Source organism: Actinosynnema sp. NPDC002837 (genome assembly GCF_040295345.1).
Lineage (GTDB): Bacteria > Actinomycetota > Actinomycetes > Mycobacteriales > Pseudonocardiaceae > Actinosynnema.
Window position 1 is genome coordinate 1 of record NZ_JBEOVG010000045.1, and the last position, 56591, is coordinate 56591.

At 71.7% G+C, this 56591-nt stretch carries 53 protein-coding genes, 1 tRNA gene and 1 riboswitch (1 of these 55 running past the window's edge); of the genes, 25 read left to right on the forward strand and 29 right to left on the reverse strand.

What is annotated here, in order from left to right; translation table 11 throughout:
- Positions 1-91: 91 nt before the first annotated feature.
- From ABTZ99_RS26595 to ABTZ99_RS26605, 3 genes are read right to left on the reverse strand one after another with little or no spacing between them, the layout of a single operon-like run.
- Positions 92-2164 carry an EAL domain-containing protein gene (locus ABTZ99_RS26595; RefSeq protein WP_499614944.1) on the reverse strand — a complete coding sequence of 691 codons (2073 nt, stop codon included), beginning with the start codon at positions 2162-2164 and terminating at the stop codon, positions 92-94.
- A 6-nt stretch (positions 2165-2170) separates the two neighbouring features.
- Positions 2171-2977, reverse strand: coding sequence for an SAM-dependent methyltransferase (locus ABTZ99_RS26600; protein ID WP_498773480.1), 807 nt, complete (start codon positions 2975-2977; stop codon positions 2171-2173).
- Positions 2978-3031: 54 nt separating this feature from the next.
- Entirely contained in the window at positions 3032-4312 is a 1281-nt protein-coding gene (locus ABTZ99_RS26605; RefSeq protein WP_498773482.1) for an MFS transporter, read from the reverse strand.
- 53 nt (positions 4313-4365) lie between these two features.
- Here ABTZ99_RS26605 and ABTZ99_RS26610 point away from each other — a divergent pair, with 53 nt between their 5' ends.
- The 4 genes from ABTZ99_RS26610 to ABTZ99_RS26625 all read left to right on the forward strand — a co-directional run bounded on the left by ABTZ99_RS26610 (position 4366) and on the right by ABTZ99_RS26625 (position 5753).
- Positions 4366-4803, forward strand: coding sequence for a MarR family winged helix-turn-helix transcriptional regulator (locus ABTZ99_RS26610; RefSeq protein WP_230566821.1), 438 nt, complete (start codon positions 4366-4368; stop codon positions 4801-4803).
- Positions 4793-5146, forward strand: coding sequence for a fluoride efflux transporter FluC (locus tag ABTZ99_RS26615; protein WP_498773485.1), 354 nt, complete (start codon positions 4793-4795; stop codon positions 5144-5146). The genes ABTZ99_RS26610 and ABTZ99_RS26615 overlap by 11 nt, the downstream gene beginning before the upstream one ends.
- A complete protein-coding gene (gene crcB / locus ABTZ99_RS26620; RefSeq protein ID WP_498773486.1) occupies positions 5143-5475 on the forward strand; it encodes a fluoride efflux transporter CrcB in 333 nt (110 codons plus the stop codon). The genes ABTZ99_RS26615 and crcB overlap by 4 nt, the downstream gene beginning before the upstream one ends.
- Before the next feature lie 68 nt (positions 5476-5543).
- A complete protein-coding gene (locus ABTZ99_RS26625; protein ID WP_499614949.1) occupies positions 5544-5753 on the forward strand; it encodes a hypothetical protein in 210 nt (69 codons plus the stop codon).
- A gap of 126 nt (positions 5754-5879) precedes the next feature.
- On the opposite strand, the gene ABTZ99_RS26630 is transcribed toward ABTZ99_RS26625, so the two are convergent.
- Both ABTZ99_RS26630 and ABTZ99_RS26635 read right to left on the reverse strand, forming a co-directional pair.
- The gene (locus ABTZ99_RS26630; RefSeq protein WP_498773490.1) at positions 5880-8129 is read right to left on the reverse strand and encodes a HelD family protein; all 2250 of its coding nucleotides are present in this window, start codon (positions 8127-8129) and stop codon (positions 5880-5882) included.
- Positions 8130-8389: 260 nt separating this feature from the next.
- Positions 8390-9232: an SGNH/GDSL hydrolase family protein gene (locus ABTZ99_RS26635; RefSeq protein WP_499614953.1), complete on the reverse strand. Its 843-nt coding sequence runs from the start codon at positions 9230-9232 to the stop codon at positions 8390-8392.
- 258 nt (positions 9233-9490) lie between these two features.
- On the opposite strand from ABTZ99_RS26635, the gene ABTZ99_RS26640 reads away from it, so the two are divergent.
- The 4 genes from ABTZ99_RS26640 (at position 9491) to ABTZ99_RS26655 (ending at position 12866) form a co-directional block, all read left to right on the forward strand.
- Complete coding sequence (locus ABTZ99_RS26640; protein ID WP_498773494.1) at positions 9491-10165, forward strand: hypothetical protein; 675 nt, start codon at positions 9491-9493, stop codon at positions 10163-10165.
- 108 nt (positions 10166-10273) lie between these two features.
- Positions 10274-10954, forward strand: a complete 681-nt coding sequence (locus ABTZ99_RS26645; RefSeq protein ID WP_499614956.1) for a TetR/AcrR family transcriptional regulator — start codon at positions 10274-10276, stop codon at positions 10952-10954.
- A 54-nt stretch (positions 10955-11008) separates the two neighbouring features.
- Complete coding sequence (locus ABTZ99_RS26650; RefSeq protein ID WP_498774073.1) at positions 11009-12376, forward strand: dihydrolipoyl dehydrogenase family protein; 1368 nt, start codon at positions 11009-11011, stop codon at positions 12374-12376.
- 118 nt (positions 12377-12494) lie between these two features.
- Entirely contained in the window at positions 12495-12866 is a 372-nt protein-coding gene (locus ABTZ99_RS26655) for a hypothetical protein (protein ID WP_498773498.1), read from the forward strand.
- Between the two features lie 92 nt (positions 12867-12958).
- Here ABTZ99_RS26655 and ABTZ99_RS26660 read toward each other — a convergent pair whose 3' ends face one another.
- Complete coding sequence (locus tag ABTZ99_RS26660) at positions 12959-14206, reverse strand: hypothetical protein (RefSeq protein WP_499614959.1); 1248 nt, start codon at positions 14204-14206, stop codon at positions 12959-12961.
- A 212-nt stretch (positions 14207-14418) separates the two neighbouring features.
- Between ABTZ99_RS26660 and ABTZ99_RS26665 the strand changes: the two genes are divergently transcribed.
- Together ABTZ99_RS26665 and ABTZ99_RS26670 are read left to right on the forward strand one after the other, a co-directional pair.
- Positions 14419-15885: a S8 family peptidase gene (locus ABTZ99_RS26665; RefSeq protein ID WP_499615028.1), complete on the forward strand. Its 1467-nt coding sequence runs from the start codon at positions 14419-14421 to the stop codon at positions 15883-15885.
- 349 nt (positions 15886-16234) lie between these two features.
- A complete protein-coding gene (locus tag ABTZ99_RS26670; RefSeq protein ID WP_123743506.1) occupies positions 16235-16738 on the forward strand; it encodes a DUF3145 domain-containing protein in 504 nt (167 codons plus the stop codon).
- Positions 16739-17047: 309 nt separating this feature from the next.
- On the opposite strand, the gene ABTZ99_RS26675 is transcribed toward ABTZ99_RS26670, so the two are convergent.
- The 4 genes from ABTZ99_RS26675 to lanKC form a co-directional block, all read right to left on the reverse strand.
- A complete protein-coding gene (locus ABTZ99_RS26675; protein WP_499614962.1) occupies positions 17048-18745 on the reverse strand; it encodes an ABC transporter ATP-binding protein in 1698 nt (565 codons plus the stop codon).
- Positions 18745-20337 carry an ABC transporter ATP-binding protein gene (locus ABTZ99_RS26680; RefSeq protein WP_499614965.1) on the reverse strand — a complete coding sequence of 531 codons (1593 nt, stop codon included), beginning with the start codon at positions 20335-20337 and terminating at the stop codon, positions 18745-18747. Before ABTZ99_RS26680 ends, ABTZ99_RS26675 begins: the two co-directional genes overlap by 1 nt.
- Positions 20338-20467: 130 nt before the next feature.
- Positions 20468-20632 carry a SapB/AmfS family lanthipeptide gene (locus tag ABTZ99_RS26685; RefSeq protein WP_230566808.1) on the reverse strand — a complete coding sequence of 55 codons (165 nt, stop codon included), beginning with the start codon at positions 20630-20632 and terminating at the stop codon, positions 20468-20470.
- A 34-nt stretch (positions 20633-20666) separates the two neighbouring features.
- A complete protein-coding gene (gene lanKC, locus ABTZ99_RS26690; protein WP_499614968.1) occupies positions 20667-23207 on the reverse strand; it encodes a class III lanthionine synthetase LanKC in 2541 nt (846 codons plus the stop codon).
- 497 nt (positions 23208-23704) lie between these two features.
- Here lanKC and ABTZ99_RS26695 point away from each other — a divergent pair, with 497 nt between their 5' ends.
- Positions 23705-24283 (forward strand): hypothetical protein, encoded by a 579-nt coding sequence (locus ABTZ99_RS26695; RefSeq protein ID WP_498773510.1) that lies wholly within the window; start codon positions 23705-23707, stop codon positions 24281-24283.
- Positions 24284-24386: 103 nt separating this feature from the next.
- Here ABTZ99_RS26695 and ABTZ99_RS26700 read toward each other — a convergent pair whose 3' ends face one another.
- From ABTZ99_RS26700 to ABTZ99_RS26725, 6 genes are all read right to left on the reverse strand, one after another.
- Complete coding sequence (locus ABTZ99_RS26700) at positions 24387-25814, reverse strand: acyl-CoA carboxylase subunit beta (protein ID WP_499614971.1); 1428 nt, start codon at positions 25812-25814, stop codon at positions 24387-24389.
- A 23-nt stretch (positions 25815-25837) separates the two neighbouring features.
- Positions 25838-27073, reverse strand: a complete 1236-nt coding sequence (locus ABTZ99_RS26705) for a beta-ketoacyl-[acyl-carrier-protein] synthase family protein (protein WP_498773514.1) — start codon at positions 27071-27073, stop codon at positions 25838-25840.
- Positions 27070-27309: an acyl carrier protein gene (locus ABTZ99_RS26710; protein ID WP_053720023.1), complete on the reverse strand. Its 240-nt coding sequence runs from the start codon at positions 27307-27309 to the stop codon at positions 27070-27072. The genes ABTZ99_RS26705 and ABTZ99_RS26710 overlap by 4 nt, the downstream gene beginning before the upstream one ends.
- Positions 27310-27370: 61 nt before the next feature.
- Complete coding sequence (locus ABTZ99_RS26715; protein WP_498774077.1) at positions 27371-28333, reverse strand: beta-ketoacyl-ACP synthase III; 963 nt, start codon at positions 28331-28333, stop codon at positions 27371-27373.
- A gap of 11 nt (positions 28334-28344) precedes the next feature.
- Positions 28345-29295, reverse strand: a complete 951-nt coding sequence (locus tag ABTZ99_RS26720) for an ACP S-malonyltransferase (protein WP_498773517.1) — start codon at positions 29293-29295, stop codon at positions 28345-28347.
- A 173-nt stretch (positions 29296-29468) separates the two neighbouring features.
- The gene (locus tag ABTZ99_RS26725; protein ID WP_498773519.1) at positions 29469-30644 is read right to left on the reverse strand and encodes a PucR family transcriptional regulator; all 1176 of its coding nucleotides are present in this window, start codon (positions 30642-30644) and stop codon (positions 29469-29471) included.
- Between the two features lie 116 nt (positions 30645-30760).
- Between ABTZ99_RS26725 and ABTZ99_RS26730 the strand changes: the two genes are divergently transcribed.
- A complete protein-coding gene (locus tag ABTZ99_RS26730; RefSeq protein ID WP_498773521.1) occupies positions 30761-32272 on the forward strand; it encodes an alpha/beta hydrolase in 1512 nt (503 codons plus the stop codon).
- Positions 32273-32495: 223 nt separating this feature from the next.
- Complete coding sequence (locus ABTZ99_RS26735) at positions 32496-33314, forward strand: mechanosensitive ion channel family protein (RefSeq protein WP_499614975.1); 819 nt, start codon at positions 32496-32498, stop codon at positions 33312-33314.
- Positions 33315-33379: 65 nt separating this feature from the next.
- On the opposite strand, the gene ABTZ99_RS26740 is transcribed toward ABTZ99_RS26735, so the two are convergent.
- Positions 33380-34627 carry a phytase gene (locus tag ABTZ99_RS26740; RefSeq protein WP_498773525.1) on the reverse strand — a complete coding sequence of 416 codons (1248 nt, stop codon included), beginning with the start codon at positions 34625-34627 and terminating at the stop codon, positions 33380-33382.
- A 143-nt stretch (positions 34628-34770) separates the two neighbouring features.
- Positions 34771-34894: riboswitch (FMN riboswitch) on the forward strand.
- A gap of 51 nt (positions 34895-34945) precedes the next feature.
- Between ABTZ99_RS26740 and pnuC the strand changes: the two genes are divergently transcribed.
- Positions 34946-35575 (forward strand): nicotinamide riboside transporter PnuC, encoded by a 630-nt coding sequence (pnuC, locus tag ABTZ99_RS26745; RefSeq protein ID WP_499614978.1) that lies wholly within the window; start codon positions 34946-34948, stop codon positions 35573-35575.
- Here the strand turns inward: pnuC and ABTZ99_RS26750 are convergent.
- The 3 genes from ABTZ99_RS26750 to aceE all read right to left on the reverse strand — a co-directional run bounded on the left by ABTZ99_RS26750 (position 35572) and on the right by aceE (position 41714).
- A complete protein-coding gene (locus ABTZ99_RS26750) occupies positions 35572-36807 on the reverse strand; it encodes an extracellular solute-binding protein (protein WP_498773529.1) in 1236 nt (411 codons plus the stop codon). The genes pnuC and ABTZ99_RS26750 overlap by 4 nt on opposite strands.
- Positions 36808-36809: 2 nt before the next feature.
- The gene (locus ABTZ99_RS26755) at positions 36810-38804 is read right to left on the reverse strand and encodes a substrate-binding domain-containing protein (RefSeq protein WP_499614980.1); all 1995 of its coding nucleotides are present in this window, start codon (positions 38802-38804) and stop codon (positions 36810-36812) included.
- 159 nt (positions 38805-38963) lie between these two features.
- Positions 38964-41714, reverse strand: a complete 2751-nt coding sequence (aceE, locus tag ABTZ99_RS26760) for a pyruvate dehydrogenase (acetyl-transferring), homodimeric type (protein ID WP_498773533.1) — start codon at positions 41712-41714, stop codon at positions 38964-38966.
- A 294-nt stretch (positions 41715-42008) separates the two neighbouring features.
- On the opposite strand from aceE, the gene ABTZ99_RS26765 reads away from it, so the two are divergent.
- The 3 genes from ABTZ99_RS26765 to ABTZ99_RS26775 all read left to right on the forward strand — a co-directional run bounded on the left by ABTZ99_RS26765 (position 42009) and on the right by ABTZ99_RS26775 (position 43117).
- Positions 42009-42440, forward strand: a complete 432-nt coding sequence (locus ABTZ99_RS26765; RefSeq protein ID WP_498773535.1) for a DUF3052 domain-containing protein — start codon at positions 42009-42011, stop codon at positions 42438-42440.
- A gap of 106 nt (positions 42441-42546) precedes the next feature.
- The gene (locus tag ABTZ99_RS26770) at positions 42547-43005 is read left to right on the forward strand and encodes a peroxiredoxin (protein ID WP_387488623.1); all 459 of its coding nucleotides are present in this window, start codon (positions 42547-42549) and stop codon (positions 43003-43005) included.
- A 40-nt stretch (positions 43006-43045) separates the two neighbouring features.
- Positions 43046-43117: transfer RNA gene (locus ABTZ99_RS26775), tRNA-Val, on the forward strand.
- A 104-nt stretch (positions 43118-43221) separates the two neighbouring features.
- Here ABTZ99_RS26775 and ABTZ99_RS26780 read toward each other — a convergent pair.
- Both ABTZ99_RS26780 and ABTZ99_RS26785 read right to left on the reverse strand, forming a co-directional pair.
- Positions 43222-43539 carry a hypothetical protein gene (locus ABTZ99_RS26780; protein ID WP_499614983.1) on the reverse strand — a complete coding sequence of 106 codons (318 nt, stop codon included), beginning with the start codon at positions 43537-43539 and terminating at the stop codon, positions 43222-43224.
- A complete protein-coding gene (locus ABTZ99_RS26785) occupies positions 43536-44111 on the reverse strand; it encodes a bifunctional DNA primase/polymerase (RefSeq protein ID WP_499614985.1) in 576 nt (191 codons plus the stop codon). Before ABTZ99_RS26785 ends, ABTZ99_RS26780 begins: the two co-directional genes overlap by 4 nt.
- 156 nt (positions 44112-44267) lie before the next feature.
- Between ABTZ99_RS26785 and ABTZ99_RS26790 the strand changes: the two genes are divergently transcribed.
- From ABTZ99_RS26790 to ABTZ99_RS26800, 3 genes are all read left to right on the forward strand, one after another.
- Positions 44268-45482 carry a helix-turn-helix domain-containing protein gene (locus tag ABTZ99_RS26790; RefSeq protein ID WP_499614987.1) on the forward strand — a complete coding sequence of 405 codons (1215 nt, stop codon included), beginning with the start codon at positions 44268-44270 and terminating at the stop codon, positions 45480-45482.
- The gene (locus tag ABTZ99_RS26795; protein ID WP_499614989.1) at positions 45479-46006 is read left to right on the forward strand and encodes a flavoprotein; all 528 of its coding nucleotides are present in this window, start codon (positions 45479-45481) and stop codon (positions 46004-46006) included. The genes ABTZ99_RS26790 and ABTZ99_RS26795 overlap by 4 nt, the downstream gene beginning before the upstream one ends.
- A gap of 1141 nt (positions 46007-47147) precedes the next feature.
- Positions 47148-47933 (forward strand): hypothetical protein, encoded by a 786-nt coding sequence (locus tag ABTZ99_RS26800; protein WP_499614992.1) that lies wholly within the window; start codon positions 47148-47150, stop codon positions 47931-47933.
- Here ABTZ99_RS26800 and ABTZ99_RS26805 read toward each other — a convergent pair.
- Complete coding sequence (locus ABTZ99_RS26805) at positions 47924-48790, reverse strand: MOSC domain-containing protein (protein ID WP_499614994.1); 867 nt, start codon at positions 48788-48790, stop codon at positions 47924-47926. The genes ABTZ99_RS26800 and ABTZ99_RS26805 overlap by 10 nt on opposite strands.
- A gap of 80 nt (positions 48791-48870) precedes the next feature.
- Here ABTZ99_RS26805 and ABTZ99_RS26810 point away from each other — a divergent pair, with 80 nt between their 5' ends.
- On the forward strand, positions 48871-49311 hold the full coding sequence (locus ABTZ99_RS26810) for an Lrp/AsnC family transcriptional regulator (protein ID WP_499614997.1): 441 nt from the start codon (positions 48871-48873) through the stop codon (positions 49309-49311).
- Positions 49312-49316: 5 nt separating this feature from the next.
- Here ABTZ99_RS26810 and ABTZ99_RS26815 read toward each other — a convergent pair whose 3' ends face one another.
- Positions 49317-49721, reverse strand: a complete 405-nt coding sequence (locus ABTZ99_RS26815) for a TIGR04141 family sporadically distributed protein (protein ID WP_498773552.1) — start codon at positions 49719-49721, stop codon at positions 49317-49319.
- Positions 49722-50150: 429 nt separating this feature from the next.
- Between ABTZ99_RS26815 and ABTZ99_RS26820 the strand changes: the two genes are divergently transcribed.
- Entirely contained in the window at positions 50151-50441 is a 291-nt protein-coding gene (locus ABTZ99_RS26820; RefSeq protein ID WP_499614999.1) for a hypothetical protein, read from the forward strand.
- 24 nt (positions 50442-50465) lie between these two features.
- A complete protein-coding gene (locus tag ABTZ99_RS26825) occupies positions 50466-51497 on the forward strand; it encodes a saccharopine dehydrogenase family protein (protein ID WP_498773556.1) in 1032 nt (343 codons plus the stop codon).
- Here the strand turns inward: ABTZ99_RS26825 and lipA are convergent.
- The 3 genes from lipA to ABTZ99_RS26840 are packed head-to-tail and all read right to left on the reverse strand — an operon-like array spanning position 51472 to position 53912.
- The gene (gene lipA / locus ABTZ99_RS26830; RefSeq protein ID WP_498773558.1) at positions 51472-52476 is read right to left on the reverse strand and encodes a lipoyl synthase; all 1005 of its coding nucleotides are present in this window, start codon (positions 52474-52476) and stop codon (positions 51472-51474) included. The genes ABTZ99_RS26825 and lipA overlap by 26 nt on opposite strands.
- Positions 52477-52491: 15 nt before the next feature.
- Positions 52492-53433 carry an oxidoreductase gene (locus ABTZ99_RS26835; protein WP_499615001.1) on the reverse strand — a complete coding sequence of 314 codons (942 nt, stop codon included), beginning with the start codon at positions 53431-53433 and terminating at the stop codon, positions 52492-52494.
- A 20-nt stretch (positions 53434-53453) separates the two neighbouring features.
- A complete protein-coding gene (locus tag ABTZ99_RS26840; RefSeq protein ID WP_498773562.1) occupies positions 53454-53912 on the reverse strand; it encodes a hypothetical protein in 459 nt (152 codons plus the stop codon).
- A gap of 131 nt (positions 53913-54043) precedes the next feature.
- Between ABTZ99_RS26840 and ABTZ99_RS26845 the strand changes: the two genes are divergently transcribed.
- Both ABTZ99_RS26845 and ABTZ99_RS26850 read left to right on the forward strand, forming a co-directional pair.
- Positions 54044-54688 (forward strand): TetR/AcrR family transcriptional regulator, encoded by a 645-nt coding sequence (locus ABTZ99_RS26845; protein ID WP_498774081.1) that lies wholly within the window; start codon positions 54044-54046, stop codon positions 54686-54688.
- A gap of 48 nt (positions 54689-54736) precedes the next feature.
- The gene (locus ABTZ99_RS26850) at positions 54737-55669 is read left to right on the forward strand and encodes an LLM class F420-dependent oxidoreductase (protein WP_498773563.1); all 933 of its coding nucleotides are present in this window, start codon (positions 54737-54739) and stop codon (positions 55667-55669) included.
- Here the strand turns inward: ABTZ99_RS26850 and ABTZ99_RS26855 are convergent.
- On the reverse strand, positions 55654-56124 hold the full coding sequence (locus ABTZ99_RS26855) for an ArsR/SmtB family transcription factor (RefSeq protein WP_498773565.1): 471 nt from the start codon (positions 56122-56124) through the stop codon (positions 55654-55656). The genes ABTZ99_RS26850 and ABTZ99_RS26855 overlap by 16 nt on opposite strands.
- Before the next feature lie 10 nt (positions 56125-56134).
- On the reverse strand, positions 56135-56591 hold the final stretch of the coding sequence (locus ABTZ99_RS26860) for a serine hydrolase (protein WP_499615005.1). 530 nt of this gene lie beyond the right edge of the window; the window shows 457 of its 987 coding nt (coding positions 531-987); its start codon lies beyond the right edge, outside the window; it ends in the stop codon at positions 56135-56137.

Sequence of the window (56591 nt, forward strand, 5' to 3'; positions counted from 1 at the left end):
ACATACAACAGCGGTATGCGGCCCATTCGGCCGCACCGCCGGGAACCACCTCAGGCGCGACTCTCATCGAACGAGACTTGTGAAACAGGCGCTAGGCGTCGGACAGCTCGTAGGACGGCACGGCGGGCGCGAGGTGGTCGCCGTACGCGGCGTCCACCTCGACCCGCGTCCACCACGCCGCCTGCTCCGCCGTGGCCAGGTCCGGCACCAGCACCGACACCCCGGCCTCGCGGATCAGCGCGACCATCCGCTCCACCGCGGTGTGCAGGAACGACTCGGGCCGGTCGGCGAGCCTGCCGACCACCGACGGGTCGAGGACCAGCGCGTCCACCGGCAGCTCGTCGAGCAGCGACAGCTCGGCCTGCCCGCCGTTGAACCGGGTCAGCCCGGTGGCGATCCCGTTGTCCCGCAACACCTGCGCGTTGTCGTCGCCCATGCCGTCGAGCATCGACCGGGTGTCCAGGAAGATCTGCAGCCGGGACGCGGGCAGGCCGGTCACGTCCAATGTCCGCATCACCGTGCGCACCAGGTCCTCGTCGCGGGACTGCATCGGGGAGAGCTCGAAGTACAGGTGCCCGAAAGAATCCGACGCAGTGGAGTCCGGCGTGGAAGCTCCGACTGCGGCGACGGCGGCCTCGTGCAGCGCCCACTGGCCGAGCGCCGGCGACAGCCCGGTCTCCTCGGCCAGGGCGACGCACTCGGCGTGCCCGACGTCGTCCCAGCGCAGCCGGGCCACGTGCCCGAGCACCCGCCCGTCGGCCGGGTCGAGGACCGGCTGGTACTCGACCTCCAGCTCCTGCTCGGCCAACGCGCCGGGCATCCGCGCGGCCCGCGCGTGCCGTTCCCGCAGCGCCCGGTCGGCGTGCTTGTCGTAGGGCAGCCACTGCCGCTTGCCGCACGTCTTGGCCCGGCGCAGGGTCGTGTCGCCCGCGCGCAGGATCTCCGCGACGTCCCACCCGGCGGGTGGCCGGTCGACCACGCCGATGGACGCGGACAGGGCGACGCCGTCCTCCATCGGCCGCCGCAGCGCCTCGTTGATCCGGTCGACCATGTCGGGCACGCTCGGCGTGGTCGGCGAGTTGTCCACCACGATGCCGAACTCGTCGCCGCCGAGCCGGGCGACCAGCGCGACGTCCTCTTCGAGCAGGGCTTCGAGCCGGTGGCCGACCTCGGTGAGCAGCCGGTCGCCGAACGCGTGGCCGAGGCCGTTGTCCACCAGCGAGAACGCGTCGAGACCGAGGTGGTAGAGCGTGATCCCAACCTGGGACCTGCCGTGCAGCGCCTCCAGCCGGGTGGCGAAGCGCTGCCGGTTGGACAGGCCGGTGAGCGAGTCGTGCAGCAGCTGGAAGTCCAGGTTCTTCCGCAGCAGGTGCAGCTCGCTGACGTCCTCCACCATGGTCACGTGGTAGGCGGGCTCGCCGTCCGCGTCGCGCAGCGACGACACCGCCAGGTGCACCCACACCGGCTCGCCGTCCTCGCGCAGCAGCCGTCGCTGCTCGCGCATCCGCGCCACCCGGCCGTCGCCGACCGCCCGGTACCTGGCCGCAAGCGCCTCGGCGTCGGCCGGGTCGAACAGCTCGACCAGCCGCCGCCCGGTCAGCTCGCCGCGGTCGCGGCCGATCATCTCGGCCAGCGCCCCGTTCACCTCGACGCACCGGCCGCGCAGGTCGGTGATCACGATGCCGAACGCGGAGGCGTCGAACACCTCGCGGAACCTGGCCTCGCTGGCCTCGAGCACGCGTTCGGCGCGCAGCTTGGCCGCCATGAGCGCGAGCTTGACCTCTTCCTGCTGGTCCAGCGCGTCCAGCCGCATCGCGGTGGCGAAGCCCGCGCTCACGGCGCCCAGGATGGCGACGACCTTCTCCGCCAGCCGCGGCACGTCCCGCAGCTCGGGGCTGAACAGCAGGGCGTGCCCGAGCACGTCCACCGTGCGCTGCAACGTGTCCGGGCCGGTGAAGTGCGCCTCGACCAGCCGTTGGCCGACCACCGCGACCGGGTCGACGGTGAACGGCTCGGCCTGGACCGCGTCGGCGATCACATCGACGAGTTCGAGCAGGTACAGCTCGATCTCGACCGGTGACATCGGCACGTACGCGGTGGGGTAGACCGCCCGCATCCACTCGCGGGCGACGTCCTGCCGCCGGGTCCTAGCGCGTGGCGACACGTCGGCTCACTTCTTGCGCCCCACCCCGGCGAAGATCCCCGCCCGCTCGGCGTCCTCCTCGACGGCGCCTTCCTCCGGCCGCCACCGCGGCAGCGGGACCACGCCGGGCTCGACCAGCTCGAAGCCGTCGAACAGCGCGGTGATCTCGGCGTGCGTGCGGGGGAACATCGGGTCCGGGCTGTCGCGCATCACGGCCACGACGCGGGCCATCGCCTCGGGTTGCAGGTCGTAGGTGAACTGGGACAGGGCGAGGTGGCTGCCCGGCGGCACGGCGTCGCGGTACGCGGCGACCACGCCGGCCGGGTCGCGCTCGGGCGCCACGAAGTGGAACATCCCGACCGCGAGCACGCCGACCGGCTCGGCGAAGTCGATCAGGCCGGTGTCGCGGACGTCCGCCAGCACCGCGTCCGGCTCGGTCAGGTCCTGGTGCAGGATGGCGGACCGGTCGTCGCCCGCCAGGATCATCCGGCTGTGCGCGACGGCGACGTCCTCGAAGTCCACGTACACCACGCGCGACTCGGGCGCGACCTTGCGCGCGACCTCGTGCACGTTGCCGACGGTCGGGATGCCGGAGCCGAGGTCGAGGAACTGCCGCACGCCGGCCTCGACCAGGTGCAGCACCGCCCGGCGCAGGAACGCGCGGTTGAGGCGGGCGATCGTGCGGGCGTTGGGCTGCGCGCGGAGGAACTGCTCCGCGAGCTCGCGGTCGGCCGCGAAGTTGTGCCCGCCGCCGAGCAGGTAGTCGTAGAGCCGCGCGGCGCTGGGCAGCCCGGTGTTCACGTCGTCGGGGACCCAGTTCAGCCGATCCGCCACCGCGTCCTCACCCGTGTGTGTGCCAGCCCCAGCTCTCGCCCCACCGGGGCGAGATTACTGATGCGGCCGTACCCGTGGGCCGAGACGCGGCAGCTTGTCCCCGATCGGCGTACAAAGGATCATCAGAACGATCACCGCCAGTGTCCCGAACGCCACTCGTGGTCCCCAGTGCGCGTGAACGAAGAGCGGGACCGCCACGCCGAACGCGGTGCCGAGCGCGCGGGCGAGGTTCACCAGGCCGCCACCCGACCCGGCGTCGCCTCGGGGGAGGGCGGCGAGCACGGCCGCGTTGTTGGCCGGGATGAAGAGGCCGAGCCCGAGGCCCAACGCCACCAGGGCGACCGGGTGGACGTGCCAGGCGAGCACCCCGCAGGCCACTGTGGACAGTGCCGCGCCCGCCTGCGGCACTCGCCACGGCAGCGCCGCGCCGAGCGCGAACCCGACCGGCAGGGCGGTGAGCAGCACGCCGGTCGCCAGCGGGCCGCGGTCGGACGTGAACGGCACCAGGACCAGCGGTCCGAACAGCACCAGGTACCCGCACGTCGCGCCGAACAGGCCGCCCTTGACCCGGCGCACCAGCGGTTCGCGCCACACGTAGCCGGCGCCCGCCGGCAGGGCGAGCAGCAGCAGGAACGGGCTCGCGCCGGAGAGCACCAGCAGCAACGCCGTGGTGGCCGTGGCGAGCAGCACGACGGCGATCCCGTCGACCGGGCCGCTGCCGCGCTCACGCGTGCGCGGCAGCAGGAAGTGGCCCGCGACCAGGGCGAGGACGCCGACCGGCAGGTTGACCAGGAACACCCACTGCCACCCGAACGCCTCGACCAGCAGGCCGCCGACCGTCGGGCCGAGCGCCAGCCCCAACGCCTGCGCGGTCGCCTGCACGCCCAACGCCCGGCGCATCCGGTCGCGCGGCACGGCCGCCACGACCAGCGCCACGCTGTTGGCCTGCAACATCGCCGCGCCCAACGCCTGCACCACCCGGAACGCGATCAGCACGTCCAGGTCCCGGGACAACGCGCATGCCACCGAAGCGCCGGTGAACACCACGAACCCGTACAGGTACACGAGTTTGCGACCCCGCCGGTCCGACCACTTCCCGATCGGCGCGACGAACGCGGCCAGCGTCAACAGGTACGCCAGCGACACCCACTCGGGTGACGCGCCGAAGTCGTCCCGCAATGCGGGCAGGGCGAGTGTGACGACGCTCGCGTCGAACTGACCGAGGAATGCGCCGAGGCACACCGTGGCCACGGCCAGCCAGGGCGCACCGGCCCAGGTCGCGACCCGCCGCGGGCGGGGTGACTCCGCGACGAACCAGCGCAGGGAGCGATTCATCGTGGCCAGACTATCTCGGTATCCGACATATTGCGACCCAGTACCATTCGCGCATGTCAGACGAGGCACGCTCGCTCACCGACGTGGTCACGAGGCTCCGCCGGGCACTGCGCACGAGCATCCGGTCGGAATGGCCGTGGGACTCCCTGCCGATGGCGCAGGTCGAGCTGCTCCAGACGCTCGCCGAGCGCCCCCCGATGCGCGTGGGCGACCTCGCGGCCGAGCTGCGGCTCGCGCCCAACACGGTCAGCGGGCTCGTCGGCCAGCTGATCGAGAACGGTCTCGTCGAACGGGGCGGCGACCCCAGCGACCGGCGCGTGGCCCGGCTTTCCGTGACGCCGCAGGGGCACGAGCAGCTGGCCGTCTGGCAGGCCGCGCACGAGAAGCGCATCGGGTCGGCGCTGGACAAGCTCGAGCCGGGCGAGCGCGCCGACGTGGTCCGCGCCCTGGCCGCCCTGGACCACCTGGTGGACCACCTGCGTGCGCACTGAGGTCCGGACCGTCGCGGCCGTCGCCCTGGGCGGTGGCGTCGGCGGCTTGGCGCGGTTCGGCCTGTCCGCGGTCGTCCCCGGCCCGTGGGGGACGCTGCTGGTCAACGTGGTGGGCTGCGCGCTGATCGGTGTGCTGATGGTCCTGGTGCCGCGCCTGCACCCGCTCGCCCGGCCGTTCCTCGGCATCGGTGTGCTGGGCGGCTTCACCACGTTCTCGGGCTACGCGCTGGACGCCGTGCGGCTGGGCGGCCTGACCGCCGTCGCCTACCTGTTCGGAACCCTGTTCCTGGCGCTGTGCGCGACCTTCGCCGCCATGGCCGCGACCCGCCGGGTGTGGCCATGACGGTGCTGCTGGTCTTCGTCGGCGCGGCGGTGGGCGCGTCGCTGCGCTACGCGGCCGGTCGGTTGGTCCAGCGGTCGTTCCCCTGGGCCACCTTCGCGGTCAACGTCGTCGGTTCGTTCGTGCTCGGCTGCGTCGCCGGCACGTCACCGCACCTGTTCGCCCTGGTCGGGATCGGCCTGTGCGGCGGCCTGACGACCTACAGCACGTTCAGCTACGAGACCGTGCGACTGACCGAGGACGGCCGCTACCTCCAGGCCCTGGCCAACGTCACCGCGAGCCTGACCGCGGGCCTGGCCGCCGCCGCCCTCGGCTACGCCCTCACCCGGTGACGTCGAACTCCCTCCTCATCCACCGGTCGAGGAAGTCCCGCACCTCTTCGGGCACGTCCCTCTCACTCATGCACCAGGTAACCGAGCGTCCGGGCGGCGAGTTCGATGCCGGAGTAGCCGCCGCGGCGGAGCACCAACCGCAGAACTTCGCCGGCACCGTCGCCCTGCCGCTCGTCGAGCAGTTGGAGCGCGATCTGGGAGATGACCTCGGACTCCTGTCGGTGACGATCGGCTCCAGCGCCGACCACAGCGCCTCGGGCGTGGGCCGGCGACTCTGACGGCCGTCAACGTGCGGCTGTCGTGGCGGACCGCTTCTTGGCGAGGGACTGCTTCGCGGCGCCGAAGAGCTTGCCGCCGACCTTGGCTGCGGTGCGGCCCGCAGCCGCCTCGATCCCGGTCACCGCTCACACGGCAGCCAACCGCCCCAGCACCTCCGGCAGGTCGCCGGTGTGCACGACGCCCAGCCGTTGGGTGGCACGGGTCAGTGCCACGTACAGGTCGCTCGCGCCCCGCGGCGACTCGGCCAGGATGCCCGCCGGGTCGACGACCAGCACCGAGTCGAACTCCAGGCCCTTCGCGTCGGTCACGGCCAGCACCACCACCTGCGCGTCGAGGTCGTCCGAAGCGCCCGGCACGGCGGCGCGCAGCGACGCCACCGACGCCGCCGGCACGATCACCGCCAGCTTGCCGTCCCCGATCGCGGCGACCTCCTTGTCCACCAGCGTCGGCAGCGCCTCGACCAGGGACTCGGCCCGCAGGCTCCACGGCGCGAAACCGCTGTCCCGCACCGACGTCGGCGGCACGAGGTCCGGGTCGACCGACGCCAGCACGTCCGCCGCGACGGCCATGATCTCCGACGGCGTCCGGTAGTTGACCGTCAGCTCGGTGAGCTTCCAGCGGTCCATCACGTACGGCGACAGCACCTCGTGCCACGACGACGCGCCCGCGATGTCGCCGGTCTGCGCGATGTCGCCGACCACGGTCATCGACTTGGACGGGCACCGGCGCATCAACGTCCGCCACGCCATCGGGGACAGCTCCTGCGCCTCGTCCACGATGATGTGCCCGAACGTCCACGTCCGGTCCGCCGCCGCGCGCTCGGCCGCCGTCTCGTAGCGCTCCGCGCCGTGCCGCTCGGCCAGCTTGTAGGCGTCGACCAGGTCGGTCGCCATCAGGATCTCCGGGTCGGCGTCGTCCTCCAGGTCGAGGATGTCCAGCACGCCCTGCGCGTAGTCGATCGCCTGCCGCCGCTGCCGCTCGGCGCGCGCCTTGGCCTCGGTGTCGTCCTCGCCGAGCAGCTCCGCCGCCTCGTCGAGCAGCGGCACGTCGGCGGGCGTCCACTCGGCGCCGCGCGGCCGGGCCAGCAGCTCGCGCTCGGCGGGGGAGAGCTTCGGCGTGGCCTTGGCGATCAGCTTCGGCGACGCGTACAGGTCTTCGAGCAGGGTCTGGGGCGACAGCGTCGGCCACAGCTTCTCGATGGCCGACTGCACGGCGGGGTCCTCGCGCAGCTCGCGCCGGATGTCGTCGACGTCGGCCTGGTCGAGCAGGTGCCTGCCCAGCCGGGACACGGCCTGCGACGCCAGCGTGGAGATGATCTCGCGCTGGAACGTCCGCCGCGCCTCGTTGTGCGGTCGCCTGGTGCGCCGCGCCCGGCCGCGCGCGTCGCTGATCGCCCGCCGGTCCAGCCGCAGCACGTCGCCGTCGAACGGCACCTCGACCAGGCTCGGCGCCTCCTGCCGGTCCCGGATCGCGTGCGCGACCACGTCCGCCATCTCGATGCGGCCCTTCAGCGCGGCCACCTCGGCGGGCTCGCGGCCGACCGCGGTGAGGCCGGGGAACAGCTCGCCGACGGTCGACAGCAGCACGCCCGTCTCGCCCAGCGACGGCAGCACCTGCCCGATGTAGCGCAGGAACGTCGCGTTCGGCCCGACCACGAGCACGCCGCGCTTCGCCAGCTGCCGCCGGTGCGTGTAGAGCAGGTACGCGGCGCGGTGCAGCGCGACCGCCGTCTTGCCCGTGCCCGGACCGCCCTGCACGACGACCACGCCGTTCAGCTCGGTGCGGATGATCTTGTCCTGCTCGGCCTGGATGGTCGCGACGATGTCGCCCATCTGGCCGGTGCGGCTCGCGTTCACCGCGGCCAGCAGGGTGGCCTCGCCGGTCAGGCCCTCGGACCGGCGGTCGAGGTCGACCGAGTTGATGTCGAGCACCTCGTCGTCGAACCCGACGACCTTGCGCTGCTTGGTCCGCAGGTGCCTGCGCCTGCGCACGCCCTCCGGCGCGGCGGCCGTGGCCAGGTAGAACGGGCGGGCGGCGGGCGCGCGCCAGTCCATCAGCAGCGGCTCGTACTCCTTGTCCTCGTCGAACAAGCCGATCCGGCCGATGTAGAACCGCTCGTCGGTGTGGAAGTCGAGCCGGCCGAAGCACAACCCGTTCTCCACCGCGCTGTACTGCGCCAGTTGGTCGGAGTACATGGCCACCGAGGTGTCCCGCTCGGAGCGCATCTGGTGCGTCCCGCCGGTTTGCCGCAGCGCGCCGGCCAGGCGCTTCGAGCTCTGCTCGCGGAGGTCGTCCAGCCTGCGGTACAGCATCGACACGTATTCCTGCTCCGACTCGGTTTCCGCGAGCCGGAGGTCATCGGAGGGGCTTGACAACGTGCCTCATTTCTGGATAGCGTGTTTTATCAGCCTGTGTGTCGCATTGCGGCTGAGGGTTTCTTGCGGGCTCACAGTCCTGCGCTCGTCATGCGCAGAACGTCTAATCTACTACACGTTCTTCCCGCCGGTGCGTGAACAAGTCCGCGCCCGCGACCCGACACCGTGAACGCGCGAAGGCCGCCGTCGAGCGGGTGCTCGACGGCGGCCTGGCGGTGCTGGTCCGGCGGTCCTGGTGGCGGGCTGCGGGCCCGCGCTCGCTACAGCTGGGCGGCCACGATCCCGCCGATCGCGGCCATGCCGTCCTTGTTCGGGTGCATCGGCGCGGCCGGGCCGGTCAGGGTCACGCCCTCGAACCACCTCACGCGTGCCGGCGCGCACGCGTCGTGGCCCGTGCTCGGCGACTCGACGTCGACGAACGTCGCGCCGTGCTCGGCCGCCGCCCGGGCGAACAGCACGTTCATCCGGTGGATGCTCGCTTGCAGGTAGGTCGCGTCCTTGGGCCAGATCGGCTGGTCCGGGAAGCAGCCGCCGGGCCGGATGTGGGTGCCGTAGCCGACCACCACGACCCGCGCCTGCGGCGCGCGGGCGGAGACCAGGTCGAGCGCGGCGGCGAACTCGGCCGCGTAGGCGTCGATCCGCTCGGCCAGCTCGTCCCGACCGCCGGCGGTGAACACGTCGCGGCACGACGTGCCGAACGGCGGGGGCAGCAGGTTGACGCACTGCAACGCCGCGTCGCCCAGCGCGACGTCGTTGCCGCCGATGGTGAGCGTCACCAGGTCGGTCGACGGGCTCAACGCGTCGGCCTGCGGCGCCTGCTGCTCGCCGTCGACGGTCGCCTGCGACCCGGCCAGGTCGTCGGTCACCGCGCCGGAGCACGTCACGTCCGTGAGCTGGGCCCCGATCCGGGCGGCCAGCACCGATGGCCAGTTGTTCGTCGAGCGCAGGCAGCCCGGGGCTTCGGGGTCCTGCTGCGGGATGAGCGGTCCCGCGGCCGACGAGTCGCCGAGCGCCACGTACTCGTAGCCCGGTTCGGCGACCGCCGCACCGGCCGTCCAGGTGATCGACAACGCCGCCAGCAACGCCGGTAGCAGCCTGCGCACGACCGCCTCCTCTTCGTGATCGGGGGTGTCCGCTGGCCATGATGTGGTCTGGGCCGCAGGAGCGTGCCGGTGAGCCGGGGTAGATCACCCGAGCGTGTTCACGACGGTGGCGCCGGGTCGGATGCCGAGCCGGGGTGGGGCCGTGCGCCACGTCGGGTGATGGCGGGCCGGTCGCCCCACCACCCGATGAGCGGCTCTACGAAGGCACGCGGGTGAAACCGGATCGCGGGACATGATCACTCCGGCACGCTGGGACGGGTGAAGGAGAGGCGCCGGGAGTTGGCGAGGCTGTGCCGCGTCGCGGTGGACCGGCCGAAGTGGCAGCTCGGGTTCGCCGCGGTCGTGTCGGCGTGGTCCCTGGCGTGGGTGGCGGGTCAGGCGTTCGGCGCGCCGAGCCCGCTGGAGGTGCTGCCGGTGCGGTGGGCCGGTCTGCCGACGGGGTGGCTGGACGCGGCGCGCGGGTGGTTCGACGGCCGCACCGGGTTCCTGGCCGTGGCGGGCGGTCTGCTGTGGGCGATGACGAGCGCGGGCCGGCAGGCGTCGGCGTCGGTCGGCTGGCTCGCGGTGATGGCGGCGGCCGAGGACGTCGGCTACGTCGCGGTGCGGTGGGCGCTGCTGTCGTTCGCGGTGTTCCTCGCGGTGATGGGGTTGGTGTCGATCACCGGGCGGCGGGCGTTCGTGGTCGACCGGGTGGCCGTCATCCCGCGGGACGTGGCCAGGGCCGGCGCGACCGCGTTGGCGCTGTCGGCGGTGGTGCCGCTGGTCGCGCCGGGGCTGGTGCTGGCCCGGCTGGTCGGCCCCTACGTGACTCGGCCACCGCGCCGACGGCCGGGGGCGCCGATCGCCCGCCCGGCTTCCGCCGAACGGCCGTCGGTCGGTGAAACACCCGGTGAACTGCCCGAACCCGTTCCGGCGCAGCGCGGCCCGCGGTGAGTCCGACCGGATTTCGCGATCAGGTCAGGGTATGCAAATAGTTTTGCGCCCCAACAATCTATCCGGGAAAGATGAGCAGAACTCACATCACATTCCGGAATCGCCTGTTTGGGCTTACCGGTCCGTATCCATCAAGATGTGCGAGTGCCAGAAAATCCCGCCGAAAACCGCTTAGCCAAGGTGATGCGTCGTCAGCCTGTTCAGCAGCGCGGCGCCGCGACGGTGTCCGCGATTGTCGATGCCTGCGCGACGCTGCTCAACGACTACGACTACGACGACATCACCACCGCCCGGATCGTCGAGCTAGCAGGCGTGCCAATTGGATCGTTCTACCAATACTTCCCGGACAAGCGTTCTGTTGTGCACGCGCTCGCGCTGCGCGGCATGGAGGAGTACCTGGGTCGCGTGGAATCGCTGTTCACCGAGGGTCGCCTCGCCGAGGACTGGCGGGAAGCGGTGCAGCAGGTCGTCGCCGTCTACCTGCGGATGCTGGTCGAGATCCCCGGCTTCGGGCGGGTGCGGTTCAGCGACCTGCTCGACGGGCACCGCCTCGACGCCTCCGTGGACCAGTACGAACTCATGGCCGAACGGCTGCGCGACCTGTTCCTGACCCGCTTCGCGGTGCGTGGCGACGCGCCGGTCACGTTGACGTTCCGGATGGCCGCCCAGACCGCGGACGCCATGTTCAAACTGGCCGAGCGGGTCGATCCCGACGAGCGCGCGGTGGTGCTCGGCACGGCCGACGGCGTGATCTTGAAGATGTTGTCCGGGGTGTTCGACCCCTCGTGACTTGCCGCGCCGGTCCGGGTGGTGTGGGGTGGACCGGTGAGCGACGACTTCGACGTGATCGTGATCGGCGGCGGCCCGGTGGGCGAGAACGCCGCCGCCCGGACCGCCGCCGGTGGCCTGCGGACCGCGCTGGTGGAAGCCGAACGTGTCGGCGGTGAGTGCTCGTACTGGGCGTGCATGCCGAGCAAGGCGTTGCTGCGCCCGGGTCACGCGCTCGCCGCCGCCCGTCGGGTGCCCGGCGTGCCGGTCGGTGAGCGGCTCGACCCGGCCGAGGTGTTGAAGCGGCGCAACAGCTTCACCTCCGACTGGGACGACTCGGGCCAGGTCGAGTGGGCCGAGGGCGCCGGGCTGACGGTGGTGCGCGGCCGCGGCCGGCTGGCGGATGAGCGCCGGGTCGACGTGGACGGGCGCGTGCTGACCGCGACCAAGGCGGTCGTGGTGTGCACGGGCAGCGTGCCGCGCATCCCGTCGCTGCCCGGTCTGTCGGACGTGCCGTACTGGACGTCGCGCGAGGCGACCTCCGCGCAGGAGGTGCCGGAGTCGTTGGTGGTGCTCGGCGGCGGCGTGGTCGGCGTGGAGATGGCGCAGGCGTGGGCCCGGCTCGGCTCCGACGTCACGCTGGTCGTCTCCGGCGCCCGGCCGCTGCCGAAGTTCGAGGCGTTCGCGGGCGACCTGGTCGCGGAAGGGCTGCGGGAGGACGGCGTTCGGCTCGTCACCGGGGTCAAGGCGGTCGGTGTGTCCACTTCGGACGGATCGGACGAGGTTTCGCTGAAGCTGTCGGACGGGTCGGAGGCGCGAGGTGCGCACCTGCTGATCGCGACCGGTCGTCAGCCGGCGACGTTCGACCTCGGCGTGGAGCAGTTCGGCTTCACGGCGGGCGGGGCGCTGGAGGTCGACGACACCGGTCGGGTGTCCGGAGTGGACTGGCTGTACGCGGCGGGCGACGTCACGGGCCGCGCGTTGCTGACCCACCAGGGCAAGTACGCGGCACGGGCGGTCGGCACGGCGATCGTCACCGGCGCCACCGACCCGGAGCCGTGGACCGCGCCGGTCGCCACGGCCGACCACACGGCCGTGCCGCAGGTGGTGTTCACCGATCCCGAGGTGGCGTCGGTCGGCTGGTCCGAGGCGCAGGCCCGCGAGGCGGGGCTGGAGATCCGGGTCGTCGACCTGGACATCGCGGTGGCCGGGTCGTCCCTGCACGCGGACGGGTACCGGGGCAAGGCGCGGATGATCGTGGACGAGCGCAAGCGCACGCTCGTCGGCGTCACGTTCGCCGGCCCGGACGTGGCGGAGCTGATCCACGCGGCCACCATCGCGATCGTCGGCGAGGTCACCGTGGACCGGTTGTGGCACGCGGTTCCGGCGTACCCCACCATCAGTGAGGTGTGGTTGAGGCTCCTCGAGGCCTACGGTCTCTGACGCTGCGTGCACGGTGTGTCAGCACATCGTGTACACCCTCCGCCGAGTGCCGTATCGACCGTGCGTCCATAAAGACTCTTAACCTCAAAATGCGGCTTCAGCTCATTACACTGCGGTCGTGACCAGGGGAACTGTGGCTCTCGCGATCGGCGCGGTGCTGTGGTGCGCCTTCGTCATCGCGTCCACGTTCCTGCCCGGCGGCCCTTCGTGGCCGCCGGTCGCGGTGCACCTGCCGGGATTCCTGATCGTGCCGGTCGTGCTGCACACGTTGTTCCGGGCGCGGTCCAACGCGCTGCTGTGCCTGGCCCACGTGCCGAAACCGGTGCTGTTCACCGGATTCGCGATCGCGGTGGGCGGGTGGTTGTTCTCGTTCGGCGCGATCGCGGGCAAACCGGGCACCGAGACGCTGTGCGCGGTGGCCGGGTTGGTGATCGTGCTGCACGTGGCGTTCGGGTTGATCGGGGTCGGCATGGTGCGCACGGGACGTTGAGGCGCTGGTCCGGCTCGGGTTCGCGCGTTGGTCCAGTGGTCGCCGGTTTCGAGTTGGTCCTCGTTCGTGCGCTGATCAAGCCCGGCGACCGCTCACCCCTGCGAGGCGGGCAGCCGCAGGGCTTGATCGGCGATCTCGGCCAGCTTCGGGTCGGCCGGGTCCTGCCCGCCCTCGGTCCACACCGCCTGCGTGATGCGCAGCTGCGCGCCCTTCGCCGACACTCGGATCGCCGACCGGTCGAACGTCGCCGGACCGCCCGGCCAGCCCTTGCCCTCCTTGACGAGGGTGGTGATGCCGCCCGAGCCCGCCGCCGACGCGACCGCGTGCAGCTCGGTCGCCCGGGTCGCGTCGGGCAGGCTTAGCTCCGCGATCGCGACGCCGACCTTGCGGCCGTCCACTGTGGTCTCGTACTGGGCACGCCGAAGCTGCATGCACAGGTGCCCGGTCAGCCACCCCCGGACGTCGCCGAACGCGTGCGAGGCGCAGTCGTCGGTCCGGTCCGCGCCGCGCGGTGAGAAGTTCCGGCCGTCCACCACGACCGTGGTCGGCTGCGGCGTCGGCGTGGTGGTCGTCGAGCTGTCCGCCGTGTCGCCCGACGACAGCGAGACGATCAAGGCGATGACCAGCAGCACGGCGACGACCGCGCCGGCCGCGTAGGGCAGCGCCTTGCGGCGGGCCGGCGGGGGCGTGACCTTCGGCAGCAGCATCGTGCTGGCGGACGCCAGGTCGGCCGCGGCGTCGGAGAAGCCCTCGGCGATCAGGTGCTGGCGGGTGGGCGGCGCCCCGGTCGGCGCCAGGACGGCGACCAGCTTGGCGGCGTGCTCGGCCGAGCACGGCCGGTCGCTGGTGGCCAGCTCGCGCGCGGCGGCGAGCAGCGTGGTCGGCTTCGGGTGCAGGACGCGCACGCCGCGGTTCAGGTCGACGGTCGACTGCACGACCTGTCCCACGTACGGGCCGACGGCCACCACGGTGGTGACCGGCAGCGGTTCGCCGCGCATGTCCTGGATGCGGCGGGCGACGGCGGTGGTGGCCGCGAGCGCTTCGGCGGCCGGGCTCGTCGCGCCGTCCGGTCGGGTCAGCGGCCAGCCGTCGATCTTCCACTGCCCGTTGAGCGGCGCCTCCAGCCGCATGGCCGGGTCCGGCAGGTCCACGCCGACGACCACCAGCACGCCGCGCGGCAGCACGATCACCGCGTCCAGGTCGCGCGGGCTGTCCGGCGGGCGGACCCCGAGCAGCGCGACACCGCCGAGCACGGCGTCGCCGTTGCCCCAGGTGCTCAACGCGGCGCGCACGTCGGCGCCCACCGCGGAGGGTTCGGTCCCGAGTCGGATCAGCCGCACGGGATCACCACGAGCTCGCGCCGCTCGGCGGTCCACGCGTCGGCGTTCCACCCGGTCTGACGTTCGGCGTTCCACACGGTCGGACACGGTAGCGCCGTGGGGGGACGGCCGGTCGCGCGCATCGCTGGAGATGACGTTGCGTGACGACCATCACCTGAACGTGTGTGACTCGTTAAGGGGTTGCTCAACCCTGCATTGGAGGTTTGTCCGTGATGCGCAAAGCCGCCCTGCTCGCGGCGGGCACGCTGGCACTGTCGGTAGCGGTCGTTCCGTCCGCCTCCGCCGGCCTGCTCGCCCCCGTGTCGACGTTGCTCGCCAGCCAGCTGTCCAGTGGTGAACTGTCCGGTGGTCGGGCCGGGACGGTGTTCGTCCACGGCGCCGATCTCGCGGCCGCCGAGAGGGCGGTGAGGGAGGCCGGGCTCAGCCGGATCACCGGTTTCGACCGGATCGGCGTGGTCGCGGCGCGCGGCACCGCCGCGCAGATCACGGCCGCGCGGTCGGCGGTCGGCGTGACGTACGTCGAGGCGAACCGGCCGATCGAGTTCACCGGGTCGACGTCGCACACGGCGACCCGCGGGCTGGCGGCGCGGCAGACCCTGACCGGCGCGAACGGGCTGGCGTTGGACGGCAGCGGCGTCACGGTCGCGGTGATCGACTCGGGCGTGGACCCGACGCACCCGGCGTTCCGGCAGGCGAACGGCCAGACCAAGATCGTGCGCAACCTGAAGAGCGTGTGCCTGGACGAAGCGAGCGCGGGGACCGGGTGCATCCTCGACGTGCCGACGTCGGTCGACACGGATCTGTTGTCGGTGGGCGGGCACGGCACGCACGTCACCGGGATCGCGGTCGGCGGTGACACGACGTTGAGCGACGGCACGGTGGTGCGCGGCGCGGCGCCGGGTGCGAAGGCCGTGGTGATCTCGACCGGCGCGGTGCTGTTCATCATCGGGGCCGACGCGGCGTTGAACTGGGTGCTGGAGAACCACCGGGCGCCGTGCGGCGCGGGTGTCCCGGCGTCGGTCTGCCCGCCGATCAAGGCGGTCAACAACTCGTACGGACCGTCCGGCGGCGGCGCGTTCGACCCGAACTCGACGACGGTCAAGTTGCAGCGGGCGCTGGCGGCCGAGGGCGTCGTGACGGTGTGGGCGAACGGCAACGACGGCGGAGACGGGAGCGCGAACCTGTCCAACCCGGCCGGTCAGGACCCGACGCCCGGTGTGCTGTCGGTGGCGTCGTACCACGACCTGGGCACGGGGACGCGTGACGGCGCGGTGTCGGAGTACTCGTCGCGCGGGCTGGCGACGGACTCGTCGACGTGGCCGGACATCTCCGCGCCCGGTGAGGACATCACGTCGGCGTGCCGGCCGTACCTGGTGATCTGCGCGACCGGGTTGCAGCCGCAGAACGGGCCGGGGTTGCTGGATGTCGGCACGTTCAACACGATCAGCGGCACGTCGATGGCGGCGCCGCACATCACCGGCATCGTGGCGCAGTTGTTCCAGGCCAGGCCCGGTGCGACGGCCGGGCAGGTCGAGGCGGCGTTGAAGTCGACGGCGTACAAGTACGCGGCGGGGGTGGGGTCGGGGTACCAGGTCGTCGGGCCGTACACGACCAGCTACGACAAGGGGACGGGGTTGGTCGACGTGGTGGCGGCGGTGAGGGCGTTGGGGGCGGTGTGATCGCGGGCGGTGTGATCGCGGGTTGGTGCCGCGGTGGTTGGTGCCGCTGTGGTTGGTCCGGCGGTGGTCGGTCCGGCTGTGGTTGGTGCCGCTGCGGCGGCCTGAAGATCACGTGAACGTGCCGGGGTGATCCCGGAAAGTGACCTCGCGGCCCGGTCTCGGGTCGCGAGGTCGCTGATTTAGGGTCGAAAGTCCTGTATCTGACCCGCCTGGGTGAGGAACGCGATGGTTCTTATGGCGGACTGGTGCCGTAGCGGGCAGAATGACCAAGTCGGGAATTCGCAAGATCGTCCGCATCCTCGAGAGGTCGTAGGGGAAGACGTCCCTCGTCGAGTAGCGGAGGTCAGCTGTGAGCACCCGTGGCAGCAGCAGTGGCGTGGTCTACGTCCACTCGTCGCCGTCTGCGGTCTGTCCGCACGTCGAGTGGGCGATCTCGGGCACCCTCGGTGAGCGAGCGGACCTCAAGTGGGCGGCGCAACCCGCGGCGCCTGGTCAGTTGCGCGCCGAATGCAACTGGACCGGTGATGCCGGCACCGGTGCCCGACTCGTGTCCGCGCTCAGGGCGTGGCCGATGCTCAGGTTCGAGGTGACGGAAGACCCGAGTCCGGGAGTGGACGGCGTGAGGTACTGCTTCGCGCCCGTGTTGGGGTTGTGGCACGCGCGCACCAGTGCCAACGGCGACATAGTTGTTTCAGAAGACCAACTCCGAGCGCTGGCCGCGCGGAGTAGAGGTGGCGAGTCATTCGCGCACGGGGTGGATGAGATCTTGGGCGCGGCCTGGGATGACGCCCTGGAACCGTTCCGGCGGGCGGGCGATGGCGCGCCGGTGACTTGGTTGCACCGGGTTGGATGACGGCCGGTTCGATGTGAGTGCGCGGGGCCAAGTCAAGTTCGGCTCGGTGGTCACGCTCAGGTCCGGCTCGATTTGACATGGGGCCCTTACGGGCACTCCAGGCAGGCCAAAGCCGGCGGGCCCGGCGGGGAAGAGCGTCCCGCCAGGCCTGCCGGCTTCGACCAGCCTAAAGCACCCGAACCCATGTCAAATCGGGCCTGGGTGGGGGAGTTGCGGGTCCGTTGTGGGTGGGTGATGGGTGGCGGCCCTGGTGGGGCGGTTGCGGGGCCGTTGTGCAGAAGGTTGGCGCGTGGGGGCGTTGTGGGTGGGTCAGGAGGCGGTTGGGGTTGGTTGCCAGGCGGCCATGAGGTCCCGGTAGAGGGGAGAGGTGGCCAGTAGGTCCTCGTGGCTGCCCAGCAGTGGTGGGCCGCCGTCCATCAGGAGGACCAGGTTTGCCCGCAGGGCCGAGGAGAGGCGGTGGGCGATCACGATCAGGGTGCCGTGGCGGGTGGCGAAGGCCTGTTCCACCCGGGCTTCCGCGGACGGGTCGAGGGCTGAGGTTGCCTCGTCCAGGATCACCACGTCGGCAGGTGAGGCGTAGACGCGGGCGCACGCCAGGAGTTGGGCTTCTCCGGCGGAGAGGCCGCCGGCGGAGTGGCCCACGGTTCCGGAGAGGCCGCCCAGCTTGGTGATCAGGGCTGATGCGCCGACGGCTTCGGCGGCGGTCAGCAGGGCGGCGTCTGATGCGGTTGGTGCGAGGAGTGCCAGGTTCTCGCGGACGGTGCCCGTGAAGAGGTAGGTCTCTTGGGGGACGAGGGCGATTCGCTCGTGGCGCGCTTCGGGGGCGACGGAGCGCACGGGGACGCCGCCGAAGCGCACGAGTCCCTCCTGTGGTTCCACCATGCCCGTGATCAGGCCGGCCAAGGTGGACTTGCCGATGCCGCTCGGGCCGATCACGGCCAGGTGGGAACCTTCCGGTAGGGCGAGGTCCAGGGAGCGGACGACGGGTTCGGCCGTGGGGCTCCAGCCGAACGTCACGCCGTGCAGTTCCAGGTCGTTGCTCTCGGGGATGGCGTCGCCGGCCGGCGCGGCGATCGGTGGTGCGGCCTCGGCCAGCCGGCGCAACGCCACCACGAGCCGCAGCACGATGGTGCTGGTCGTGTCGGCCAGGCGGCGCAGTGCGGGCTGGACGCTGGTGCTCAGGTAGACCACGGCGGCGAGGACGTCGCCGACCGTCAGGGTTCCCGCGCGGACCATTCCTGGGGCCATGAGCAGCAACAACACCAGTGGGGCGAAGCCGCCCAAAGCGATCACGACGCCGCGCAGCGCGGTGGCGAAGGCCATCCGGACGGTGGCGGAGGCCTGGCGGTCCACCTGCTCCGCCACGTCGCGGAGGGCGTGGTCGGCGCCGGTCAGGGCGGTGACGTCGCGGATGCCGAGGAACACCGTGCCGGCGACGGCGGCGGCTTGTTCGTCGGCCAGGACGAGGGTGCGTTGACGGCGGGCCAGGGAGGGGAGCAGGAGGGTGAACAGGATCAGGGCGGCGATCACGGGCAGGATCACGAGCCATGCCAGGGACGTGACCGTGGCGGCGAGGCCGATCAGGGCGGCGGCGGTGGTCACCAGGAGGGCGCGGGCCTGGACCAGGACGCCGGCGGTGGCGTCGCGGACCACTTCGACGTGCCGGGTGATCCGGGCGACGGCGCTGGCGTCCGGTTGGCGGGTTTGCGAGCCCGCGTGCAGGACGCCGCGCACCACTTGGCGCACCAGGGCGTCGCGCAGTGGCTCGACGACCGCGCCCAAGCGCATGAAGACCTGGCGCAGGCCGAAGCCGCCGAGCACCGCCACCGCGGCGAAGAGCAGCAGCCAGCCGACGCCGACCCACGGGCGGCCGGCGGCGAAGCCGCGGTCCACGGCCAGGCCGACCAGGCGGCCGGAGAGCAGGGCGGGCACGCCTTCGAGCACCGACCAGCCGAGGAGCACCACGATGCCGCGCCGTTGTTCGCGCAACGCCCGCAGGTAGGTCATCAGCCGAACACCGCCCGGTACTCGTCGTCGTCCCACAGTTCGGCGTGCGGTCCCACCGCGCGCACCCGGCCGTCGTCCAGCCAGACGACGGTGTCCGCACGGCGGGCGGTGGCGGCGCGGTGGGTCACGACCACCCGCGTCCGGCCGGGCAGGGCCGACTCGACCGCGCGCTCCACAGTGGACTCGGTGACCATGTCGAGGCTGGCCGTGGCGTCGTCGAGCACGAGGACGGCCGGGTCGCGCACGAACGCCCTGGCCAGGCCGAGCCGTTGCGCCTCGCCGCCGGACATCGGCGCGGTGGCCATCGGGGTGTCGTAACCCTCGGGCAGGCGCACCACGACGTCGTGGACCTGGGCGGCGCGGCAGGCCGCTTCCACGTCGGCCCGGGTCAGCGAGGTGCCGTAGCGGACGGCGTCGGCGACGGTGGCGCCGACCAGCGCGGGGCGTTCGAAGGCGTAGCCGACGGATCCGCCTCGCCGGACCTGCCCGGTCGACGGCTGGGTCAGGCCGCCGATCACCGCCGCCAGCGCGGACTTGCCCGAGCCGGACCGGCCCACCACGGCGACGAAGGTCCCGGGCGGCACGGTCAGGTCGACGTCGTGCAGCGCGCCCGGGACGTTCACTCCGGTCAGCACCACTTCGCCGGTCGTGGTCGGGCTTGGTGGCGCGTGGGGCGGCACGGGGGTGGAGAGGACTTCCTCCAGTCGTCGGGCGGATGCCCTGGCCCGCTGGAGGGCGGTGAGCAGGGCGGTTTGGCCGACGACGGTCATGCCCAGTGCGACGTAGCCGAGTGCGGCCAGGACGTCGCCGACGCTCAGCCGGCCCGCGACCACGCCGAAGCCGGCGGCGGTCAGGACGGCCAGCTCCACGGCGGGCAGCAGGAGGCCGGCCCGCCAGATCATCCGCGCCTGGGTGCTCCACATGCCGACGCCGGCGGCGGTCAGCCGGGGGAGCGGGCGCAGGACGCGGTCGGCTTCCTGGTCGGCGCGGCCGGAGGCGGCGATCGTGCGCAGGCCGCCGACGGCGTCCACCAGTCGTGCGGACAACTCGCCTGACACCTCTTGATAAGTCGCGACGTCGGCCGCCGTGAGGCGGAGGTGGGAGCGGACCAGCAGGGCCGCCAGGGGCACGCTGAGCAGGAACACCAGCGCGAGCCGCCAGTCCAGCAGCGCCAACGCGGTGATCGCGCCGGCGGCGGTGACCACCGAGATGCCCAGGTTGACCGCGAGCACGGAGACACCGCCCGCGATCGCGCTGTCGCCGGTCAGCCTGCTCACCGCGTCACCGGGCTCGAAGCGGGCCGGGTGGCCCAGCGCGAGCAGGTGGGCGGTCAGGCGGTGGCGCAGCCAAGCCGCGCCGCGCGCGGTGATCGCCGCGGCCAGCACCACGCCGATCGCGTCGCCGAGCACCTCCACGCCGGCGAGTCCGACCAGCCACCACACCGTGCCGCTGTCCAGCCGACCGCCCAGCGCCATGTCGACGGCCGAGGCCAGCGCGGTGGGCAGGAGCAGCCCGGCGACGGTGGCGGGCAGCGCGTTCAGCGCCAGCAGCAGCCACCGGAGATCGCGACGGACGACGGCGGACAGCACCACGATCTGGGACTCCTAGGCGATTGCCGCGGTTGGGCGCATCATGACCTCGCGAGGCGATCTCGCGGTGGAAAAAGCCGGGTGAGCGGCGCACTTCGACTGCGCCGCTCACCCGGACCCGCGTGGCGGGAGGTCAGCAGAGGACCAGGCTGACGGTGGAGTGGCTGCAGGGGAGCAGCAGGGAGGCGTTGGACGCCGTGGTGCTGCCGCCGCCACCGCCGCTGCTGCCGCCGCTGGCCATCGCGTTCGACTGGGCCTCGGGGGTCTCGAGGTCCTGCATGTCGAGGATGAAGTCCATTGTCGCTCCTAGTGTTTCGGGGGATCGAAAAGGGTTACTGCGACCGGTCCGAGAGGGCCGGGGCTGTGAGGAACGGCAGCACGGGTGTGCCGTCCAAGGTGGCGCCGAGGGCGAGCAGCACGCCCGCGCCGCCGGTGTCGAGGTCCATCGAGAGCCGCCGCAACTGGATGCCGGGGAACGCCAGGCCCTCCTGGTACGGCACGGCGTGCCAGGACAGGGCGGCGAGGTGCCGGTCGATCGCGGTCCGCGGTCCGTTCGCGTGGGCCAGGGTGGCCAGCAGGCCGGCCCGGCCGAGCATCAGCGCCGGCTGGATCACGAACTCGCCGGTCGTGCCGCCGACCAGCTCCGGCAGGCGTTCGACGACCGGGAGGTCGGGCGCGGCGAGGCGGAACTCGTTGAGCACCAGCGCGATGCCCGCGCTGCCCACGCCGACGTACGGCAGGGTGCGGAAGTTGCCGTCGCGGACCTGCGTCGAGCCGTCCAGCGCGGTCATCGTCTCGGCCAGGTCCCGTTCCAGCGCCCGCACGCCGAGGTCGAGCCAGCGGCGGTCGTCGGTGTGCTGGAACAGCCGGAGGAACAGCAGCGCCGGGCCGGACCAGCCGTGCTCGAAGCCCGCACGTGCCTTCGGGCCGGGCGGCTCGGCGTTCGCGAGCGCGGTGTCGAGCCGTTCGCCCAGCGCGAGAGCCTGGGTCGCGTAGGACTCGTCGTCCCGCGTGCCCGCGAAGTGCAGGAGGTTCAGGCCGATGCCGGCGAGACCGGCGCTGAGGCCGTGGTCGCGGGTGTCGGGCACCATCTGCGCGTAGGAGGCGACCAGTTCCCCGGCCAGGTCGTGGTGGCCGAAGTTCTCCAGCACGTGCGCGATGCCGTGCGCGCCGGTGAAGAAGCCGGGCTCCTTCGGCGGCTCGCGGCGCACCGCGTCCAGCAGCCACTGCTCGTGCTCGGGGTAGCGGCCCATGCCGGTCACGTCCAACGCGTGCAGCACGCCGGCCGCGCCGTAGCCGAACCCCGCGCCGCCGACCTCGAACTGCTCGACGTCGCCGGGGAACAGCCGGTCGGTGCGCTGGGGCGTGGCGCTCGCCAGGATGCCCGCGGCGATCGACTTGCGCACCACCTGCCAGTCGGGTTCGGGCACCTCCAGCGCGTTGGCGGCGGCGACGGTCGGCGTGTCGCCGCGCGGCGTCAGGTGGGCCAGGATCTTCGCGCAGTACTCGTCGGGCAGGCCGAACCGGCGCTGGACGAAGTCGACGTGCGAGCGCAGCTTCACCGGCGCCAGTTCGATCACGGCGTTGAGCGGCAGGAAGACGTAGAGCCGCAGCGCGGCGAGCGCGTGCTCGTCGATCTCGAAGCCGGTGCGGTCCGGCGGCGCCTGGAAGCCCGGCGCGCCGAGCGTCGGCCTGCCGTTCTCCTCGATGCCGAACGCCAGCTCGAAGTCGATCAGCGACACCGAGTCGTCGTCGTCCACCAGCACGTTGAGCGGGTGCAGGTCGCTGAACACGACACCGCGCTCGTGCACCGCGGCCACGATCCGCTCGATGTCGGCGACCAGCTTCAGGGCGCGCTCGGCGTAGGCGATGATCGCCTCGTCGGTGACCTCGTGGTGCGTGAGCGGGTAGTTGTGGCCCAGCCACTGGCCGAGCGGGACGCCCGGCACCCGGGCCATGGCCACGAACTCGTGCTCCCAGGCGGTGAAGTGCTCGTAGACCTCGGGCACGCCGGGCACCCCGGCCACCCTGGTCAGCATCGCGTGCTCCCGGCGCAACCGGGCCACCGCGTCGACGTTCTCGCGGTCCAGCCCGGCGTGCGGCCTGGCTTCCTTGAGCACGACCTGGGTCTCGTCGGCCTTGCGGACGGCCTCGTACACACCGCCGCCGTTGGAGAAGTGCAGCGACTGGACCACCCGGTACGGGAACGCGTCGGCGTCACCGGACCGGCGCACGGCCAGGTGCTCCTCCAGGCACGCGGGCAGCTTCACCCAGTCCGGCAGCCAGAACGTCGCCTTGCGCTGGTCGGGCACGAGCGCGCCGTCGGGGCCCTCGATGGCCAGCACGCGCTTGCCGTCCCGCTCCAGCCACTGCTCGACGAACCCGCCGTAGCGGACGAACAACGGACCGGCGCCGTAGCGGAGGTCGCTGAGGATGTACGCGCCCGCCTGGCCGTCGAGGATCTCGGACAACTCGAGGAGCGTCGACTCCAGTTCCGCTTCGTCGGCCGGGTAGATGGTGATGAGCTTGCCGCTGCCCTCGCGCGGCGCGTACTTCGAGTTGCGGGCCAGCACGATCGACCGGGTGCGCAGGTATTTGAAGGGGATGCGGCGCGCGATGAGGTACTCGTAGGACTTCAGCAGCACTTCGCCCGCGTTCAGCACGGTGGCCGAGACGTGCACCTTCCAGCCCTGCTTGGGCAGTGCGACGCCTTCGGGGTGCACGTGCCGCCAGATGTTGCGGTCACCCTGCGTCCACCCTTCCGGCAACGCGGGGAGCACTTGCGAAAAATCGTCTTCGGCGGTTTCCGCGTGGCTTTGCACGTCGTAGAACAGACGGTCCGCGAAGCAGTAGGCCTCATAGCGGAGGTCCACGGGATTCGCCTCCTTGCGATTTGCGGGACCGGGTTATTCCCGCACGTCGGTGGCGGACAAGCCAATCCACCATTTCGGGGGGTGTTGACGTCCGTTCGTGCGAATGAGTAGGGCTCGGTTTCGCACTGCAGGTGGGTATAGGTGCTCAGAAGTCACCCGATCGCGATGTTTAGCCTCACGAGAGTGCGGAAACCGCCTACCGGAGGAGACTAAACGAAACGCGATCGTTCTTCGCGTTCGACGGTGCTCACCTGCGGTTTCGAGGCTTCTCCGCTGAATTGCGGGATCGGTCACGGAGCGTGTCGCAAGAGCCGGTCGGGTTCTGTTCCGGCTATTCGGGACGGTGTCGTCCCTATATTGCGGGAAAGTGCGGATTCGACCGGTTGATGGTCATTGTGGGTAGTGGTGTCCGGGCGTTCAAACCGCATTGTGCGGGTCATCCGCTGGGCCGTCCGGGTGGTTACCGGCACGTGCGGGTGCTGTGGCACCCTCCAAGGGTGTCCGCACGCCTGCTGCTGCCCGCCGTGCTCCTGATCGCCGCCACGACCGCGGGCGTCGGCGTGCTGGCGCGTGAGGCCTACCAGCGGCCCACCGTGCCCCAGGGCGACCAGGTCGCGGCGCCCGGTTCGGGGCAGTCCGGTTCGGTGCCCCGCAGCGCGCAGCCGGGCAGCGGGGTCGTGCAGCTGAGCGTCGACGCGGCGCAGCACCCCGACGGCCAGCGCGTGCGCGAGGTGCTCCAGCAGTTCTTCGACGCGATCAACGGCCACGACTACGAGCAGTGGGCCAAGACCGTGACCGCGCACCGGGTCGGCCAGACGCCGAAGTCGCGGTGGCTGTCGGACTACGAGAGCTCGCGGGACGGGTCGATCCTGGTGCACCGGATCGAGTCGGTCTCGCAGAGCAGGCTGCGGGTGCTGATGACGTTCACCAGCACCCAGGACGTGGTCAAGGCGCCGGCCGAGCTCCAGGCCGACTGCATCCACTGGCGCGTCGTCTACCCCTTGCAGGAGGAACGGGGCGCGTTCCGGGTCGACCTCGGGACCGAGGGCTCGACCTCCCAGTTCACCGCCTGCTGACCACGCGTGTCCCTGCGTTCAGGACCCCCGAGCCGGACGTTCGGAACACGCGGCAGTGGGGTCGCCCCCCGACTGCGGCGACCCCACCGAACGCCGGCACCCCCTACAGCGGGATGTTGCCGTGCGCGCCCCGGCCCGCCGGCGCCGCCGCGAGGGCCTGCGCCAACTTGCGCCGCGTCCTGGTCGGCTCGACGACCTCGTCCACCACGCCGATCGCGATCGCCCGGTCCACGCCGCCCGCGATCCGCTCGTGCTCCTCGACGAGCCGCGCGTGCAACGCCTCGCGCTCCTCGTCCGGCACGGCGGCCAGCTTCTTGCGGTGCAGGATGCCGACCGCGGCCTTGGCGCCCATCACGGCCACCTCGGCGATCGGCCACGCGAACACCGCCGTCGCGCCGAGCGACCGCGAGTTCATCGCGATGTACGCGCCGCCGTACGACTTGCGCGTCACCAACGTCACCCGCGGCACGACCGCCTCGCCGAACGCGTGCAGCAGCTTCGCGCCGCGCCGCACCACGCCGTCCCACTCCTGGCCGACGCCCGGCAAGTACCCCGGCACGTCCACCAGCACCAGCAGCGGCACGCCGAACGCGTCGCACATCCGCACGAACCGCGCCGCCTTCTCCGCCGACAGCGAGTCGAGGCACCCGCCCTTGCGGATCGGGTTGTTCGCGATCACGCCGACCGTGCGCCCGCCGAGCCGACCGAGGCCGACCACGACGTTCGGCGCCCACTTGGCCTGCAACTCCTCGAACGAGTCGTCGTCCAGGATCGCCCGCACCAGCGGCTTGACGTCGTAGGCCCGCTGCGGCTGCTCCGGCAGCAACGCCCGCAGGTCGTCGCCGTCCGGCACCGAGTGCAGGTCGAACACGCCGGGCTGGGCGAACAGCCCGGTGATCCGCCGCGCCCGCTCGTAGGCGTCCGGCTCGTCGTCCGCGATCACGTGCACGACACCGGACTTGCGCCCGTGCGCCTCCGCGCCGCCGAGACCGTCCATGTCGATCTGCTCGCCGGTCACCGAGCGGACCACGTCCGGCCCGGTCACGAAGACCTTGCCGGCCGGAGCCATGATCACCACGTCGGTCAGCGCCGGGCCGTACGCCCCACCGCCCGCCGCCGGGCCGACCACCACGGAGATCTGCGGCACCCGGCCGGACGCCCGGATCATCGCGGCGAACATCTGGCCCATGCCGTCCAACGACTCCACGCCCTCCGGCAGCCGCGCGCCGCCGGAGTGCCAGACGCCGATCACCGGTGTGCGCTCGCGCACCGCGACGTCGATCGCCTCGACGATGTGCCGGCACCCCTCGGAACCGAGCGCGCCACCCATCCGCGTGGCGTCGCTGCAGTACGCGACCACCTTCGCGCCGTTGATCCGGCCGCGCACGGCGAACATGCCGCTGCCGTCGCGGGGCCGCAGCGGTGCGACGGACCCCGGGTCGAGCAGTTGCGCGAGCCGGACCTCCGGATCGCGCGGGTCGGCGTCGCCGTCCGCGACCGGGTCCACCGGCCTGGACGCAAGGGCAGTCATCGCGGAGCTCCTCGTGGGACGGATCAGGCCTGGGTGAAGACGAGCGACACGTTGTGCCCGCCGAACCCGAACGAGTTGTTCACCGCGGCGCTCAGCTCGATCTTGCGCGGCTCGCCGGTCACGACCTCCAGCTGCACCCTCGGGTCCTGGTCGTCCAGGTTCAGCGTCGGCGGCACGATGCCGTCGCGGACCGACAGCAGCGTGGTGATCGCCTCCACCGCGCCCGAGGCGCCGAGCAGGTGGCCGTGGTTGCCCTTGGGCGCGGTCAGCACCGGGTGGTCGCCGATCGCGCGGCGCACGGCCTGCGGCTCGATCACGTCGCCCACCGGGGTGGACGTCGCGTGGCAGTTGACGTGGCCGACGTCGGCCGGGTCGACGTCCGCGGAGCGGAGCGCCTTCGTGATGGCCCGGGACTGACCGATGCCCTCCGGGTCGGCCGCGGTGATGTGGTAGCCGTCGGAGGTGGTGCCGATGCCCGCGAGCTTGCCGTAGATCCGGGCGCCGCGGGCGCGGGCGAAGTCCTCGCGCTCCAGCACCATGATCCCGGCGCCCTCGCCGAGCACGAACCCGTCCCGGTTGACGTCGAACGGGCGCGACGCGCGTTCCGGGTCGTCGTTGCGGGTGCTCATGGTCCGGGCCTGGATGAAGCCCGCCATGGTGATGGTGGTGATGCACGCCTCCGCGCCACCGGCCACGACCACGTCCGCCTCGCCGGTCTTGAGCATCCGCCACGCCCAGGCCAGCGCCTCGGCGCCGGACGCGCAGGCCGACACCGGCGCGTGCACGCCCGCGCGCGCCTTGAGGGCGAGGCCGACGTGCGCGGCCGGGCCGTTGGGCATGAGCATCGGCACGGTCAGCGGCGAGACCTTGCGCAGGCCGGACGCCTCGATCAGGTCGTCCTGGTCCAGCAGCGTCATCGCGCCGCCGATGCCGGTGCCGATCACGACACCCAGCCGCTCCAGGTCGACCTCGTCCTCGCCGAGCCCCGAGTCCGCCCACGCCTGGCGGGCGGCGACCACCGCGACCTGCTCGCAGCGGTCCAGCCGGCGCGCCTCGACGCGCGGCAGCACCTCGGTCGGCTCGACCGCGAGCTGCGCGGCGATCCGCACGGGCAGCTCGAACCGCTCCGCGAAGCCACCGATCAGCGGCTTCACACCGCTGCGGCCGGCCAGGAGCGCATCCCAGGTGGAGGCGACATCGCCACCGAGCGGGGTGGTGGCACCCAGCCCGGTGACGACGACGTCGTTGCTACTGGTCATGCGTTGCTGGCGATGTAGTTGACCGCATCGCCCACGGTCTTGAGGTTGGCCAGCTCGTCGTCCGGGATCTTCACGCCGAACTTGTCCTCGGCCTGCACGGCGATCTCCACCATGGACAGCGAGTCGATGTCCAGGTCGTCCACAAAGGACTTGTCAGCCGTCACGTCGGCCGCCTCGACACCGGCGACCTCCTCGACGATCTCGGCGAGCCCCTTCTGGATGTCCTCGTTGCTCACTGAAAATCCCTTCCTTCGTGCTTCGCCGGCTGGTTGGTCCCACCGGAGTCTCGATTTGCGGTCACGGCAGCCGGACGACCTGTCCCGCGTAGGACAGGCCCGCTCCGAAGCCGACGAGCAGCGCCACGTCACCGCTGCGCACCTCTCCCGCCGCGCGCATGTGGTCCAGCGCGAGGGGGATCGAAGCGGACGAGGTGTTGCCGGAGTCCACGATGTCACGCGCGATCACGAGGTCTTCACGCGCACCCTTGGCGTGCAACCGCTTCGCGATGGCCTCGACGATGCGCAGGTTCGCCTGGTGCGGCACGAAGACGTCCACATCGGACACCTGCAGGCCGGCCAGCTCGATCGCCTTGAGCGCGATCGGCGCGATCTGCGTGGTCGCCCAGCGGAAGACCGACTGGCCCTCCTGGAAGATGAACGACGCCCGGTCCTTGATGTGGATCATGTCGACGAGGTCGCCCGCGCTGCCCCACGACACCGGGCCGATGGCCGGGTCCTCGGACGGACCCACGACCGCCGCGCCCGCGCCGTCGGCGAAGATGATCGCGGTGGACCGGTCGCCGGGGTCGACCCAGTCGGTCAGCTTCTCCGCGCCGATGACCAGCACGTGCTTCGCCGTGCCCGCCCGGACCAGGTCCGACGCGGTGCCCAGGGCGTAGCAGAAGCCCGCGCACGCGGCGTTCAGGTCGAACGCGGGCGCGCCCGCGATCCCGATCCGGTCGGCGACCTGCGCCGCCGCGTTGGGGATCTGGGACGGCATGGTGCAGGTGGCCACGATGACCGCGCCGATGTCCGACGGCGTCAACCCGGCGTCGGCCACGGCCTTGACGCCCGCCTCGACCGCCATGTCGACCAGCAGCTCGTCCGGCTTGGCCACGCGGCGGTTGGCGATGCCGACCCGGTCGCGGATCCACTCGTCCGAGGTGTCCATCCGCAGGCTCAGGTCGTGGTTGCTGACGATGGTCTCGGGCTGGTAGCTGCCCAGGCCCAGGATGCGGGTGCCGACCGAGCCGGTCGGCATGGAGAAGGTGGTCACTCGGCCACCTCCGACGGTGTCGCCGTGATCATCTCGACGACCTGGTCGAGCTGGTCGGGGGTCTTGAGGCCCAAGGTGGGTGTGCCCTTCAGTTCGCGCTTGGCCAGGCCGGTCAGCGCGCCCGCGGGCGGCAGTTCGACCACCGCGGTCACGCCGTGCCCGGCCAGGGTTGCCTGGCAGGCGTCCCACCGCACGGGGCGGGTCACCTGGGAGATCAGTCGGCTCAGCACCTCGTCGCCGGCGGACACGACCGCGCCGTCGGCGTTGGACAGCAGCGGCAGCGCGGCGTCCTTCACCACGATCCCGGCGGCACGGGCGCGCAACGCCTCCTCGGCGGGCGCCATGAACCGGGTGTGGAACGCGCCCGCGACCTTCAGCGTGCGGATCTTCGCCCGGCCGGGCGGCTGCTCCACGAGCGCGGCCAGCGCGTCCAGCGGGCCCGCGGCCACGATCTGGCCCGCGCCGTTGCGGTTCGCGCCGACCAGGCCGAGCTCGTCGAGCCGGGCCAGCACCTCGTCCTCCTCGCCACCGAGCACCGCGGCCATGCCGGTCGGCGTCAACGCGCAGGCGGCGGCCATCTCGGCGCCGCGCACCGCGGCGAGCGCCACGGCGTCGTCGGTGCTCAGCACGCCCGCGATGGCGGCGGCGGCCAGCTCGCCGACCGAGTGGCCGCCGACGATGGTGTCGGCGGGCAGTTCGACCCGGCGGCGCAGCTCCTCGTAGGCCAGCAGGGCGAGCGCGACCACCAGCGGCTGGGTGACGGCGGTGTCCTTGATCTCGTCCGCGTCCGCCGTGGTGCCCAGCCGGGCCAGGTCCAGACCGGTTGCCTCGGACCACGCGGCAACGCGCTCGGCGGCACCCTCGACCTCGAGCCAGGGTGCGAGCATGCCGGGTGTCTGGGACCCCTGTCCGGGGGCGAGGAGCGCGATCACCCGCTCACTGAACACGCTCGGGGCGCTTTCCGGTGATGTCGCCACTGACGAAACCGGAGACCGTGGCTTGTAGGGTCTCTACAAATGTGACTCGTAGATGAACGTAGAACGACGTCGCGTGTTGTCGATCCCGGCCCAAACGCCAGATGCGTCGTCCGTCACACTCGGACGGGGGTCGTCCGCATGGGTCACCAAAGACCGCGGGCACGGGCCAGTCGTCCCACGGCGAGCGCGACCCGCAGCACCAGGGCGTCACGGGGGTCGTTCGCGTTGCGCCCGGTCAGCTCGGTGGCCCGCTTGAGCCGGTAGCGCACCGTGTTCGGGTGCACGAACAGCTTCCGCGCGCACGCCTCCAGCACGCCGCCCACCTCGAGGAACGCGTCCACGGTCTCCAGCAGCGAGCCGCTCGCCTCCTCCAGCGGCCTGGCCACCCGGTCGACCAGCTGCCACTCGGCCTCCGGGTCGCCCGCCAGCGCCCGCTCCGGCAGCAGGTCGAGCGACCGCACCGGCCGTGGCGCGGCGGGCCACCCCACGACGGCCCGCAGCCCGGACAGCGCGTCGCCCGCGCTGCGGTGGGCGTCGGCCAGGCTCGTCACGGTCGGGCCGGCCACCACCGGGCCCGGCCCGAACGCCTCCGACATCCGCACCAGCGACTCGCTGCGCTCCGTCTCGCCGCCGACCACCACGACCAGCCGCGAGCCCTGCACGCTCAGCAGCACCGGCCGCCCGACCCGGGCCGCCCGGCTGCGCACCTCGAACACCACCGCCGGCGGGTCGTCCGACGGCGGGTTGCCCACCAGCACGGTCGCCTCGGCGGCCGGGTCCCAGCCGAGCGCGGTGGCCCGCGACAGCAACGACTCCTCCGCGTCGCCACGCACGATGCCGTCCACGACCAGCGCCTCCAGCCGGGCGTCCCACGCGCCGCGCGCCTCGGCCGCCGCCGCGTACGACGTGGCCGCGGAGAACGCGATCTCCCGCCCGTACCGCAGCACGCCCTCGGTGAGCAACGCGCGCTCGGCTTCGTTCTCGGCCAGCTTGGGCAGCAGCTCCTCGAACAGCCCCAGCGCGATCCGCACCAGCTCCACGGTCTGCCGCAGGCTCACCCACCGCGAGATGTCCTTGGGCGCGGAGCGGAACGCCTCGGCGGTCAGCCGGATCGCCTGCTGCGGGTCGTGCAGCCAGGACACGAACCCTGCGACCCCGTTCTGGATCAGCAGCAGCACGCCCGCCCGCTGGTCGGCGGGCATCCGCCGGAACCAGGGCAGGCGCTCCTCCATCTCGGCCACGCTCGCCGCGGCCAGGTCGCCCGACGCCCGTTGCAGCGTTCGCAAGGTGGCCCGCGACAACGAGGTTGAGCTGGTCATACCCCTCACGATCGCACGGGTGCGCACAACGCCACCAACGAGTGACACGCCCTGACGCTCCGCGCCGATCCCCTTACCGTCGGTGGCGTTCTGACCGGCTCGCCTGGGAGGGTCTCGTGCGCAGGTACATGTCAGTCGGCCTGGTGGTCGCCGCCGTGCTGGCGACGGCGGTCGTGCCGTCGTTCGGAACGGAGCGCGGCGATCCGCTGGCCGAGTTCCACGCCCAGCAGCTCACCTGGTCGGCCTGCAAGCAGCAGCTGGAGTGCGCCGAACTGGTGCTGCCGCTGGACTACGCACGACCGGGCGCCGAGCGGATATCGCTGGTCATCAGCCGCAAGAAGGCCCTGGAGCCCGCTCGCAGGCGCGGCGTCCTCGTGCTCAACCCGGGCGGTCCGGGCGGCTCGGGCCTGGGCATGCCGTCGTTCCTGGCCGGCAGCGAGCTGGCGAAGGTGTACGACCTGATCGGGTTCGACCCGCGCGGCGTCGGCGGGTCGACCGCGCTGAACTGCCGCACGGTCCCGGAACTGGCCACCATCGACACCCGACCGGCTGATTCCGAGTTCCCGAAGTGGGCCGCCGAGGCGCAGGCCGCCGAGGACGCCTGCCACCGCTCCGCCGGCGGCATCCGGCCGTTCGTCAACACCGCCAACACCGCGCGCGACCTCGACGTGGTGCGGGCCGTGCTGCGCGAGGAGAAGATCAACTACCTGGGCTACTCCTACGGCACCTACCTGGGCGCGGTGTACGGCACGCTGTTCCCGGCGCGCCTGGACCGCAGCGTGCTGGACTCGGCCGTGCACCCGGAGTGGGTCTGGCGCGAGCAGTTCCGGGCGCAGGCGGTGGCGTACCGGCGCAACGTCGAGGCGTGGTCGGCCTGGGTCGCCGAGCACCACGCCCGGTTCGCCCTCGGCGCGACCGCCGAAGAGGTGGTGGGCACCGTCGAGGCGGTCGCGACGACCCTCGCCCAAGCCCCGGTCGGCGAGCAGGACCGCACCCGCTTCGACGCGGCCGTCGGCGTCGGCGCGCGCTACCGTCCACTGTGGTCCGAGCTCGCCGTGCTGGTGGCCGGGCTCAAGGCGGGCTCGTCGTCCGAGTCCGGCGCGCTGATGGCCGGCGAGGCGCGCGAGGAGCTGGTCTCCGGCGTGTTCCACACGGTGACGTGCGAGGTCGACTGGCCGACCGACCTCGAGACGTACTACGAGGACATGAGGGTCTTCCGCGACCGCTACCCGTACGGCTTCGGCGTCCTGCGCGCGGCGCCGACCACGTGCGCCTTCCGCAGCTTCACGCCGCCGGAGCCCCCCGTGACCCTCAAGCGCGAGGGTTACCCCGTCGGGGTGATCGTGCAGGCGGAGGGCGACACCCAGACCCAGTACGAGAGCGGACCGGCCATGGCGGAACGCCTCGGGCACAACCTGGTCACCGTGCGGGACGAGGGCAAGCACGGCGTCTACGGCAGCGGCAACGCGTGCGTGGACCGGGCCGTCAACCGGTACCTCATCGACGGCGTGCTGCCGCCGAGCAGCTCCAACTGCCCCGGCGACCCGCGGCCGGACGTGAACCAGGCGACCTCGGCGGCGCACGTGCAGGCCTACCTCGCCGGCCGCGGCCTGTCCGCCCTGTTCTGAATCGAGACCGCCACCCAGGCGAGCACGAGACGCGAAAACGCCCGGCGCGAGAACCTCCGCGCCGGGCGTTTCCCTCTCCCCGGTCCCCACCGGTGATTCCACTCTGGACTGCCGACGCGAGAACCGCCACGTCAGTCACCCTTTCGTGCCACCACTTCAGGTTGCCGGGTGATGCGGGCTGAGAAACGATCTCGACCACAAGCGAAAGCGAAGGAGGGTCGTCGTGGGTACCCAGATCACCGAAGGACTCGGGCAGGCGTGGACGATGGTGGCCACGTTCGTGCCGAAACTCCTCGGCTTCCTGGTCGTGCTGTTCATCGGGTGGCTGATCGCCAAGGCGCTGTCCAAGGCGGTCGGGTTCCTGCTCAAGCGGGTCGGCTTCGACCGGCTCGTGGAGCGGTCCGGCCTCGGCGGCGCGATGTCGAAGTCCCCGATCGACGCCTCCAACCTGATCGTCAAGCTGGTCTACTACTTCGTGCTGCTGATCGCCCTGCAGCTCGCGTTCGGCGTGTTCGGCACCGGCAACGCGGTGAGCGCCCTCCTCAACGACGTCATCGCGTACCTGCCGCGCATCGTGGTGGCCATCGTCCTGGTGCTCGTCGCCGCCGCGATCGGCAAGGCCCTCAAGGGCCTGGTGACCGGCGCGCTGGGCGGCCGCCCGTACGCGCGGATCCTGGGCAACATCACGTACGGCTTCATCGTCGCGCTCGGTGTCATCGCCGCGCTCAACCAGCTCGGCATCGCCGTCGCGGTCACCATGCCGGTCCTCATCACGGTGCTGGCCACGGTCGGCGGCGTGATCGTGATCGGCGTCGGCGGCGGCCTGATCCGCCCGATGCAGCAGCGCTGGGAGGGCTGGCTCAACCGCATCCAGGAGGAGTCGGCGCACATCACGCCCGCCCCGCGTCGCGCGGAGGACTCGGCGACGGCTCGCGCGCAGGAGCCCGTGACCGCCGCGGCCCGCCCGGCCAGGCAGGGCCCGGTGGACCCGCCGACCCCGCCCGCCGGCATGCAGATGCCGCCCCGCCCCGAAGGGCGCTGACACCCCCGAGAACGCCGACAGGCCGCCACCCGGTAGCACGGGCGGCGGCCTGTCGGCGTTCTCGGTCAGTCCAGCTCGTCGAGCACGTCCTCCCAGCTCACGTACGCGAAGCCGGTGGTCGGCAGGTCGCCCGCGGTCGGGGTGCGCTCGCCGTCGTGCACGACGAGCAGCCCTTCCGGGTAGGCGGGCCCGAGGTCGGCGGTCACCAGGTGCGCGCCGTCGGAGTGCTCGACCGAGTCGTTGCCCCGGCCCGCGCCGACGACGAACTCGCCGACGTAGGAGTTGCGGCCGGTCCGCTCGTAGGCCACGAACCGCGAGTCGCCCTGGCTGGACGCGATGAGGTAGTCGTCGCCGACGGTGAGCCCCTCGGCGTCGGCGGTCAGGTGCCGGCCGCCGAAGCCGGGGTCGGCGCCGGAGACGGAGCACTCCTCGGTCTCCGGGTCGTAGGTCTGCGGTACCCCGAACGAGCGAACCTTGTCGATCAGCGCGGGCGTGCCGAAACCGGTCGCCCGCAGCGGCACGCGCCAGATGCCGACGTCCTCCTGCGCCGCGTACAGCACGCCGTGCTCGGAGTCGACCACCATGCCCTCCAACTGGGGGCCCTCACCCGGCTCGCCGCACGGCGTCCAGGTCGTGCCGTCGGGCAGCGGGAACGACGACGGCAGGTCCAGCGCCGCCACCACCGCCGTGCCGACCGAACCGCCCGGGCCCGCCGTCACGCGCAGCAACGCGACCCTGGTCTCGTTGCGCCGGTTCGTCACGACGACCGGCGTGCGGCCGACGAACCCGGCCGCCAGGCCGTAGGCGGTGCGCTGGTCGTCCACTTCCTCCTCCGACGAGGAGAACACCGGCCGCGCGCCCGGGTCGGTCACGTCCCGCACCACCGCGGCACCCGCCGCCGCGCCGCGACCGTCGATCTCGTAGACCCGGATCCGGTCCCGGCCGCGGTCGCTGACGAACGCCAGGTCCCGGGAACGCCCGCCGACCGGCACCCGCCCGAGCACGTCGACGTTGTTGAACCGGCCGGGCTTGGCCTCCGGCGTCGGCGGCAGCGGCGCCGGGTAGGTGCCGAGGGTCCGACCGGCCAGGTCGAACGCGGCCAGCCCGCCCTCCTTCAACGTGCCCAGCACGACGCTCTGCCGGGCCGAGCGCGGGTGCACCCAGATCGCCGGGTCGTCGGCGTCGGCGTTGGCCGGCAGCCCGGACGCGTCGTCGACGAACGCGCGGGTCTGCGCGACCGGCACCACCACGTCCGGCCCGGGTGAAGAGGCGATGAGCAGCGGCACCACCGCGGCCATGAGCAGGATTCGCATTCGGCGGAAGCTACCGGCCGCCGGTGTACCGGCGCTGAAGTCGAGATGACCACGAGTGGGTGCGTTCTCGGATCGTGCGCACTGTGCCGTCGATCACCCCAGGAACAGTTCCGGGCGAGATGATGTTCCGACGCAATGAGAGACACGCGCTCCGGGGCTCGGTGGAAATCCGAACCGGCGGTGACAGCCCGCGACCCGCCCACCAGGGCGGTTGATCCGGTGGAATTCCGGGGCCGACGGTGAAAGTCCGGATGGGAGGCGCGCGTGTGCCGTCGGCCTGCCATGCCCCGGGGACGCCTGTCGGGGATGGAGGACGCGGTGCACGTCTTGATGGAGCAGGGCTTCACGGTGTTCGGGCAGAAGGTGTCCTGGGCCGAGTTCATCGGCCAGGTCTTCGCCCTGGTCGTGGTGTACCTGGCGCAGAAGCGCTCGCTGTGGACCTGGCCCGTGCAGCTGGTCTCGGTCGCGCTGCTGTTCGTGGTCTACGTGTCCGCGCAGCTCGGTGGCACGGCCGCGCGCCAGGTGGTGATCGCGCTGATCACGCTCTACGGCTGGTGGGCGTGGACGCGCCGGCGCGACCCGGTGTTCGGCGTGGTGGTCCGCAAGGGCACCGCGCGGGAACGCCTCGCCGTGGCGGCGGCCTTCGTCCTCGGCACGGTCGCGTTCGCGCTGCTGCTGGACGCGCTGGACGCCTCGTGGGCGCCGTGGCCGGACGCCGCGATCTTCGTCGGGACCGTGCTCGCCTTCACCCTCCAGGGCCTCGGCCTGGTCGAGTTCTGGCTGGTGTGGCTGGTGGTGGACGCGATCGGCGTGCCGTTGCAGATCCAGTCCGGGCTGTGGTTCAGCGCGCTCGTCTACACGGTCTTCGCCGTCCTGGTGATCCGCGGCTGGATCGACTGGAACCGCGCCGCGAAGCAGACCACCAGGCGCGTCGCCGCCGCCGCCTAACGGCCCTCGGCGGCCCTGGCGAGGTCGTCCGCGAGCTGGTCCAGCGACTGGTCGACCGAGTCCGGGTTGTCCAGCACGTGGTGCAGGCTCTCCTGCATCACGCCGGTCAGCTCGTCGTAGTGCGGCGACGGGCGTCGGATCCGGGCGCCGAGCAGGCTGTCCCGCAGCTCGCGCGGCACCAGGTCCGGCTCCTCGTACAGCGCGCGGGAGGTGGGCGCCCACCCGGCGAGCCTGCTCATGCGCCGCTGGTTGTCGTCGCGGGTGATGAACTTGATGAACTCGCGGGCGGTCTTCTGGTTCGCCGAGCACCGCGACACGGCCAGGTTCCACCCGCCCAGCGCGCTGGGCCACGGCAGCGCCACCTTGCCCCACTTGTCGCGCACCTCCGACTCGTCGCCGTCCAGCACCGGCCCGGCGAACGGCCAGTTGCGCATGAACAGCGCCCGACCGGACTGGAACGCCTCCAGCGAGGCCAGCTCGTCGTAGTCGCGGGCTTCGCGCGGGATCCAGCCCTGCGCGAAGCCGTCGGCGACGGCACGCACGCCCGCCTTCGTCTCGGCGGCGTCCAGGCGCTCCAGGTCGCCGCCGTGCGCCCAGACCGCCTCGGCCATGTTCACGACCAGGCCCTCGTAGCGCCCGAACTGGCCGACGAAGCCGTCCAGGTCGTGGTGCGGCGCGATCTCGCTCGCCTGCCGCCGCAGCTCCTGCCACGAGGTCGGCGGGTCCACCCGTTCCTCCGCGAGCACGTCCTTGCGGTAGTAGAGCAACCCGGCGTCGCTGCGCCACGGGATCGCCCAGAGCTCGCCCCCGTCCGGCGACCTCGCCGCGTTCACCGACTCCGGCAGCATCCGGCCCACGTCGAACTCGGCCGGGTCCAGCGGCTCCAAGTGCCCCGCCGCGGCGAACGGCGCCGTCCACACCGTGTCCACGGCCATCACGTCGTAGCACTCCGGGCTGCCGCGCACGCCCTTCAGGTCCTGCGACCGCGCGGTCAGCTGGGCCCGGTGCGCGTCGGTGGACGTCGGCATCTCCACGAACTCCACCTGCTCGCGCCTGCTGGCCCGCTCGTTCCAGCGGTCGACCAGCTCGTGCACCTGCCGGTCCGCGGTGGTGTCGCGGCCGTCCACGAACGTGATCGGCCCGACGCCGTCCGCCGCGTCGTCCCGGACCGGGGTCGTGCAGGCCGCCAGGAGCGCCAGGAGCGCCACCAGCGACAGCGGGACACGGATCAAGGTCACCCTCCCCACGCAGCGCGCGCTATGGCGTCCAGGGCGTCTTCCTGGCGCTGAGTGGCCCCGGAGCCGTTCCGGTCGAAGATCCCCTGGCACTGCCCTCCGTGGGCCAGCGCGGCCTCGTAGAGAGGCGCTGAGGCCGCGCACGCGCCCTCCGTGAACCCGACGGCCACCACCCGGACGGGACCGCCGGCGGTCTTGGGGATCGACGGGACCTGCGTCGCCGACACCAGCACCACGACGTGCGCGTGCTGCGCGGCGCCCGCTTCGAACACGCCCTCCGTCAACGGCAGCGTCACCACCCGGTCACGCGGACCGACCAACGTCCGGACCCGGGACGCGAACAGGTCCGCCGCCGCCGAGCCGTCACCGGCCACCCCGATCACCCGCGGCCTGCTCGCCGCCTCCCACGCCTCCCGGACCTCCCTCGGGTCGAGCTGGGGTGACAGCGCCTGCGGTCGGTCCGGCCGCACGCCCGAACCCGGTCGCGCGATCACGTTCCAGGCCAGGTCGCGGAACCCCGCGCGCTTGAACTGGTCCTGCGCGGAGGGGGACCGCAGGTGCTCCAGCAGCCGCTGCACGATCCGCTGCCGCCGCGGGTTCGGCCGTTGCGGCCGGGCGACCTCCACGAACGGGTGGTCCAGCACCAGCGCGCCGTCGCGGGGGTAGAGCACCCGGCAGCCCTCGGTGCGCGCCACCGCCTGCTCCGACCCGACCAGCGCCACGTCGCCCGCGCACGGCGCGTCGGTGCTCGTGCGCCGGGTGATGTCGTGCAGCACCCGCGCCGCGCGGTGCGAGTCCAGGTCCGGGCCGAGCTCCGCCTGCGCCAACGCGGACGCCGCCAGGAGGCCGACGCCCGAGGTCGTGTCCACCGCCGCGGGCCGCGCCACGTGCCGCCACTCGAACTCGTCGTCCGGCGCGATCTGCCCGGCCAGCTCCTCCGACGCGCCCAGCACCACCGGCGACAGCGCCACCCCTGCCCGGACGTGCAGCTCCACGTCCGAGCGCCGGCTCAGGGCGTCCTCGATCGCCCGCACCTCGGCGGTGCTGTCCGGCAGCCACACGTGCGGCTCGGGGCCCTCCGCCGTCAGGTCGCCCGGCTGCCAGCCGCGTCCCAGCGCCTCGGCCGCGCCCTGGTCGGACGACTTGCCCGTGAACACCAGGACGTTGAACTCCTTGCAGCCCGCGGAGTCGTTCTCCAGCTCCAGCGCGAGCGAGCGGACCACCGCCTCCTTCTCGGCCGACACCAGCACGTTCAACTGGACCGGGGGAGGGCAGGGCGGCACGACGGGCGGCCGCGCGCCGAAGGCGTCCACCGCGCCCGCCCCGACCAGCAGCACGGTCAGCCCGAGCCGAGCCCACGGCGGCTTGGGGCGTCGGCGCGGCGCCTTCTTCGGCTTCGGCGCGGGGGCGGGCGCGGCGCGGTCCGGCACGTGCAGCCACGCGCGCCCGTGGACCTCCTTGACGTCCACGCTCACGCGGCGGAACGACTCCGGGTCCAGCGCCGGGTCGGGCCGCACCACGTCGTCGTAGAACCGGTCGGAGACGATCAGCGCGAACACCGCGGTCGAGCCGTCCAGCGCCTCCCGCAGCGGCTTGGAGTCGAGCAGCCGGAACGCCAGCGTCACCTCGTCGCCGACCACGCCGTGCTCGTCGTGCTGCACCTCGCCCGCCGTGATCGCCATCCGCAGCCGCATGCGGGCGTCCTCGTTGCGGGTCGCGTTGTACCGGCGCAGCTCGCCGAGCAACGCGTGCGGCACGCCGTCCACCACCCGGCTCTTGGGCACGTCGGGCGGCACGAGCACGAACACGCCGTCGCCGCGGTCCTCGTGGTGGGTCGCCGACCAGTCCAGCCCGTTGTCGTCGAACGCCGCCTCCAGCGCCGCGTACAGCCCGCGCCTGATCTCCTCCTGCGGCACGCGCAACCGCCGACCGAACGCGGACACGTCGACGACCACGACCGTGCGGTGCAACGCGTGCTGCGGCTGCGTCCCCACCCCGACCCCTCGTTGGAACGCCGGATTGTGGGGGCAAGTCTATGGGGCGGATCACATCCCGCAGCGGCAAAGCGGATAGTTCCGCTGGTCGGCCGCACTACTGCGGACACGCCTCGGGGGCGGCCGCGTCACCACGCGTGCCGCCCCCGAGGGTGACGATCAGGCCAGACCGGCGTCCGACGTGGACGGGCCCGCCGCGCTCACGTCGTCGATCTTGTACTTCCGGGCCGCCTGCACGACCAGCGACTGCTGGATCTCGCCGCGCTTGGCCAACGCCGCCAGCGTGGCCACCACGATCGACTCCGTGTCGACCAGGAAGTGCCGCCGCGCCGCCGGCCGGGTGTCGGAGAAGCCGAACCCGTCGGTGCCCAGCGTGGTCATGTCGGTCGGCACGTACGGCCGGATCAGGTCCGGCACCGCGCTCATCCAGTCCGACACCGCCACCACGGGACCCGCCGCGTCCGCCAGCGCCTGCGTGACGTACGGCACGCGGGGCTCCTGGTCGGGGTGCAGCAGGTTGTGCCGGTCGACCTCGACCGCCTCGCGCCGCAGCTCCGAGTACGACGTCGCCGACCACACGTCGGCCTGCACGCCCCACTCGTCGGCGAGCACCTGCTGCGCCTTGACCGCCCACGGCATGGCCACGCCCGAGGCCAGCAGCTGGGCCCGCGGCCCGGCCTGCGCCGGCGCCACCTGGTACCGGTACAGGCCCTTGAGCAGGCCGTCCACGTCCAGGCCCTCGGGCTCGGCCGGCTGCTGGTACGGCTCGTTGTAGACGGTCATGTAGTAGAAGATGTTCTCGGCGTTCTCGCCGTACATCCGCCGCAGGCCGTCCTTGACGATGTGCGCCACCTCGAACGACCACGCCGGGTCGTACGCCACCACGGCCGGGTTGGTGTGCGCCAGCAGCAACGAGTGCCCGTCGGCGTGCTGGAGCCCCTCGCCGGTCAGCGTGGTGCGACCGGCCGTGGCGCCGAGCACGAAACCGCGCGCCATCTGGTCCGCCGCCGCCCACAGGCCGTCACCGGTCCGCTGGAACCCGAACATCGAGTAGAAGATGTAGATCGGGATCATCGGCTCGCCGTGCGTGGCGTAGGACGTGCCCGCCGCGGTGAACGACGAGGTCGAACCGGCCTCGTTGATGCCCTCGTGCAGGATCTGGCCCTGCTCGCTCTCCTTGTACGCCAGCATCAGCTGGGCGTCCACGGAGGTGTACATCTGCCCGTTCGGGTTGTAGATCTTCTGAGCCGGGAACATCGAGTCCATGCCGAACGTGCGCGCCTCGTCCGGGATGATCGGCACGATCCGGCCGCCGATCTCCGGGTCCTTGGCCAGGTCGCGGACCAGCCGGACGAACGCCATCGTGGTGGCGACCTCCTGCTTGCCCGAGCCCCGCTTGATCACGTCGTAGACCTTGTCGCCCGGCAGCACCAGCGCCTTGGACTTGGTCCGCCGCTCCGGCACGAACCCGCCGAGCTGCTTGCGCCGCTCCAGCAGGTACTGGATCTCCGGGGAGTCCTTGCCGGGGTGGTAGTACGGCGGCAGGTACGGGTCCAGGTCCTTGTCCTCGATCGGGATGCGCAGGCTGTCCCGGAAGAGCTTCAGGTCCTCGTGGGTCATCTTCTTCATCTGGTGCGTGGCGTTGCGCGCCGCGAAGTGCGGGCCCAGGCCGTAGCCCTTGATGGTCTTGGCGAGGATGACCGTCGGCTGGCCGTGGTGCTCCACCGCCGCCTTGTACGCCGCGTAGACCTTGCGGTAGTCGTGCCCGCCGCGCTTGAGGTTCCACACCTCGTCGTCGGACATCGGCGCGACCAGCTCCTTCGTGCGCGGGTCGCGCCCGAAGAAGTGCTCCTTGACGTAGGCGCCGTCGTTGGCCTTGTACGTCTGGTAGTCGCCGTCCGGCGTGGTGTTCATCAGGTTGACCAGCGCGCCGTCGCGGTCGGCGTGCAGCAGCGAGTCCCACTCGCGGCCCCAGATGACCTTGATGACGTTCCAGCCCGCGCCGCGGAAGAACGCCTCCAGCTCCTGGATGATCTTGCCGTTGCCGCGGACCGGGCCGTCGAGGCGCTGCAGGTTGCAGTTCACCACGAAGGTCAGGTTGTCCAGCTGCTCGTTCGCCGCGACCTGCAGCAGGCCGCGCGACTCCGGCTCGTCCATCTCGCCGTCGCCGAGGAACGCCCACACGTGCTGGTCGGACGTGTCCTTGATACCGCGGTCGCGCAGGTAGCGGTTGAACCGCGCCTGGTAGATCGCGTTCATCGGGCCGAGGCCCATGGACACGGTGGGGAACTCCCAGAAGTCCGGCATCAGCCGCGGGTGCGGGTACGACGGCAGGCCGCCGCCCGGTCCCGCGTGCGAGAACTCCTGGCGGAAGCCGTCGAGCTGCTCGGCGGACAGCCGGCCCTCGAGGAACGCGCGGGCGTACACGCCGGGAGAGGCGTGGCCCTGCACGAACACGTGGTCACCGCCGCCGGGGTGGTCCTTGCCCCGGAAGAAGTGGTTGAAGCCGACCTCGTAGAGGCTGGCCGACGACGCGTAGGTCGAGATGTGACCGCCGACGCCGACGCCGGGGCGCTGCGCGCGGTGCACGGTCATCGCCGCGTTCCACCGGATCCAGGCCCGGTAGCGGCGCTCCACCTCCTCGTCGCCGGGGAACCACGGCTCGCGCTCGGTGGGAATGGTGTTCACGTAATCCGTGCTGGTCAGCGACGGGACGCCGACGTGGCTCTCCCTGGCCCGCTCGAGCAGCCGCAGCATCAGGTAGCGGGCGCGCTGCTGCCCGCCGCCCTTGAGCGCGGCGTCGAACGACTCCAGCCACTCCGCGGTCTCCTCCGGGTCGATGTCGGGGAGGTGGGCGGCCAGACCGTCACGGATGACGCGTACCCGCTCGGGGGGGTTCTGCGGGGCCAAGGGATCTCCTCGTTCCGGGGTCTTCTCAACTCCATCGTCGCCCGACAGTCACGGTCCCGTCACCTCTACCGGTGAGTAACTCTGGATCGTTTCTCTCGCGCGCGCGAATAGGAGGTGTGCAGAGCCTGCCTCATGCCGTTCGGGCACCTCACTCGGGGGTACCCGATGCGGCGTGTCTTGGCCCTTACGGTTGCGCGTGGTGGGGCTGACAGTGTTCGCTAGCCGCGACTGGTAGTGACATCGCGGCAGTCGTACCCCGACTGCCGCTCTTGTGTACTTGGAGGAGTGGAAGCCGTGGTCGCCGCGGAAGACGCCGGCAAGATCGGTGTCGCCGACAGGCTCGGGATCGAACCGGGCAGCGTGGTCCAGGAGATCGGCTGGGACGAGGACGTCGACGACGACCTCCGTGCCGCGATCGAGGAGCGGGTGGGCGGTGATCTGCTCGATGAGGACTCCGACGAGGTCATGGACGTGGTCCTGCTGTGGTGGCGCGAGGAGGACGGCGACCTCGCCGACGCCTTGATCAACGCCACCACCGCCCTGTCCGACGACGGCGTGATCTGGGTGCTGACGCCCAAGACAGGCCGGTCCGGTCACGTCGAGCCGAGTGACATCGCCGAGGCCGTGTCCACCGCGGGGCTCGCCCAGACCTCCAACATCCCGGCGAGCGGCGACTGGTCCGCGATCAGGCTCGTCGCGCCGAAGTCGGCCAAGACGAAGCGCTGACCGCGACCAGGCACGCCGACCGCCGGACATGCCCTAGGCTCGACGGCGGGCTCCCCGATCGGGTGGAGCCCGTTCTTCGGGTTGCACGGTTCCAGTGGAGGGTTGCATGGTCGAGGTCGGCGCGCAGGCACCTGACTTCACGCTCAACGACTACAACAAGCAGCCCGTGACGCTGTCCTCGTTCCGAGGTGAGCGCAACGTGCTGCTGGTGTTCTACCCGTTCGCGTTCAGCGGAATCTGCACCGGCGAGCTGTGCCAGGTGCGCGACGAGCTGGCCGCGTACGAGGACGAGAACGTGCAGGTCATCGGTGTGTCGGTGGACACACCGTTCAGCTTGAAGGCGTGGGCGGCCCAGGAGGGCTACCAGTTCCCGCTGCTGTCGGACTTCTGGCCGCACGGGCAGGTGGCCCAGGCGTACGGCGTGTTCAACGAGCAGGCGGGTCTGGCGAACCGCGGCACGTTCCTCATCGACACCGCCGGCGTGGTCCGCTACGCCGAGGTGAACGCCCCCGGTGAGCCGCGCGACCAGGAGGCGTGGAAGAAGGCCGTGGCAGCCTTGTCCTGATACCGTCCGGCGCCGGTCGCGGAGCCGGCCGGCGCTTCGGGGGCGCGTAGCTCAGCGGAAGAGCACTCGGTTTACACCCGAGCGGTCGCAGGTTCGAATCCTGCCGCGCCCACTGCGTCCCCTGGGGGTGCAACCCCCAGACCCCGCCCGGCGGGCTCCGCCCCCGGACCCCCGCCGTGGCTGTCGCCCCTGGCCCCCATATCGGCGGGCTTCGCTTCAGCGCTGTCGCGCCTTCGCTCCGCCCTTTCGAGATCCGCTGTGGTCCGGCTGCGGGCCTCGGGTCTCGTCCAGCCAGATCACGTGCACCCGCTGGACGCCTGCTGAACGGGAGCTGATCTCGAACAGGGTCCGTGCGTGCTCCGGGCTCTGGGAGTCGAGGCGGAAGTCGCCCTCGACCGAGTTGACCTCGGCGCGGTCGTCGTAGGCCAAGCCGTAGGCCGCGACCCGGAGGTCCTCCGCGTCGCCGTACTCCTCGACGATCGCGAACAGCCGCGGAGCTTCACCGGCCGCCGGCTCGTGCATCGACTCGTTCACGCGGTCCTCCTTTCCGCCGACTCGATCAGCTCGACGAGTTCGTCGCCGGTCAACAGGACGTTGCCCGCCTCCTCCGGAGTGACCAGCCAGATCGCCGCCGTGTCGCCGAGGGCGCTCGGTGGCAGCGGCATGGGCATGCCCTCGGCCACGACCCGAGCCTCGTCGCCCAGCAGTAGCGAGGGCAGCGGTGGCCGGACGAGGAAGTAGGCGATCGGCATGTTCGGGAAAGCCATCACCGGCGTCGGCACGGCGGCGAACCGAGCGTCGTCGGCCAACGCCATCACAAGGTTCTCGGAGACCATGAACGCGCCCAAGCGCGGACCGGTGACGGTGAGGATGTTGGGCTGGTGCAGTCCGGGCTTCGACCACCACTCGCGCACCCGGGCGACGTCCGTGGTCGCCTTACCGGACGGTTGGAGACAAGGGTCGGTGACCGGGGCTTCGTCCTCCGGATCCGCGAAGTGCCCGTTGTGCCAAATGGCTCCCGGCAGGACCGGCCAGCCCAGCTCGGCGTAGGTCAGAGCTGCGTGCAGGGTGATCCGTGTTGGCGTGTCCGGTGGGCTGGTTCGCACTCTCGTGCCCTTCTGCGGTGATCTCCGGTGGCCATCGCGGAAGTGGATGGCGGGGTCACGGTAGGCACCACTGAGCGTCACAAGTCGTACAAAATGTGTGACGGACGACCGGCTACGCTGAGGTCGTACCCAGGGCCGATGACCAGCGGAGGGCGGATGTCGGACACCCCCGAGGAGATCGGCGATCGTGTCCGCTACTGGCGCCTGCGCCGCAACCTGGGCCGCAAGCAGTTCGCCGACATGATCGGCCGGTCGACGTCGTGGCTGGACAAGGTCGAGTCCGGTGAGCGCGACCTGGCCCGCATCCGGATCATCGAGTTGGTCGCGGACGCGTTGTCGATCGACTCGACCGTTCTCACCGACGCGTCCGCGGCGGCTCGCGCCGCGAACTGCGTGGACGCGGCAGAGGTCACGGCGATCCGTGCCGCGCTCGGTCGCTACCCGGGCCTGGCGAACCCGGTTCGGGAACCGCGTGCGGTCGCTCAGCTGACCCGCCAGGCGGAGTACCTGGACCACGCCTGGGCCTCATCGCACTTCACCACGATCGCCCAACAGCTCCCGAAGCTGTTGGAGAACGCACAGGTGGTCGCTCTGGCGGCTTCGCCGGACGAGGAGGTGGAAGCCCACCGCGTCCTCGTCACGTCCTACCGCCTGGCGTCGTCGATGCTGCTCAAGTTCGAGAGCCACGACCTGGCCTGGCTGGCCGCCGACCGCTCCATGCACACCGCTCTGGCAGTGGACGACACCTGGTCACAAGCGCGGGCCACCCGCAGCGTCGCCCGCGCCATGACCGCCGCCCGTCAACGCGCGGAAGCCGTCGAGGTCCTCCTCGGCATGACCGACCGGATGCGCTTCGAGGTCCAGCGCGACCCCGGCGCCCTGCTCTCCCTCTACGGGATGCTCTACCTGGCCGCCGCCATCTCCGCCGCCGAGCAGGAGAACGCCGGGCCGGCATTGGCGATGCACGAGGAAGCGCTCCACGCGGCGGAACGCATGGAGCCTCACTACGCCGTCCACCACACGCACTTCGGTCGCGCCAACGTGGCGATTCACCGGGTGTCCGCTCTGGTCCGGCTCCACGAGGCGGAGGCAGCACTCCACCTCGCGAGCACCATCCCGCAGGGCGCTCTCAACGCCCTGCCGCCGGAGCGTCGAGCCAACTACCTGCTCGACCTGACGAAGGCCAACACCCACCGCGGCGACTACGCCGAAGCCGCCCGCACCCTGGCTCGGGCCGAACGCGTCGCACCACAGGAAGTCCGCTGCCGACCGGCGGCCCACACCGTGCTGCGCACGCTCCTGTCGACCACCACCGGTGAACCCGCCCGCCAGGTCCGCCAGATGGCTCACCGAGCCGGAGTGCCCGCATGACCGAACGAGTCCTGTACCTGATCGTCTGCGGCGCCGGCCCGGCTGATCGCATCGACGTCGCCATCGACCTCGCCCAGGACAGGGGCTGGTCGGTCTACTGCGTCGCCACGCCCGCCGCGGTTGAGCACTTCCTCGACCTGGACAAGGTCGAACAACTCACCGGCCACCCCGTCCGGACCGGTTACCAGCGCCAGGGGCAGTCGGCGCTACCTCGCGCCGATGCGGTCGTCGTCGCGCCCGCCACCTACAACACGATCAACAAATGGGCGGCCGGCATCGCCGACACCTACGTGCTGACGCAGCTCGCCGAACTCACCGGGCTCGGCGTGCCGATCGCCGTCCTGCCCTTCGTCAACACCGCCCTCGCCGCCAATCCGGTCCTCCACCGCAGCATCGACGCGTTGCGGTCGTCCGGCGTGAAGGTGCTGTTCGGCGAACGTGGCTTCCGCCCGCACCCACCGAGGACCGGCGGCAGCGTGCTGGCCGACTATCCGTGGCACCTGGCCCTTGACGCCGTCGAGTAGGTGGTGCGCCGGGTCCGCTGCCGCCGAGTGGCAGGTGCGGGCGGTAGTGAGTCGGGTGAGTGACGGTGGCAAGATCGCCCGAGTGGCTTCCCCCAGGTGCCTACTGAGCGTGCGCATCGACCTCGACTTCGGCGTCGGACTTTCGCGGGGACAATACTGAGCGTTGTGCCGGTCTTGGGCCGTTAGGGCGGAACCCGGTGTCGGCGTTGCGCCGAGCCGACGTCAAATCGCTGGTCGGCGGGAATCAGTGCCGGGTGCGGCCCTTGGCTCGGGACGGACAGCGACATCCGATTCGGCATCAGTGTGTCCGGTGTGCAACCGGGGGTCATTTTAGATAGGCCGATCGAGTGCATTCCGCCCTCTACCCGGTCGGCCGATCTTGCTTGTGCATCGTCGGAATCCGGGTACCAATTAGATGCAGGACTTCTTGAGGGCACCCGTCGCCGCTGTTCCAGCTGGATGGCGGAAGGACTGCCATCCGCACCACCCGGTAGGAGGTCACATGGGGTGGTTGGTGAAGTCCGGGCGTTCGGCACGGCGTGAGCCGTCCGGGCGTCGTACCTGGCAACGGGCTGCCGAAGTCTGCACGGACATCGGCAACCTCGGGACTGCCGGAGCCGGGGTGCTCGCGCTTGGCGGAGCGATGACCCCGACCTGGCTGGCCGGGGGCACCGCTGTTGTCGGATACCTGGGCGCTGCACTCTGCAAGTGGATGAGCGCCCGCCGGTGAACGCCGAGTCCACCGGTTGTTCCCGCTAGGGAGTCGGTGGCCCACCAGCCAGGTGGGCCACCGACCTGCCCTACAAGCACGGTGCTCTACCGCACAAGCCCTGTCAAAGGCCGTCGCGCTGAAGATGGCCGGGGAATACCACGTCCGGGGTGTTGACATCGTCGATTGTGACCGGCTGTGAAGCTGAGGTCGGCGAGTCGGGCTGCCGTCCTGGTGCTGCTGAAGGCGTTGGGGAGGCCGACTCCGGTCGGTAATTGAATGAAACTCGCGTTTTTGTGAGGGCGGGCTTATCGGGTGGAATGAGCCGGGCGTTACATTGCGGTCGCTGGGATAACGGTCGGGTGGACGTTGTAACGATCGTTCGGGGCTTGGCGATTCTCCGGCGTACATCGAATTTCGAGGAAGTGCGCCATGGAACAGCAGCAGACCTCTTACCCGCAGCCGTACCCCCAGCAGGTCGTGGTGAAGCCGACCAAGTTCGGCGCGCTCGCGTGGACGGCCCTCATTCTCGGCATCGTGGGAATTGTCGGCTCGCCCATCATCATCTTCAACAACCTGACCGCCGTCGTCGCCGGTGTCGGTTTCGTGCTCGGGTTCATCGGCCTCTTCGGCACCAAGAAGATCATCGCCGTGATCGGTGTCGTGCTCTGCGTGCTCGGCATCGTCTTCACCGTCATGGCCCAGCAAGCGGCGGTGGAGAAGTTGGACGAGATCATCAACGGCTCGACCAACCAGGGTCAGGTCAGCGGCGGCACGGACGGTGTCGCGCCGGTCGAGCAGAAGCCCGAGGCGGCAGCGGCGCCGCCCACCTGGGGCCAGCGCTACACCTGGGCCAACGGTCTGGCCGTCGAGGTTTCCGCGCCCACGCCGTGCACGCCCGGTGAGTACGCGGCGCCGTCGAACATCACTCGTGCGGCGAGAGTCACGGTGACCGTCACCAACGGCACCGACAAGCCGTTCGACGCCGGGCTGTTGTCGTTCGGCAGCGATGCGCAGTTCGACGGTCGGAAGGCGGAGACGGTGTTCGACTCCAGTGGCGGATGTGGGAGTGGCGGTTTGGAGAATGCCACGGTGCTGCCCGGCAAGACTTACACGTACGAGACGACTTTCGCGGTCGGTGCGCAGGCCGGCGAGCTTCAGATCACCCTTCAGCCCGATTTCGGTTCCGACAAGGCGGTGTTCGTCGGTCAGGCGTAAGTGCTGCTCGGTCGTTCGGTGACGGTGGTTCGGGGTGGGGCCGAGAGATCGGCTTCGGAGCGTTCGAGGGTGATGAGCACGTCGCCGACGGAGAGGTGGCCGGGACGGAGGACGGCGTGCTTGGCGCCGAAGGCGACGCCGTCGGCCCGGCGGCGGTAGGTGGCGAGGGTGCGCAGTGGTTCCGGGCCGGACTTGGTGCCGGTTGGTTGGTCGACCGTGGTGACGACGCAGCGGATCGCGGGTTTCGCGTAGCCCAGTTCGGCGTCGCCTGCGGTCAGGTGGAGGGTGTGGTCTTCCTCGTGGGCGTCCCAGCCGTCGACCACGATGTTCGGGCGGAAGCGGCTCATCGGCACCGGTTGGCCCCCGTGGGCGGTGATCCGGGTGTTCAGGTCGCGCAGTGAGGCCGTCGACATCAGGTGGATCGGGCAGCTGTCGGCGTAGGCGGACGTGCCCGGCGTGAGGCCGTCGGTGACGCGGTGGTGTTCGGGTGGGGCGAGCACCAGCCTGCTCGGCTTGCCCAGCACGGCGGTGAGCCAGGTGGCGACGTCCTCGCCCTGGTCGATCCCGGTGTACGGCCGGCCGAACAGGATGACCGGCCGCCGTGGCGCGGTCGAGTCGACCGGCACCCGGATCGTGCCCGCGCTGGGTGCGGAGAGGGTGAGGTGCTCGGCGTCGACGGACGGGTGGATGGTGGCCAGCAGCGGGTCGCGGCGTTGGGAGCGGTAGGTGCCGGTGAGGTCGGTGACGAGGAAGCGGCGGTCGTGGCCGAGGCCCGCACGGCCCAGCGCGGCGGTCGGCACGCTGAGCCCGGCGCAGCCCTTCACCGGGTAGTGGTACAGCGCGGAGATCGTCGCCATGGCGGCAACGGTAGCCGCAACGCCGGGCAACACGATTGCCGAATGTTGTCCAGCACCTGCGGTTTCGGCAATGATCCGGTATGGATCGCATCGATCGGGCAATAATCGAGCAGCTCCGTTCCGACGCCCGGCTCACGAACACCGAACTGGCCGACCGGGTGGGCCTGACCCCGGCGCCCTGCCTGCGCCGGGTGCGCCGCCTCGAACAGGACGGCGTCATCACCGGCTACCACGCCCGCGTCGACCCGGTCCGGACCGGCCGGGCGTTCGAGGTGATCGTCAACGTCGACCTCGTCGTCAAGGACCGGGCCACCGTCGCCAGGTTCGAGGAAGTGGTCGCGGGCTTCCCCGAGGTGGTCGAGTTCCGCCGGATGTTCGGCCTGCCCGACTACTTCCTCCGGGTCGCGACCGCGGACCTGGAGTCGTTCGAGCGCTTCGTCACCGACCGGCTGGAGGACGCGCCCGGCATCGGTCGCGTCGACTCCCACCTAAGCATGAAGACCGTCAAGCACGAGCCGTGACGCGGTCAGTCGGTGTGCCAGCGACCTTCGCGCAGCCGGTAGGTGCGGCCCCCGACGGTGGTCTCGAACGCGATCCAGCGGTCCATCGGGATCGGTGCGGTGAGCAGTTGTTCGCGCTCGTGGTCGGCGCAGGGGATCAGCCGGGACTGCTTGAGCTCGTCGGTCCGGGCGAACTCCGGGATCTGGGCGAAGCGGGTGGTGACGGTGGTGACGTCCAGGGTCCGGTCGAGCGGGATCGGGCCGTAGCCGCCGACGTCGTTGGTGCGGAACGCGACCGTGGTGCCGGCCCGTCTCGCCGCGGCGGCGGGCCAGCGCAGGGCGAGGTGGCCGAACCGGGTGCTGCCGCCCAGCGCGGCGGCCAGTCGGCGTTCCAGGGCGGTCAGCAGGGTGCGGTCGTCAACGCTGTTCACGGCGGTCGGAACTCCTTTTCGGCGGCGGAGGTGCAATAACCGTGACCCCTGGACGGGTGGAATGGTGAAGTCGATCGGCGAGCGGCAAGGGGTCTGAGTTCAGCGGCGGGACCGCCCGGTGCGGGCGATGAGGTGCGAAGATGCACGCTGAGGTGCGGCATTGGGCGTATTGGGTGGTGCCATCGGAAAGCAAGTCACTCGATGGTGTGATTATCGTTTTGCGACGGTGGTCGTGTGCTGAAGATTTCCTGAAGTCGTCCTTTCTCGCGAATGGTTCGACTGATCGGGCCGGCGGCTCGTACGACCGTTCGGCGCACCGACGTGCCGCTTGCCCCGGGTAGGCCGGATGGCCCATTAGGGGCTGCTCACCGGATCCCCCTATGTGGCATCCCCCTATGCCGGGGCGGGTCGAAGACGTAACTTCTTCGCATGTCGCCCAGGGCCGTCACCGCGGTGGTCGGTGTTGCGTTCTTCCTGGCCGGGTTGCTGATCATGCTGCTGCCCCTGTCCACCGACTCGCCGTCCGGGTTCTCCGTCTCCTGCGGCAACAGCGTGGGCTTCGGGTTCGACCGCGTCGCGGTCGAGGCGGAGGGCGCGGCGTTCCTCGAGATCTGCGGCCGGCTGCGTCTGGAGCGGTTGGCCTGGGCCGCTCCCGTCTGCGTGTTGGGTGCGTTGCTGGTGGTCGGGAGCGTCGTGGTGCGCCGCCGGTCGTCGGCTTAGCTACCTGCGAGTAGCTTCTAGTGCATGACGTGGATGGTTTACGGCGCTTACGGGTTCACCGGCACGCTGGTGGCGGAACTGGCCGTGCGACGCGGGTTGCGGCCGGTGCTGGCCGGGCGGGACGCGGCGAAGGTGCGGCCCCTCGCCGAACGGCTGGGGCTGGAGCACCGGGTCTTCGACCTCCGGGACGCGGCGCGAGCGCTCCGGGACGTGGACGCGGTCGCCCACTGCGCCGGGCCGTTCTCGTCCACCTCAAGGCCGATGGTGGACGCCTGCCTGGAGTCCGGGACGCACTACGTCGACATCACCGGCGAGATCGACGTGTTCGAGGCCGTCAGCCGGCGTGACGAGGAGGCGAAGCGCGCCGGCGTGGTGCTGCTTCCCGGCGCCGGGTTCGACGTCGTCCCCACCGACTGCCTCGCCGCGATGCTGCACGACGCCCTGCCCACGGCCACGCACCTCGACCTCGCGTTCGTGGTCCAGGGCGGCGCCAGCACGGGCACGGCGCTGACCGCCGTCGAAGGCTCGGGCGGTGGGGGACGGGCGCGGGTGGACGGCGAGATCCGCGGCGTCCGGCTCGGCCACCGTCGACGCACGGCGCACTTCCGCGACCGGCCGAGGGAGGTCGGCGCCATCCCGTGGGGCGACGTGAGCACGGCCTACCGGTCCACCGGCATCCCGAACGTCACGACGTTCACCACGATCCCGGGCGTGCTGGGCAAGCTCCAGCCGCTCACCGCGCCGCTGCTGCGCACCGACCTGGCCCAACGGCTCGGCCGGGCGCTGGCCGGGCGCATCGGCGGCCCGAGCGCCGCGACCAGGGCCAAGACCCGCTGCGAGGTGTTCGGCGAGGTCTGGGACGACGAGGGCCACCGGGTCCGCGCCGCGCTCACCGGGCCGAACGCCTACGACCTCACCGCCGACTCGGTGGTCCGAGCCGTGCAACGCCTCGCCGGCACGACCCCCGGCGCGCACACGCCGTCCAGCGCGTTCGGCTCCGACTACGTCCGAGCGCTGGACGGCGTGGTGGTCAGCGAGCCGACAACAGTGAGGTGATCTCCTGCGCCGCGCTGCCCGCCTCGAGCAGGTGGCGCAGGTTCTCCGGCAGCACGTCGCCGCGCTTCTGCACGGCCTGCGCGTACAGCCGCCCGGCGCGGTAGGACGAGCGGACCAGGGGACCGGCCATGACACCGGAGAACCCGATGCCCTCGGCGGTCTCCTTGTGGGTCACGAACTCCTCCGGCTTCACCCACCGCTCCACGGGGTGGTGCCGGGGCGAGGGCCGCAGGTACTGCGTGATGGTGATGATCTCGCAGCCCGCGTCGTACAGGTCGCTCAACGCCTCGGTGACCTCGTCCGGCGTCTCGCCCATGCCCAGGATCAGGTTGGACTTCGTCACCAGGCCGGCCTCGCGGGCCGCGGTGATGACCTCCAGCGACCGCTCGTAGCGGAACGCGGGCCGGATGCGCTTGAAGATCCGCGGCACGGTCTCCAGGTTGTGCGCCAGCACCTCGGGCCGCGACGAGAACACCTCGGCCAGCTGCTCGGGCACCGCGTTGAAGTCCGGGATCAGCAGCTCGACGCCGGTGCCCGGGTTCAGCTCGTGGATCTGGCGGACGGTCTCCGCGTACAGCCACGCGCCGCCGTCGGCCAGGTCGTCACGCGCCACGCCGGTCACGGTCGAGTAGCGCAGCCCCATGGCCTGCACCGACTCCGCCACCCGCCGCGGTTCGTCGCGGTCCAGGTCGGCGGGCTTGCCGGTGTCGATCTGGCAGAAGTCGCAGCGACGGGTGCACTGCTCGCCACCGATCAGGAAGGTGGCCTCCCGGTCTTCCCAGCACTCGTAGATGTTGGGACAACCGGCCTCTTCGCACACCGTGTGCAGGCCCTCGCGTTTGACCAGGCCCTTGAGCTCCCGGTACTCGGGGCCCATCTTCGCCTTGGTCTTGATCCACGAGGGCTTCTTCTCGATGGGCGTTTGGCTGTTGCGGACTTCCAGCCGCAGCAGCTTCCGACCTTCAGGTACGACGGTCACGACTTCAACCCTACGTCACGAGGGGTCGGGCGCGACGCCCGTGAGCTCGGCCGTCAGGTCCCACAAGCGGCTCGCCGCGAGGTCGTCACGGGCGGCCGTCGTCGACCCCGCCGGCGCCGGGTGGCCGCGCATCCCCCAAAAACCGTCCGGCCCGTAGTAGCCGCCCGGTTCGACGTCCGGCGACGTCGCCGCGTAGAGCTGCGGCAACGCCCCCACCTCGACCGATTGCGAGAAGAAGTCGCTGATCTTGGCGCCGAGGCCGAGCAGCGCGTTGCCCTGGGCCCGCGCCATGTTGGCGCTCAGCTCGGTCGCGGTGACGCCGGGGTGGGCCGCGACGGACGTCACGTCCAGGCCCGCCGCGCGGGTGCGCCGGTCCAGCTCCCTCATGAACAGCAGGTTCGCCAGCTTGGACTGCCCGTAGGCGCCCCACGACGTGTACCGGCGCACCTCGTAGTTCGGGTCGGCCAGGTCGAGCCGGCCCGCCTGGTGGGCCAGGCTGGACACGGTGACCACGCGCGCGCCCGGCCGCGTGCGCAACGCGGGCATCAGCAGCCACGTGAGCGCGGCGTGGCCGAGGTGGTTGGTGCCGAACTGGCGCTCGAAGCCGTCGGCGGTGCGCCCCAGCGGCACCGCCATCACGCCCGCGTTGTTGACCAGCACGTCCAGCGCGTCACCGGTGCGCTCGCGCACCAGCGCCGCGGCCGAGCGGACCGAGGACAGGTCGGCCAGGTCCAGCGGCACCAGCTCGGCCTTGCCGCCGCCGGCGAGCACGCGCTCCAGCGCGCGTTGCCCGCGTTCGGGGGACCGGCAGGCCAGCAGGACGTGCGCGCCCTTGCCCGCCAGCACCTCGGCGGTGCGCAGGCCGAGGCCCGAGTTGGCCCCGGTGACCAGCGCGGTGCGCCCGCCCTGGTCCGGGATGTCCGCGGTGTCCCACTTCCGGGCGTTCCACTTCGGCATGCTCAACACCTACCAGGCGCTCAGGCGCTCTTGGCAAGCCTGCGGTGCCTGCCCGCCACGACGGCCGGTCGGGTGCGGAGCAGGCCCGCGAACGCCGCGCCGACGCGGGCGATCTCCGCGCTCGGCTCGGACAGCTCCGCCAAGCCCGCCGTCAGGGCCAGCATCCGCTGCTCCCGCTCGACGGCCTCGGCGGACGTCAGGTGCGCGTCAAGCACCGCGCGCAGCACCGGCTGCTCGGCGGCCAGCGCGCGCCACGTGCGGGCCACGGTCTCGACGCGGTCGTCGTCGCTGTCCTCCAGCGCCGCGCCGAGCCGTCCGGTGAGCTGCTGCATCCAGCGGTAGTGCAACGCCAGGAGCAGGTCTTCCTCGGTGGCGAACAGGTCGCGGTCGAACGTCAGGGGTGCCGCGGGATCCCCCGCCGCGGCGCGGAGCACGGCGTCCAGAGCGTCGCGCCGCCGGTAGAAGTCGGACCAACTCATGATCACGCCCTCCTCTCGTGGTGACCGGCGTCATACCTCAGGTCTGTGGCATACCGTCGGTATGGCCGATGAGGCGAACATACCACGAGTACGTACCGCCGGTATGTCGTACGGTTGTGAACGTGGTGACAGTGCGGTCGAGGCGGTTGGACTACTCGGAGTCGACGAGGCAGGCCCTCGTGGACAGTGCCGTCGAGCTGTTCACCAAACGCGGGTACGCGGGCACTTCGCTGGACGAGGTGGCGAAGCGGGCCCGCCTCACCAAGGGCGCGCTCTACCACCACTTCAGCGGCAAGCAGGCGTTGTTCGAGGCCGCCTTCGACTCGGTGGAGACCAAGTTCATCGAGAAGCTCGGCGAGATCGTCAGCGCGCCCGGCGACCCGTGGGAGACCGCCATCGCGGGCCTGCGCGCGTACGTCCGGGTCTGCCTGGAGCCCGCCTACCAGCGCATCGTGATCCACGAGGCGCCGGTGGTGATGGGCTGGGAGCGCTGGCGGGAGGCCGAGGAGCACTTCAGCTACGGCCTGCTGCGCTCCACGATCGAGGTCTTGGTCACGTCCGGCGAGCTGGAGCAGCTCCCCGTGGAGACCATGAGCCGCCTGCTGTTCGGCGCCCTCTCGGCGGGCGCCAGCACCATCGCCGGCGCGTCGGACCCGCGCAAGGCCAGCGCCGAGGTGGAACGCACCATCGTCCGCGTCGTCGAAGGGCTGCGCGTCCGGGACGTGCCCGCGCCCGTCGCGGTCGAGGAGAAGCGATCACGGTCACGTCGCCGGTGAAGACGCTCGGATCGCGGGCCTCCCGCGCGGCCGACTAGCGTCGGCGGGGTGGAACTCCGCATCTTCACCGAGCCCCAGCAAGGGGCGTCCTACGACCAGCTGCTGGCGGTGGCGCGCACCGCCGAGGCCGCTGGCTACGGCGCGTTCTTCCGCTCCGACCACTACCTCAAGATGGGCGGCGTCGACGGCCTGCCCGGCCCGACGGACGCCTGGATCACGCTCGCCGGCCTCGCCCGCGACACCGAGACGATCCGACTGGGCACGCTGGTGACCGCCGCCACCTTCCGCCACCCCGGCCCGCTGGCCATCTCCGTGGCGCAGGTGGACCAGATGTCCGGCGGCCGGGTCGAGTTCGGCCTCGGTGCGGGCTGGTTCGAGGCCGAGCACACCGCGTACGGCCTGCCGTTCCCCGCCACCCGCGAGCGCTTCGAGCGGTACGAGGAGCAGCTGGAGATCATCACCGGCCTCTGGAACACGCCCGCCGGCCAGACCTACGACTTCGACGGCAAGCACTACACCCTGGCCGACTCGCCCGCGCTGCCCAAGCCCGTTGGCCGGATCCCGGTGGTGGTCGGCGGCACGGGCCGCAAGCGCACGCCCGCGCTCGCGGCGAAGTTCGCCGACGAGTTCAACCTGCCGTTCCAGCCCATGGACAGCGCCGTCGAGGTGCTGGCGCGCGTGGACGCGGCGTGCGCCGAGATCGGCCGCGACCCGGCGGAGATCACCCGTTCCGCGGCCCTGGTGGTGTGCGTGGGGCGTGACGACGCCGAGGTCGCCCGCCGGGCCGCCGTCATCGGCCGCGAGGTCGACGAACTGCGGCAGAACGGCCTGGCCGGCACGCCGGACGAGGTCGTCGACAAGCTCGGCTCGTGGCGCGAGAAGACCGGCATCAGCCGGGCCTACCTCCAGGTCCTCGACCTGGCCGACCTCGACCACGTGGAGCTGATCGCGGAGGCCGTCGCGCCTCAGCTGCGCAGCTGACCGGCGACGTCCGAAGCGGCGGTGAGCAGGACGAGCACGGGCACGACGGCGGCCGGCCGCAGCCGGTAGCTCCCGCGCTTGTCCTGCTCCACCACACCGGACGCCGTCAACGCCTTCAAGTGGTGGTACAGCTGGCCGGTCGACCCCAGCCCGGCCGCCTCCTGCAACGCCGTCGCGGGTCGGTCGCCCCGGGCGAGCAGGGCGCGCACGATCTCTACCCGCGCCGGGTGCGCCAACGCCGACAGCACCTCGATCCGGGGCCGGTCGGGCAACGACAGCGCGCGCTCCGGCGTCACTTCCATCCGCCACGAGACCTGGCCGTCGCCCACCGCGACCTGCCCGCCGTAGCCGAACTCGCCGCCGTCCTCGTCCGACGACGGGAGCGCCTGCCGCGCGCCGCCCTCCAACGCGGCCACGCGTTGCTCCAGCTCGGCAAGTCGCTGCACCAAGTCCATCGCGGTGATCCTACGAGAGGCTCAGGTGGAATTCCCGCAGGACATCGGGCTCCACCAGGGCCGTGCGGACCAACCGCGCCAACTCGTCCGACCGCGCGTGCCAGGCCTCGTCGACCTCCCTGGTCAACACCGCCGCGCTGCCGACCCGACCGTCCTCCCAGCGCACGCTGCAACCGACCGTGACGATGCCCGGCAGCGACCCGCCCTTGACCCCGACGCCCACCACCCCCGGCGGCACGGGGTTACCGCGTTCGAGGTGCCCGCGAGCCAGTGGCGCGGACGCCGCCGCCCGGTGCGCCCGGTCGACTGCCGCCGCCGTGCCCGTCCACGTGCCCCTCGCCCAGGCGCGCTGCGCCTGGTAGCTCTTCGGGACGTCCGGGAACTTCCCGAGCACCTCCAACCGCAACCGCGGGTCCCGCAGGTAGTCCCGCACGTCCACCCGCCTGCCGAGCACGAGGTGCAGCCAC

Bases quoted from the DNA above. Each gene is read 5' to 3' on its own strand.
- ABTZ99_RS26835 (WP_499615001.1), bottom strand. From the start codon at position 53,433: ATGCCGAAGTGGAACGCCCGGAAGTGGGACACCGCGGACATCCCGGAC.
- ABTZ99_RS26840 (WP_498773562.1), bottom strand. From the start codon at position 53,912: ATGAGTTGGTCCGACTTCTACCGGCGGCGCGACGCTCTGGACGCCGTG.
- ABTZ99_RS26810 (WP_499614997.1), top strand. From the start codon at position 48,871: ATGGATCGCATCGATCGGGCAATAATCGAGCAGCTCCGTTCCGACGCC.
- ABTZ99_RS26820 (WP_499614999.1), top strand. From the start codon at position 50,151: ATGTCGCCCAGGGCCGTCACCGCGGTGGTCGGTGTTGCGTTCTTCCTG.
- ABTZ99_RS26700 (WP_499614971.1), bottom strand. From the start codon at position 25,814: ATGACTGCCCTTGCGTCCAGGCCGGTGGACCCGGTCGCGGACGGCGAC.
- ABTZ99_RS26825 (WP_498773556.1), top strand. From the start codon at position 50,466: ATGACGTGGATGGTTTACGGCGCTTACGGGTTCACCGGCACGCTGGTG.
- ABTZ99_RS26605 (WP_498773482.1), bottom strand. From the start codon at position 4,312: ATGAATCGCTCCCTGCGCTGGTTCGTCGCGGAGTCACCCCGCCCGCGG.
- ABTZ99_RS26685 (WP_230566808.1), bottom strand. From the start codon at position 20,632: ATGGACTTCATCCTCGACATGCAGGACCTCGAGACCCCCGAGGCCCAG.
- ABTZ99_RS26625 (WP_499614949.1), top strand. From the start codon at position 5,544: ATGCACCAGGTAACCGAGCGTCCGGGCGGCGAGTTCGATGCCGGAGTA.
- ABTZ99_RS26705 (WP_498773514.1), bottom strand. From the start codon at position 27,073: ATGACCAGTAGCAACGACGTCGTCGTCACCGGGCTGGGTGCCACCACC.
- ABTZ99_RS26790 (WP_499614987.1), top strand. From the start codon at position 44,268: ATGTCGGACACCCCCGAGGAGATCGGCGATCGTGTCCGCTACTGGCGC.
- ABTZ99_RS26715 (WP_498774077.1), bottom strand. From the start codon at position 28,333: ATGCCGACCGGCTCGGTCGGCACCCGCATCCTGGGCCTGGGCAGCTAC.
- ABTZ99_RS26725 (WP_498773519.1), bottom strand. From the start codon at position 30,644: ATGACCAGCTCAACCTCGTTGTCGCGGGCCACCTTGCGAACGCTGCAA.
- crcB (WP_498773486.1), top strand. From the start codon at position 5,143: ATGACGGTGCTGCTGGTCTTCGTCGGCGCGGCGGTGGGCGCGTCGCTG.
- ABTZ99_RS26740 (WP_498773525.1), bottom strand. From the start codon at position 34,627: ATGCGAATCCTGCTCATGGCCGCGGTGGTGCCGCTGCTCATCGCCTCT.
- ABTZ99_RS26795 (WP_499614989.1), top strand. From the start codon at position 45,479: ATGACCGAACGAGTCCTGTACCTGATCGTCTGCGGCGCCGGCCCGGCT.
- ABTZ99_RS26610 (WP_230566821.1), top strand. From the start codon at position 4,366: ATGTCAGACGAGGCACGCTCGCTCACCGACGTGGTCACGAGGCTCCGC.
- ABTZ99_RS26805 (WP_499614994.1), bottom strand. From the start codon at position 48,790: ATGGCGACGATCTCCGCGCTGTACCACTACCCGGTGAAGGGCTGCGCC.
- ABTZ99_RS26665 (WP_499615028.1), top strand. From the start codon at position 14,419: ATGCGCAAAGCCGCCCTGCTCGCGGCGGGCACGCTGGCACTGTCGGTA.
- ABTZ99_RS26675 (WP_499614962.1), bottom strand. From the start codon at position 18,745: ATGACCTACCTGCGGGCGTTGCGCGAACAACGGCGCGGCATCGTGGTG.
- ABTZ99_RS26800 (WP_499614992.1), top strand. From the start codon at position 47,148: ATGGAACAGCAGCAGACCTCTTACCCGCAGCCGTACCCCCAGCAGGTC.
- ABTZ99_RS26770 (WP_387488623.1), top strand. From the start codon at position 42,547: ATGGTCGAGGTCGGCGCGCAGGCACCTGACTTCACGCTCAACGACTAC.
- ABTZ99_RS26855 (WP_498773565.1), bottom strand. From the start codon at position 56,124: ATGGACTTGGTGCAGCGACTTGCCGAGCTGGAGCAACGCGTGGCCGCG.